This window comes from Pontibacter actiniarum (assembly GCF_003585765.1).
GTDB classification, from domain to species: Bacteria; Bacteroidota; Bacteroidia; order Cytophagales; family Hymenobacteraceae; genus Pontibacter; species Pontibacter actiniarum.
In genome coordinates this window covers 4,485,348-4,539,718 of sequence record NZ_CP021235.1, presented here as the reverse complement: position 1 = coordinate 4,539,718, position 54,371 = coordinate 4,485,348, and the positions used below count along the sequence as shown (strand labels likewise).

Genomic DNA, 54,371 nt, shown 5'->3' with positions numbered 1-54,371 from the left:
TCTAACCCAGAGCTGGTAGACTTCCCAATCCCTGCAAACGACGACGCTTCTAAGTCTGTGGCCCTGATCGTATCGATCGTAGGCAAGGCTATCGAAGAAGGTCTGTCTGAGCGTAAAGTGGACAAAGAGGAAACAGAGCGCAAGCGTTCTGAAGAAGAAGGCATCAAAGCGAAGCAAGAGGCTGACGAGCAATAAGAAGTAATTCATATTGCACTATATCAAACTGAACATTGGGCACAAAGGCTTCAATGTTCAGTTTGTTTTAGGGGATTAGGAAAGACACAGGATAAAAGACCTATGACACAAGACTTCTTGCTGTTATCTTTTACTGAAGTGCTCCCTCCCTATCCCAACAAAGATTTAATTTATAATTCATAATTCTTAATTATAAAAAGATGGCTATTACAGCACAAGACGTTAACAAACTCCGCCAGGAAACCGGAGCTGGTATGATGGACTGCAAGAAGGCGCTTACAGAAGCTAACGGCGACTTTGAGGCAGCTAAAGATATCCTGCGTAAGCAAGGTCAGAAAATCGCCAGCAAGCGTGCTGACAACGCTACCTCTGAGGGTATCGTGCTGACACACGTAAGCGCAGACGGTTCTAACGGTAAGGTAATTGCCCTGGCTTGCGAAACTGAGCCAGTGTCTAAGGTAGAAGACTTCCAGAACCTGGCGAAAGCTGCTATGGAGGCTGCCGTTTCTACAAACGCTTCTTCTAAAGAAGAGCTTCTTGCTGCTCCTCAGGCTGATGGCCGTTCGCTGCAGGACCACATCACTGACCTGATGGGTAAAATCGGTGAGAAGATCGACGTTATCGCTTACGAGACTGTGTCTGCTGAGAAAGTTGTTTCTTACGACCACTCTAACGGCAAGCTGGGTGTGTTGGTAGGCCTTACTAACACAGGCGGCACTGACGTAACTGAAGTTGGCAAAGACGTAGCGATGCAAATTGCTGCCATGAAGCCAATCGCGGTTGACAAAGACGGCGTTGACTCTGCAACTGTTGAGCGTGAGATCGAAGTTGGTAAAGAGCAGGCGCGTGCCGAAGGCAAGCCAGAGGCTATGCTGGAGAAAATCGCAATGGGCAAGCTGAACAAGTTCTACAAAGACAACACCCTGTTGAACCAGGACTTCGTGAAAGACCCTTCTGTTTCTGTAGCCAAACTGCTGGACAACACAAACAAAGGCATGACTGTAACTGAGTTCAAGCGTGTAGCTATCGGTTAATTTCAGCTGAAATGATAAAGAAAAAGCCCGCCGAAAGGTGGGCTTTTTTGTTTTAGGAAAGTCTGGGCTAAAAGGGGGGTAGCTGCTTAGCAGGTGTTGGGGAGTGTAATTTAAACTGTGTCAATTCCTGATTTCCATTTACTGGCCCTGTTGGTGTACTGGTGTGAATCCTTACAGCAACAGGGCCAAACTTTTGAAGTGCGGCTCACTTCAAGTCCAGCTGCATCCTGTCCCCGAACCAGATGGAGAGCTGCTGTGCCGTCTGGCTCCAGTTTGAGAGCGGCATGACCCATTTTTTGCTGATGTTCTGGTGCGACAGGTAAATGAGCTTCAGCAGGGCCATGTCCGAGGGGAAGGCCCCCTTCGTCTTAGTCACTTTCCTGACCTGGCGGTGAAAGCCCTCAATGGTGTTGGTGGTGTAGATCAGGTGGCGGATCGGCCCGGCGTACTTAAAGTACGTGCTGAGCTTTTCCCAGTTCCGCTGCCAGCTATCGAGCACCTTGGGGTACTTCTTGCCCCAATTCTCCTCCAGCTCCAGCAGCCTGAGCTCGGCCAGTTCCTTTGTCTCTGCCCGGTACACGGGCTTCAGGTCCCGGATAAACTCCTTCTGGTCCTTGGAGCCCACATACTTGATGCTGTTACGGATCTGGTGGACAATGCAGCTCTGTACTTCAGCCTGTGGGAAAACACTGCTGATGGCTTCGGCAAAGCCTTTCAGGTTATCGATGCAGGCAATGAGCATATCCTCCACGCCCCGCTGCTGCAGGTCGGTGAGCACACTGAGCCAGAAAGTGGCCCCTTCGCTTTCGGAGACGTACACGCCCAGCAGTTCTTTGTGGCCGTGGCGGTCGATGCCCAGGATGTTGTAGACCGCTTTCGAGACGGTGCGCCCTTCCTGCCGCACCTTGTAGTGCATCGCGTCGAGCCAGACGATGCAGTAGAGCGGGTCCAGCGGCCGGGCCTGCCACTCCTTCACCTGGGGCACGATCTTCTCGGTTAGGGCGGCCAGGGTGTCGTGGGAGATGTCCATGTCGTACGTCTCCTTGAGATGAGCCGAGATGTCCCGCAAACTCATCCCCAGCCCGTACATGCTCAGGATGCGGGGCTCCAGGTTCTCGGCCAGCACCGTCTCCCGCTTTCGGATGATTTGCGGCTCAAAGCTGGAAGAACGGTCGCGGGAGCTCTCCACCTCGATCACCCCGTCCGAGGTGCGGACCTGCTTTGATACTTTGCCGTTGCGGCGGTTGCCCTTTTGCCGCTGCTCATCCGTCAGGTGCAAGTCCATCTCCGCATCCAAAGCGGCTTCCAGGAAATGTTTCAGCAAAGGGCCAAGCGCGCCGTCTTTGCCAAAGGTGGGTTTGCCGCTCCGGAACTCTTCCAGGAACTGGCGCTTGATCTTTTCCAGATCCAGCTCATTTTTCTCTTCCATGGTAACTGTGTTAAAGGTAATACTACTAATCCTTTGACACAGTTTATTTTACAGCCTCAGGTGTTGTTGTGCACCTGTCTATAGTTTTATTCTTTCCAGCTTATACCCTTTCTTCTTCAGCAAATTCAGTAGCCCATTTTTGCCGCCCAAGTGTCCCATGCCTACTGCAAAAAATATTCTGTCTTCTTTCACTAAGCTTTCAACATCATCTAACCAATTTAGTGTTCGCTGGTCGACTAATAGCTTCCGTGTTTCATGCCCAAGTTGTTTATCTAAGAACTCATTAGCGAAATACTCTATTTGTTCGCTGTTGTAAATGCTAATTAACAGCTCAAAGTCTTTTACTGTCTGTTCCTTAGTATTACTTTCATTTTGATGCGGAACCTTACCTAAAACATCCAGTACTTCTTTCGCGTTTTCCAGCCCTGTTGTTCTTATACCATTGCTGTCGGCTACACTGATCAACTCACCCTCCATGTTTCTCAACTTGTATTTGCTAGCAATCATTTGGTATGCTTTTAAGTCAACCTTGTGCTTATCACCTCGAAGAAAATTTCGCTGGTCTTCCACATTCTTTAAATCTCTCTCGAGTGCCAATGTTTTGCATGTTCTCAGGGCCGAAAAAACTTTTTCGCTTACTATTACTCGCCCGTGCGGATATTCATGCATTGTACCAAATACGAAAGCTTCCTTTCCGTCCTTTGAAGTAATTTTCCAGAAAATCCCTGATTTCGTTTCTCGTTCTGTCGAACAAGAAAATATCAAAATAATTACCCACCAAAGTAGAAACTGAAACTTCTTCATTTATTCTGGTATAGCGCACAACGGACTTGGCTAAGGCACGTTTTAATGTGCTTTAGGTGTGGTTAGGCGTTGTGTTTTTTACCTTGTTTTAGAAAAAAATTAAGTAACTCTTTTTTTTCTTCTTCCAATTCATCAAATATTAACCTTGCAGCATCAAAATTATTTTTGAGATGGTCAATTGAAATTGAAGCTATCATTGCTGTTAATTCAGCCATTACAAAAGAGGAATTAACTAGTTCTTCAGGTCTTTTAACATAGGTCCTAATTTGAAGCACACTAATAAATTCAGAATGAGCATAGTTAGACTGAAGTTTCCAAATATTTTGATATAGTTCTGGATTCAAATCTATAAGCTCTAATAAAGTAGTTAAATTCTTTTCTGTCGCGCAGCCTTTTAAATACCTCTCTTGCTGCTTTATTTCTAAAAACTGAAAGTAACTATTGTTTTTAAGCTTATTTTTTAAGTTTAATAATTCTTTGTTTTCATTACTGAGTTGGTTAGACGACTCGTCATCAAAAGCAACCAAGTTTTTCTGTCTTCTGCTTAATCCATCAATCGCATAAATCAAAAATCTAAATTCTTTCCTAGATTCATCAACATTGTCAAAGTATAAATAATAAATCATCAGATAGTTTTCTATGATAGCTCTAGTTAAAATATTGATTGAACTTATATCTAAAATATCTAGACGATTATCATTGAAGGATACCGAAGTTTTGTTTAGTAGTTTTACTATACTTGAAATATGAAGGGAAAACTTAAAATATAGTGTTTCTATAGGATGCTGCCAGTACTCAATTTTAGTTTTATAAGTATGAAGATTATCAATTTGTCCTATGACAATCTGATTAAAGAGAACAAGTATGTTACTGATTTCTTTAATAGGATAATTATCTCGACTAAGTAAGTAATTAAGTAGTGTCATCTTATATTATGCCTAACTAGCTGCTAAAAGGAACTAGCTTCACCCATTCCTTCTGACCGTACTTACAAAGGCATCGCGCATGTCTACAAAGCGGTTTACAACGGCTTCAATGAATTCTTCATCTACGAGGGCTTTGGCCCCTTCATCTCCCATTATTTCCGTTTCCTCAATTTTATAGATCTGCTCCAGGTTGGCTTTCTCCAGCTTCAGGATATACTTGCCGTTGTAGGAGTGCAGCGTGATCTTCACGTGCGGGTTTGGTATGTCGGCTACTACTCTCATAGTTCTAATGTGATAACTGATTTATGTGATAATTTTGAATCTGCGTTTAGGAGAGCTCCCCTCTCCCCTGCCCCTCCGAAAGGAATCCGGAATGCAATTTTTATCCTTACTCTAAAATCCCTTTGTCAGGCAATCAAGCCTCTTCCTCAATCTCAATCCCCATCAGCTGCATGAGTTTGCTGGCGTTAAAGCTGCGGCAGAGGCCGGGCGTCAGCTTATAGTCAAAGTTGATCTCGTTGCCGATGATGTCGCTATTGAAGCTGAAGTTTTTCACGCTGCCGGGTAGCTCCTGTTCCATCGCGCCCAGCTCCAAATCGTGGGTGGAGATGAGGCCGGCGGCATTGCGCTTGTGCAGCTGCCGTATCAATGACATGGCCCCGAGGTGGCGGTCGCGGGAGTTGGTGCCTTTCAGTATCTCGTCGAGCAGGTAAAACACCGGCTGCCCCTGCTCTGTAAGCTCCAGCAGCACGCGCAGGCGCTTTAGCTCGGCGTAGAAAGAGGAAGTGTTTTCGGCCAAGTTATCGGCGGTGCGCATGGCTGTGTATACCTGTGCCGGGGCAACGGTTATACTTCGTGCACAGGCCGGAGCGCCCATCAGCGCCAGCACCATGTTGATACCCACGGTACGTAAAAAAGTCGTTTTGCCCGACATGTTAGAACCCGTGATAACAATGGTGTGCCCGGCTCCCTGCATCTCAAAATCATTGGAAACAGGCCGCACAGAGAAAATGAGCGGGTGCGCCAGCGCTGTTGCCTGGTAAAAGAACGGCACCTGGCTCAGTTGCGGCACGGCGTACTGCGGGTGCGCATGCTGAAAGGCGGCTATACTTGTTAAAGCTTCGAACTCAGACAACACGTCCAGGCTATGCTCCAGTTGCTGCAGGTGCTGCCCTTTCCAGCTCTCCAGCCGGTACATCCACACAAAGTCCCACATCAGCACCGTGTTCAGGAAGAAGGCCATTAAGGTACTCAGGCGCCAGGAGAAGAAATCGATGATGCTGGCCAGCTTGTTTATACTTACAGAGGCTTTGGTGCCGGAAGCGGAGAGCTGCTGTTGCAGAGCCTGTAGCTTGGGTGCCGTAAACGATTGCTTCTCTATGTGCTGGAGCTGCTTTGTGTAGCTGCGGATTGCTTCGTAAATGCCTATGCTATTCTCGTAGTACTCATCCCGCTCCACCCTGAACCGGTAAGCAAGCAGAAACTGCACGAGCAGAAATGCGACCGGAATCCAGCCGCTCATGCCGTAGAGCCAGGCAGCGATGGCCGCCAGGGTAAGCACGGGCAGGATCAGGATAAGCGGCCTTAGCCAAGCGTGCTGGCGGAAAAAAGCCTTGCCTGAAAACCAGTTGATAAACGTTGCCGCCGACGCCTCATCGTGCTTGTAATGCATCGGAAGCGCCAGCGCCTCCTGCAGCCAGTCCAGCCGGTCATCCGCAGACAGCTCTGCCGCCGCCTGTTGCCGTTGCAGCACCTCCTGTGGCGCTGCAGCCTGCCGTAGCCAGGAGGCTAGCTTCTCCTTCCCCACGCTGGTTACAGAGCGGTTAAGCAGCTGAAACAGCGAATTCTGCCCAAAAATATCAAGGTCCGAACTGTAGGGATGGTGGTCGTCTACGAACTCCTGCCCGCTATCGAACCGGCCCAGCTTGCCCTGTAGCCGCTCTACCTCCTGCTCATTCACCAGCCGCAGCAGGCGCAGTTGCTGGTAAGTAAAGTCCAAGCGGCTGTGCCAGCGCATGACAAGTATGAACACCAGGTAAAAGAACAGAATGGCGGCAGCTCCGGCGGTGTTGCTGTCGGTGCTGAAGAAGTAGTAGGCCAGGCCTGCTCCAGCAATAAACACGGCCACGCGCAGCCACGAAACGGCTCCTGACTTGGCGGCTGCTTTTTTCTCTTGTTCGGCAAAGCGGGAAGCCCTGCCCAGGTATAAATTCTCTCTGCTTTCGCTCACGGAATATGATGGCTATACTTTAATCGCCAATGGTGGCAATACATTTTAACTCGATGGCAATGGGTGTAGGCAAGCTGTTTACCTCTACAGTGGTGCGGCAGGGCTGGTTGTCTTTAAAATACTCCGCATAGATGCGGTTGTAGGTTGCGAAGTCGTCTTTCATGTTGGTCAGGAAAACAGTAACGTCGATCAGGTTCGCCCAACCGGAGCCGGCATCCTCCAGAATCGCCCGCACATTTCTGAAGACGGAGTGGCACTGTGCCTCGATATCGTAGCTCAGGATGTTGCCCTGCTCATCCAGTTCCACACCCGGTATCTTCTTCGTTCCCCGCTCCCGCGGCCCCACCCCCGACAGGAAGAGCAGGTGCCCTACCCGGCGCGCATGCGGGTACAGCCCCACCGGCTCCGGCGCCTTGTTTGAGTTGAGTAGTTCTTTTTCGTTTGCCATAGCCAAATATACTTTAAAATACACAGGGATGCTTTGTACGCACAAAAACAAAAAGAGCCGGCGGGCGCCGGCTCTTTTTCACCTTAAACAAACTATTCTTAATGCGTTCTTCCTATTTCGTAAACTTCACATCGCCGTACTTGGAGTTGATGCTTACCACGCCCTTCGGCGAAGCACCTCCGAACCTTCCTTTGTATTCCGCTGAGGTATAGCTCTTTTCAAGTGATGTTATAGTAACCAACGACTTATCTACATTAAAGTTTCCAAACCGCACATTTACATCAAAGTTGAAGGCGGCATTATCCGCGAAGTGCAGGTTAACGGGGGTAAACCCGGTGTCCAGGGAAATCCTGCGGATGTTCTTGCTGATGTTGTCTATTCTGAAGGAGCCGTACTTGATATCCATCTCCATTGTTTCCTCCAGGCTCCCAATCTTAAAGTCGCTGTACTTGGAGGAACCCTGCAGGCCTCCGGCCTCCCCAACTTTCATGTCGGCGTAGGCCACGCTGATGTTGCCCCCGTTAAAGTAGGTGCAGCTGCCGGAGCCGTAAGCTAGTTTAACCGAGTTTCCTGCGTTTGCCAGCCGGTCGCACTTCAGGGCCCCGTAGCGCAGGTCAATGTCGGCTTTGCCTTTTAAAGAAGCCAGGTAGATATCGCCGAAGCTGTTTTTCACCACAACGGCGTTGTTCTCGGGCATGTACACCGTGTAGTTTATCTCCAGCCCTTTGCTGTTGTTACGCCCGTTAATGTGCATGGGGGCCAGCTTTGTGCGGAAAGCATAGGTGCTTCCCTGGCGGCTTTCCATTACACTCACGTTGTTTAGCATCTCCTGGGCTATGGCCTCGGAACTGGCACGGGCGATGATATCCACTTTCACCCGGATTTCGTTTCTGTCCCAGGTGTTCACATGCACTTTGCCCCACTCGTTCTCAATGCCCAGCACATCGCTGCCGTTCACTTTAAAGGTCTTCTCTATGGTTCTGCGCTTCTCCGCGTCAAAGGCCGCTTCGGCTCCGGCATTGCCGGTTTGCACCGCTATGTTCAGCTTTGCCAGCTCCTTTAGCTCTGGCATAGCCAACGGAACTTCCAGCAGCGCCAGCTGCTTTAGCTCGTTCAGGTCCTCCAGGTTTGCCATCACCTCCGACTGCAGGCTGGAGAGGTCCAGGTTTAGCGACAGGGTGGTGGCAGGGCAGGTGTCCTGGTCTTTGTCTTGTGCCAGCGCCATAGCAGGCAGCAGGGCCAGCACCAGCGTATAGCGTAGAGTTTTAAGCATTCGTCGTATCATCGTTCTTAGGTTCTGTAGTAGGCTCTTCGTTTATTTTCTCCAGGCTCTGGAGCACTTCCAACTGCCGGTTCAGCACCTTAATCCGTATCTGCAGGTTCTGGATCAGGGCTCCAACAATCTCATCGGTATTCGGGGTGGTGTAAAGCTGCTTCTTCAGTTGCACATAGCTGCTGTCGAGGCGGGCAAGTTCTTTGTCTATCACCTGCTGCTCATCCAGGCCCAGCACTTTCAGGTCGTACGCACTTAACTGCGACCTCTTCTCTTCGATCTGGCTCACATAGTAGGCCTCTACCTCGGGCAGCTCCGGAGCAATCGCATTTATACTTTGGGTGGCGGCAAGGGTGTTGGCGGTGTCAGGTGCTTGCTGCTTCATCAAAAACAGCGTAAGGCCGCAGCCGAGCAGCAGGACCACAGCCGCCGCCACCCGCATAAAGAAGTAGTCGGCGCTAAAGTTGGCTCGCTCACCAAACCTGATGCTGATTACCTTCGCCTCCTGCTTTGCGGGCATATCGGGTAAGTCCTGGCAGATCTGCTGCCAGAGCTCTGGCCGGGGCTCAAAGACGTCGAACTCCTCCCGGTTGTCCTGCACAAACTTCTCAAATTTATCTTCCATGGTAGTAGTACCTCATGTATTCCTTATTTTAATCCCTCAGCCCGCAAACTGCGGCTCTTTCATGATCTCAAGCAGCTTTTTCCGGGCCCTGCTGTACTGCGACTTTGACGTTGACTCCGAAATGCCCAGTATCTCGCCAATCTCGGCATGGTCGTAGCCTTCCAGCAAGTACAAGCTCAGCACGAGCCGGTAACCGTCCGGCAGTTTCTGTATGGCCCGCCGCACCTGCTCTATTTGCCATTCGGGCTCATCGTCGCTTTTCTCATCCGGCACCCCGGCTACCAACCGCTCGTCCATCGGCACCAACTCTGCGCGGCGCTTGCGGATGGCGTTGATAGCCGCGTTCACCACTATCTTCTTCAGCCAGCTGCCGAAGGATGCCTCTGCCTTGTAGCTGTGCAGGTTCTTGAAGGCACTCACAAAAGCCTCCTGCAGCACGTCCTCCGCCTCGGCATAGTCGTTGGTGATGCGCATGCTCACGTTGAACATAGCCTTGGCATACAGCTTGTACAGCTCGTACTGCGCCCTGTGCTCGCCGCTTTTACAGCGCTCGATCACAAGGTGGTTTACATCCTGATAGCCGCGTTTCTCCAAAGTCCTATGCTTAATCGGTTAAGCAAGCGCTGCCTGCCTTTACATCTTGTTCATATCGCCTCTCCCATTCTCTGCCCTAAAGACAGCCACAGAAATGCGAGGTTGCATTAAGTTGCAAAATTTTTCCGGAAGTTTTTCGTTCAGCCACTTTTCCACATTATCCACATCCTGTTGTTAATAACGCAGAAGCGATGCATCTTATTCAGTATCTTTCTGTTAGGGTAAAAAGTTAGGATAACACAAGAGGCAAAAGCGCGTTGACAGCGTTTCGCAGCAGCGCTACCAGAGGCTCCCTTCCTAGTTTTCCACATATCCACATGCAGTTTATACACAATTGTGGATAACTGTGCCATACCCTGTGGATGAAACTGTTTTTCGGGGGAGGATGCCTGGCCTCAGCGCTGTGTAAGAAGGGGCAGAAAGCAACAGCACGACACATCATTGTAGAACAAACGGCTACTAACTGGCTACAACAAGCAAACATTACACACTAAACGTGTAAACATGCCCTTGCCTGACACAGCCACACGTTATGCACAAACCTATGGCGTTATCTTCCTTAACAAGAAAAGCCAGCCCCTCATCGGGGCTGGCTTTCGTTAAATGTATGTGTAGCTCTCAGAACCAGGCAGGTTGCCCGGGCCCGAAGTTACTAGTCCATAATGTCAAACTTGATGCCTTGGGCAAGTGGCAACTCGCGGCTGTAGTTGATGGTGTTGGTCTGGCGGCGCATGTACACCCTCCAGGCATCGGAGCCGGACTCGCGGCCACCGCCTGTTTCCTTCTCACCACCGAAGGCGCCACCTATCTCGGCACCGGATGTCCCGATGTTCACGTTAGCGATTCCGCAGTCGGAGCCCCAGTGGCTCAGGAAGGCCTCCGTCTCGAGCAGGTTAGTCGAGAAAATTGCAGAAGACAAGCCCTGGCGCACGCCGTTCTGTAGCTCCAGTGCGTTTTCTACGTCGCCGCTGTACTTAATCAGGTACAGAATCGGGGCAAACGTTTCCTCCTGCACCATTTCGTAGTGGTTCTCCGCCTCCACAATGGCAGGCTTCACATACGTGCCGGTTTCGTAGCCTTCGCCACGCAGCACCTCGCCGCCAGTCAGCAGAGTGCCTCCCTCCTGCTGTACCTTCTCCAGGGCGCTTGTAAAGGCACTCACCGCGTCTTTATCGATCAGCGGGCCTACCAGCGTAGTGCTATCCAGCGGATGGCCGATTGGCAGGTTCGGGTATACTTTCAGCAGGCGCTCCTTTACCTGCTCGTAAACGTTCTCGTGGATGATCAGGCGGCGGGTGGATGTGCAGCGCTGGCCGCAGGTACCCACGGCGCCAAATACAATCGCGCGCAGAGCCATTTCCATATCGGCACTCTCGGTAAGTATGATGGCGTTATTGCCTCCCAGCTCGAGCAGCGATTTGCCCAGGCGTGCGCCAACGGCCTCTCCTACCTTTTTACCCATTCTGGTGGAGCCTGTGGCTGACACCAGCGGTATGCGCTTGTCGTGGCTCATCAGGCTGCCGATCTCCGCATCCCCGATAATCAGGTTAAAGATGCCCTCCGGCAGCTCGTTCTCGGCCAGTACCTCCCGGATGATGTGCTGGCAGGCCACACCGGTCAGCGGGGTCTTCTCAGACGGCTTCCAGATCATCACGTCGCCGCACACGGCCGCCAGCATGGCGTTCCAGCTCCAAACAGCCACCGGAAAGTTGAAGGCAGAGATAATGCCCACAATGCCCAGCGGGTGGTACTGCTCGTACATGCGGTGCTGCGGGCGCTCCGAGTGCATGGTGTAGCCGTGCAGCTGGCGCGACAGGCCAACAGCAAAGTCACAGATGTCGATCATCTCCTGCACCTCACCCAGGCCCTCCTGATAGATCTTGCCCATTTCGTAGCTTACCAGCTTGCCCAGCGCCTCCTTGTGCTCACGCAGCTTCTCGCCGATCTGGCGCACGATCTCGCCACGCTTCGGGGCTGTTACCTTGCGCCACACCTTAAAGGCCTCCTGGGCCTGCTGCACTACCTGTTCGTAGTCCTCGGCGGTGGCCATGTTCACGGTAGCGATCGGGCTGCCGTCTGCCGGCGAGGTAATGGTACGGGTACTGCGGTTCTCCTGGCCGCCCCAGCTAAGGCCGGTGCTGTAGGCAGGGTTTACTTCTTTGATGCCCAGTTGCTGCAGCACATCCGCCAGTTCTTTCGCCAGTGGCAAAGCATCTATCGTCTGTTTCATGGTTTTATATCTTTCGTTTAGGTTGATAAAAGGGTCTTATACAAAGCTAAAAAATAAAAAAGCTTCTGCAAGGCTGCAGAAGCTTTCTGTGTTGATACGGTATTGTTTCTTAACCTTTTCCGATCGGGTAATAAGCCTTCAGGCCGTCTGGGTAAACACCCTCGATATAGACTACGCCGCTTTCCAGGCTCTTCAGGTACTTCTCCACATCGGCTGGCTCATTCACCTCATACTTATCGATTCTGGTGATGATAAACCCGTCTTTCATACCTGTATCGCGGAACTTGCTGCTGCGCACACCGGTGATCTGAGCGCCGCCATCGATGCCCAGCTTTCTCATTTCCTGCTTGCTTACCGGCTCAAAAGTGGCACCGTCGAAAGTAACAGCCTTGGCTTCGCTGCGTTTTACCAGCTCTGTGCTGTTCTGGCGGTTTTTCAAGGTTACTTTCGCTGATCTTTCCTTGCCATCCCGCAGGTAAGACACAGTCACCTTATCGCCGGGGCGATAACGGGCCACCTGCTCCAGCAGCTGCGACGACTTGGCTACCGGCACGCTGTTAATGGCCGTAATCACGTCGCCAGACTTCAGGCCGGCTTCCTCTGCACCGCTCTTTTCAGCCACCTGGGCAATGTACACGCCGTTCAGTGTCTTCAGGCCTTTCTCCTTGGCAAAGGCGGCGTCAATCTCCTGGATAGAGGCACCCAGCAAGGCGCGCTGCACCTCTCCGTACTTCAGCAGGTCATCCACCACCTTACTCACGATGGACGAAGGCACGGCAAAAGAGTAACCGGCAAACTGTCCCGTCTGCGAGGCAATGGCCGTGTTGATACCCACCAAGTCACCGTTCAGGTTTACCAGGGCTCCACCGGAGTTACCGGGGTTCACGGCGGCATCCGTCTGGATGAACGACTCGATGCTCAGGTCCTGATTCTGGCTGGTGCGCAGGATATTGATGTTACGGCCTTTGGCACTCACGATACCAGCCGTTACCGTAGAGGTCAGGTTCATTGGGTTGCCCACGGCCAATACCCACTCGCCCACCTGCAGGTCATCGGAGTTTCCGTAGCGTATGGTAGGCAGGTTCTCTGTCTCTACCTTCAGCAGGGCAACGTCGGTCGTAGGGTCGGTGCCTACCAGCCGGGCTTCAAACTTACGCTTGTCGTCCAGCACCACCTCTATTTTATCTGCCTTATCAATTACGTGGTTGTTAGTAACGATGTAGCCGTTAGAGGCGATGATCACCCCTGAGCCAGAGCCCATCTGCGGGCCCCGCGGCACGCGCTGGCCAAAGCCATCGCCGAAAAACTCACGCAGGAAAGGGTCCATCTGGCTGCTGTAGCTGTCAGAGCTGCGCACACTGTACTCGGTCATCACGTGCACCACGGCCGGCGTAGACACAGATGCGGCCTTCACAAAGTTCAGGCCCTCCGGCACAACGGCACTGCTGCTGCGCATAGCACTGGTATAGCGTACATTGGGGTACTGCTGCTCTGTTTGTACAACCTGCTCTTCTTCCAACATCTTGTAGCTACCCACAGCCACACCACCACCTACAACGGCCGAAAGCGCGACGCCAAGTATAAACTGTTTCGTCTTCATGTAGTTAGTTTTAGTCTTTACTTTATAATCTATATATTAAGTCTTCTCTATATTACTCTTAAGTAACGCTACAACAGTATACGGTAGTATACACTTTGTTGATAGTTGCATCACTTACATCTCTTTATAAACAAAAAAGAGGCCAAACATGCTGGCCTCTTTTGCGCGGTTTTGTTTCGTTAAGCTTTTTTTGCCTCTTTGTTCTCTGCAGCTGATTTCTCCTTCTGCTTGTCGCCCTTTGCTTCCTTATCTGAGGAGGAAATGCTGATCTGGCGCTTCATGGTCTTCTGCTCGTCCTTTGGTATGCTCACCAGCAGAATGCCATCGTTGAACTCGGCTGTAATTCTGTCCGGGTTCACGTTGTCCGGGATGTAGAAGGTTCTGCTAAACGAGCCGTACTGCGTTTCCAGCATGTGGTAGCGGCGGCCGTCTTCCCGGTTTTCCAGCTTGCGCTCACCGGTAATGGTCAGCTTTCCTTCCTGGAAATCGATGTTGATGTCCTCTTTCTTCACCCCAGGCAATGCCGCCTCAATCTCGAAGCCACGTTCTGTTTCGCAGGCATCCACGTGTGGTGTAAAGCCTGAGAAGTTCCTGGAGTTAACAGACTCGTTAAAGAACCTGTCTAACATAGAGCTGAAGGTGTTTGGCATGGTCTCCTGCATGCCATTGTATCTTGTAAGTGCCATAGCTGTATATCTTTTTAGTTGTTACTTGATTTTCAACTACAGCACTGTAAAAACTATACCAACCGAATTATCCTGCTAATTCATGAAATATTGTCATAAAACACCGCGCAATACGACTTAAAGCACTGACTAATTTACAGTTACAGCCGCTTTAGTAGGTAATACTGGCAGTGTTCGGGTTACCGGTGATGCTGTACTTTAGCTCAAGGCCCACCACAGGCGTGATGCGGTTGCGCTTGGTGGTGTAACCGTCCTCCTGCAGCTGCCCCTGGTCGTTATAAACCGGCGGGACGAGGACGTAGTAGTAGGCCGTCTGCCGCATAAAGTACGGCGCAACGCGAAGCTTCTCCGTCACCTCAAAGTTCAGGTTCAGGCGCAGGCGGGTGCGGTCTACGGTGCGTGTCTCCTGGTTGCTGTCTTCTTCCTGGCCAAAGTCGGAGAGCAGCATGGCCTCGTAGCTGATGCTCGGGGTGATGAACCTGCTCCCGAGCGGCAGGCGCTTGCCCAGTTCCGCCATCAGCCGGAAGCGCCCCGCAGCGTCCTGCTCCTCCTGGTCTACGTACTCGAATAAGAGCTGCTTGTTAAAGTACAGGCTCTTAAGATTACCGTTATGGCGCAGAAAAAGGGAGTAAAACACCGTTTTGGGGAAGTCCTCGGCGGCGTAGCGAAGTATAGCCCCGCCACGCCAGTGTTCCGAAAGGGTGTGCTCGTAGCCCAGGCTCAGCTCCACCCGCTCAAAGGCGCTCAGCACACCGGAGTCCTTCAGGTCGTTGTAGTCGCTGTCGGTGTTGATGCGGTAGCCGTTGCGCAGAAACAGCAGGCCTTCCTCGCCCACGCCCAGGCTTGCCTGCAGCTCCGGCCACAGGGAGGTGGAGGCGGTGATTTTGCTCTGTGCCTGGCCCAACAGCGGCAGCAAGAGCAGTAGCAAGGCAATGTATAGTTTTCTCATCATGATAAAATTTAGCTGTACTGCTGCTGCAGGGCCTCCAGCATCTCCAGCAGTAGCTCGCTTTCCCACTCGTCTATCTCTATTCGTTTGTTGATCTCCGGGTTGCGCTGGTTGTATACCGCAAAGTACGTTTCATACTCCTTCACCGCCACATCAGGCCATGCCACCAGCTCCTCCCTTTCGGGCAGGTACACGCCTTTCTCCGTTAGCCGCAGCCCTCCCACCTCCATATCGGGTACAGCAGCGAAGCGCTGCAGGCGTTCGGCTACGATGTCATTCAGGTAGTAGTCCCAGATCAGGTCCATGATATCATCGTACATATCCTGGTAGGCGCCTTTTTTCGCAAAGTAGGCGGCAAACCTGATCCTCACCAGGTTACCGTCCTTTGTCTTTACCTCAATTTTAAAGGTGCAGCCCACATAAAACCTGTACCAGATAACCCAGCTCATGCTGTGCCTTATGTCGGCGATGTCCTCTTTCCTGACTCTGGCGTACAGGCCGGCCTCTGGCCCCTCCTGGCCGTACTCTAAGAAGGCAGGGTTAATCCGCAGCACCCGTTTGCCGCCAAACATTCCTGCCGACAAGCGATACTCCTGGGTTTTGGCTGCCTCCATCTGTCTTCCGTTTTAGGCCTGGAGTTCCTGCAACGCCACCCACGCCATCAGGCCCATGCCTGTCTCCAGCGCGTCCTCATCAACATCAAAGGTTGGCGTGTGCACGCCCGAGGTAATGCCGCGCTCCTCGTTACGGGTGCCGAGGCGGTAGAAGCAGGCGGGGATCTGCTGCGTGTAATAGGCAAAGTCCTCTGCGCCCATCCACAGGTCCAGGTCCACCACGTTCTCCTCGCCTAAGTACGCCTCTGCGGCGGCACGGGCCACGGCAGTTACGCCAGGGTCATTCTGCAGGAAAGGGTAGCCGTTCTTGATGTCGATGTCGCAGGAGCCACCCATACTCTCGCAAAGCCCCTCGGCCAGTTTCTTTATCTTCTGGTGCGCTTCCTTGCGCCATACCTCATGCATGGTGCGGAAGGTGCCTTCCAGCTTCACCTCGTTTGGGATAACGTTTGTGGCACCTTTGGCCTCCACCTTGCCAAAGGACAGCACACTGGGCACCTTAGGGCTGGCGTGGCGGCTCACGATCTGCTGCAGCGCCACAATCAGGTGCGATGCGATCAGCACCGGGTCTATGTTCATCTCCGGCATGGCCGCGTGCCCGCCCTTGCCCTTCACCGTGATGTAGATCTCATCGGCAGAGGCCATGTACATACCTGAGCGGAAACCGACCTTGCCGGCGGGCAACAGCGGGAACACGTGCTGCCCCACGATGCTTTCCGGCGCCGGGTTCTGCAGCACGCCTTCTTTTATCATGATGGAGGCGCCGCCCGGAAACTTCTCCTCTCCCGGCTGAAAAATCAGTTTTACCGTTCCCTCAAACTCCTCGCGCAGCTCCTGCAGAATACGGGCGGTGCCGAGCACAGAGGCGGTGTGCACATCGTGCCCACAGGCGTGCATCACGCCCTCGTTCTTTGACTTATACGCCACCTCGTTTGCCTCCACAATCGGCAGGGCATCCATATCGGCACGGAGGGCGACGGTTCTCTTTTCCGGGTTTCTCCCTTTTACCAGCGCCACCAGGCCGGTTGTGGCGATGCGCTCCACCTGCAGCCCGTAGCTTTCCAGCACCTGCTTTACATAAGCGGCGGTATGGTGCTCCTCAAACGACAGCTCCGGGTTAGCATGAATGTGGCGGCGCACCTGCACCGTGTCGGGGGCGTAGGCCCGGGCGAGTTCTTTGATCTTGTTTATTGTTTGCGACATGATTACTAGCTTACTCTACGGCACAAGCGAATGCTTGCGCCTCCACTCTATGATAAAACACAAGCACCTGCTTGCGCCAGCACACAATCTATACCTGCGGCAGGCGTAGAACAATGTAACAATTTAACAGTACGGTATCAAACAAAAAGAGCGCTGCGACCTCTACGGCTGCAGCGCTCCTAAAGTCTCTTGCACGTACTGCTCTAGTAGTTTTTGTTGATGTTGATCTTGTCCTGCACGATTTGGGCGTTCGGGATCAGGTCGGCCAGCTGGTTTAGCACCTGCTGGGCCTCCACACGGTTGAAGAAGTCGCCCACCATTAGCCGGAAATTCGGCTGCTGGTACGTCAGGTAGTCCTTCTCGTCCGGCACGCGGGAGATAATGGCCTTGCGCAGGTCCATCACCGTCTGGCGCTGAGAACCGTTGTAAGCCAGGATGCGGTAGCCTTGGGCATACTTGATGTTCTTGTTGACGCTGGCCACCGTGTCCATCAGCACGGCTACTTTGGCGTTCACATGCTGCGTGGGCTCTACCCGTGCCACAGGGCCCGCCTCCGGCACCTCATACCTGGGGCGGTACTGGCTCAGGTCTTCGGTCACCTTATCGGCTTTTCCGCTTCCGATTCTGGCCTCGCTGCCGACCCTGCCACTGCCTTTGGAAGACGCGCAGGAGGTGCTCCCGATCAGGAGCAGCACCAGGAAAACATTAAGAATTCTGTTCATGGGTAACTATTTGTATACTGGCCGAGCAACCTAACCTGTCGGCGCCGGCCTTTATTAACGCTTCTGCATCAGCGGCCGTTTTAATGCCGCCCGCCGCTTTTATTTTCATGGTACTGGGCAGCACGCGGCGCATGAGCAGCACATGCTCTACGGTAGCCCCTTTCGCGGCAAAACCTGTAGATGTCTTCACGTAGTCTACCTCGGCATTGGCGCAAAGCTCGCATGCCTTTTTAATCTCCTCCTCTGTCAGCAGGGCGGTTTCGATAATCACTTTCAGCTCCGCCTCTTTCAGGTGGCAGAACTTGGCCAGGTCGCCCAGCTCATTCTCTACCTCCTCGTACTTCCCAGACTTGAAGGCGGCAATGTTCATCACCACGTCTATCTCCGCCGCACCGTCCTCAATCGCCTGGTGTGTCTCCAGGAACTTGACCTTCGGGTGCTGATAGCCCAGCGGGAACCCTACTACCGTGGCCACCTTTACCTGAGCCCCCACCCCGAGCCGGTCTTTGGCCAGGGCAACATAATACGGCGGCACGCACACAGCGGCAAAGCCGTAGTTACGCGCTTCGTCGCAAAGCTGCAACACCTGCTCCCGGGTTGCCTCCGGGCGCAGCAGCGTGTGGTCTATATACGATGCTAATTCTTCTCCTGCCATATGTATAAAAAGAGAGATGCCAGACAATTACCTTTATCTAACACCTCCCCCTTACATTTATTATAAAAAATCACAAACAGCAGCCACTAACCTTACGCTAGTGGCTGCTGTTCTTCTTATTCCTCAATCAGTACGCAGCGGTTGTGCAGCAGATCGTCTTCCACGCTCTTGAACTTTACATCCTTCAGCACACGGCCGTCGTTGTACTGCACGCTTACGCGCTCGTTGCGGCCCGCCAGCTTCTGCGAGTGGGCAGGCATGATCTTCTCCGGCTCTGCGGCAGGGGCAGTGGTATGGCCGGTTTCATCCTCCAGCGACGAGTGCACCTCCTGCTTTTGCTCCTTTAGCACCGGTGGCTTAGGGGCTTGCTGCGGGCGCGGCTCCCGTACCTGCTCTGGTGCCTGCACCGGAATGTGGGCATGGAACAGGAACTGAATGGTCTGTTCGTTCACTTTGCCGATCATGCGCTTGAACAGCTCAAACGACTCGAACTTGTAGATCAACAGCGGGTCTTTCTGCTCGTACACGGCGTTCTGAACCGACTGCTTCAGGTCGTCCATCTGGCGCAGGTGCTCTGTCCAGGCCTGGTCGATGGTGCCCAGCGTGATGATCTTCTCCATGGCGCGGATCAGCTCCAGGCCTTGCGATTCGAACGTCTTCGTCAGGTTTGCCACGGCAGCCAGTTGGCGCTTGCCATCGGTAAACGGCACGGCCACGTTCTCAATCATCGGCCCACGGTTCTGGTGGATATCGGCAATGATCGGGAAAGCCTGCGCGGCTGTCTGCTTGTTGCGCTCCAGGTAGTGGTTCAGGGCCTCGTTGTACAGGCGCTCTGCCAACTGGTTCGCCTGCGTGCCTCGGAAATCAGCCTCCGAGATAGAAGACTCTATACCGAATACGCGCAGAATGTGCAGCTGGAAGTTTTCGTAGTCGTTGATGTTCTTGTAGCTCACAACCACATCCTCGCTGATGTCATAGATCATGTTCCATACATCCAGCTCCAGACGCTCGCCGTAAAGGGCATTGCGGCGGCGCTTGTACACCACCTCACGCTGTGCGTTCATCACGTCGTCATACTCCAGCAGGCGCTTACGCTGGCCAAAGTTGTTCTCCTCCACTTTCTTCTGCGCACGCTCAATAGAGTTGGTGATCATAGAATGCTGGATCACTTCTCCTTCTTCCAGACCCATACGGTCCATCAGGCGGGCAATACGGTCTGAGCCGAACAGGCGCATCAGGTTATCCTCGAGAGACACGAAGAACTGCGAAGAGCCCGGGTCACCCTGGCGACCGGCACGACCACGCAACTGGCGGTCTACACGGCGGGACTCGTGGCGCTCTGTACCGATAATGGCCAGACCACCCGCTGCCTTAGACTCCGGCGCCAGCTTAATGTCAGTACCACGGCCTGCCATGTTGGTAGCGATGGTTACCGTGCCCGGCTTACCTGCCTCGGCCACAATCTCGGCCTCTTTCTGGTGCATCTTCGCGTTCAGCACCTGGTGGTTGATATTGCGCAGCTTCAGCATGCGGCTCAGGAGCTCGGATATCTCTACCGAAGTAGTACCTACCAGCACCGGGCGGCCAGCCTGCGTTAACTCTACAATCTCATCCGCAACCGCGTTATACTTCTCGCGAACGGTTTTGTATACTTTGTCGTGCTCGTCTTTTCGTTGGATCGGGCGGTTAGTAGGGATTACCACCACATCCAGTTTATAGATGTCCCAGAACTCGCCTGCCTCTGTTTCGGCAGTACCCGTCATACCGGAAAGTTTGTGGTACATACGGAAGTAGTTCTGCAGCGTAACGGTAGCGTAGGTCTGCGTGGCATCCTCCACTTTTACGTTCTCCTTCGCCTCGATGGCCTGGTGCAGTCCGTCTGAGTAACGGCGGCCTTCCATAACACGGCCCGTCTGCTCATCCACGATCTTCACCTTGTGGTCCGGCGTTACGATGTACTCGGTGTCTTTTTCGAACAACGTATAAGCCTTCAGCAACTGGTTAATCGTGTGGATACGCTTCGACTTTTCCTGGAAATCGGCGATCAGCGTCTCTTTCTTATGCAACTGCTCCTCGTGCGATAGGGAGTTGTCGTTATCAATGTTGGCAATCTCAGTACCGATGTCCGGCATGATGAAGAAGTTCGGGTCTTCTCCCTGGCCGGTGATCAGGTCGATGCCTTTCTCCGTCAGCTCAATCTGGTTGTGCTTTTCGTCGATGGTAAAGTACAACGGCTCATCGGCCTCCGGCATCTGGCGTGAGTTATCCTGCAGGTAGAAGTTCTCTGTTTTCTGCATGATGGCACGGTTACCCGTCTCACTCAGGAACTTGATCAGGGGCTTGCTCTTCGGCAGACCGCGGTAGGCACGGAAAAGCGCCAGACCACCATCCTGCGTATTGCCTTCCTTGATCAGGCGCTTGGCCTCCGTCAGGAAGTTCTGCACTACTTTACGCTGCGCCTCTACCAACATGCCAATGCGCGGCTTCAGCTGGTAAAACTCGTGCTCATCGCCACGCGGCACAGGGCCGGAGATAATCAGCGGAGTACGGGCATCGTCAATCAACACAGAGTCCACCTCATCGACCATGGCGTAATGGTGCTTGCGCTGTACCAGGTCCTGCGGCTCACGCGACATGTTGTCGCGCAGGTAGTCAAAGCCGAACTCGTTATTCGTACCGTAGGTGATGTCTGCTTTGTAGGCGTTGCGGCGGGCTTCTGAGTTTGGCTGGTGCCTGTCGATGCAGTCGATGGTCAGGCCATGGAACTCAAACAGCGGCGCCATCCACTCCGAGTCGCGGCGGGCCAGGTAGTCGTTTACCGTTACCACGTGCACCCCGCGCTTCGCCAGGGCATTGAGGTATGCCGGCAGCGTTGCCACCAGCGTTTTACCTTCACCTGTCGCCATCTCGGCAATCTTACCCTGGTGCAGTACAATACCGCCGATCAGCTGCACATCGTAGTGCAGCATGTCCCAGGTGATTTCGTTGCCGGCTGCGATCCATTTGTTAGCCCAGGTGGCTTTATCGTCCTCGATCTGCACGTTTGGCTTGCGCGCCGCGATCATGCGGTCGTGGTCGGTGGCGGTTACCGTTAGCTGGCCGTTCTCTTTCCAGCGGCGGGCAGTTTCTTTTACAATGGCAAAACCAGTAGGCAGCACCTCCATCAGCACTACTTCCAGCTCCTTGTTGCGCTCCTTCTCCAGTTCATCAATCTCCGAGAAGATGTTTTCCTTCTGCACGATGTTCAGCTCCGGCTCATCGGCCACACGCTTGTGCAGCGCCGCGATCTTCTCGTCGATGGACTTCAGGCGGTCATCAATGATGCCTTTAATTTCAAACGTCTTCTGGCGTAGCTGGTCGTCTGTGAGCGTGTTGAGTTTAGCGTACTCCTCGTTTATCTTAGATACATAAGGTATAACCTCTTTTATATCCCTGTCGGATTTGGTTCCGAATAGTTTCGCAACGGTTTTACCGAAAAAATCAAACATATGTATATGTCGTTCTTAATTGAAATCTTCTGTTTGCAATATCGTCAAAAATAGGTTTTTTTCCGATATATCTAATGCTCTGTACTAAAACAATACCAGAACAGTGGCACGACGGGCTATCTGCCATAATTACCGATACAATATAGTATACTTCCTATTTATCAGCAGCGGGCTTAATATCCTATGCCATAATAGCTAACATGTGGCAATGTGGCAGAAGTTCGTTTTGGGGGCATGATATCCTTTCTGGCTGCCCGATGCACTCGTGCGCCGCTTCCGGCTTTACATTCCAGCCGCGGCTCTCCCTTTAGGCTTACACGGTTACAGGAGTCCTCATACTTTGGCGCTTACCTGGCGCAAGCATCCGCTGGCGGAGCTTCAACAGTGCCCCTTGTTCATGTAAGAGGCAGGGCTAGAACAGCCGCTGTAGCTCTACCACGTCCTCCCACCCGTCCGGCGTGCGCAGCCACTCCTTCCGGACGCCGGCGCGCTGGAAGCCAGCCTCCGAGAAAAGGTTAAGGCTCGGCAGGTTGGTGGCGGTAACGGAGCAGTATACCTGGTGCAACTGCAATGTATGCTGGCAGTAGTGGAGCAGCAGGGTCAGGGCTTCGCGGGCGTGGCCGTTGCCACGGTGCTCGGCTGTGATTACAATCCCTACGCCGGCGCGGCGGTGCAACGGGTCGAAGTCGAACAGGTCGATGGCTCCGATAGGTTGATGGCCGTTGTTGCAGATGAGCAGGCGAAGCTGCTTTACGGTGTAGATATCGAGGGCGGCGTTCTGCAGGTACGCCTCCAGCACAAACCGGGAGTACGGGGCAAGGGTGTTCCCCACGTGCCAAACGGCGGTATCGTTCTCCAGTGTGTACAAAAAGTCCAGGTCGGTTGGCTCCAGCGCCCTCAGGTACGTATGGTCAGATTTCAAAAACACGCGTTGCTGTGGTTGGTGAAAAGAAAAAGCCGCCAGCAGTTCTTTGCTGGCGGCCTGGTTACAGTTCTCTTTATACTTGCTGCAGCGGAACGGTGCCGCTGAACACCTGCTTGGCCGGGCCGATCAGGTAAATGTACTTAAAGCTGCCGTCTTCCACCTGCTCAAAAGCCACCTGCAGTTCGCCCCCCAGCACTTTTACATTTACCGGGCTTTGCATGCCCTGCAGGCCAGCCACCAGCGCACACGCCGTTACGCCTGTTCCGCAGGAGAGGGTTTCGTCCTCCACTCCGCGCTCATAGGTGCGCACGTAGATCTCGCTGTCCGACAGGCGCTGCACAAAGTTCACATTCGTGCCCACTTCCTTAAAACGCTCGTTGTAGCGGATGGCGCGGCCTTCGGCATACACATCCAGCGCCTCCACACCCTCTACAAACCTGACGTAGTGCGGCGAGCCGGTGTTCAAGTAGTAGTCCTCCCCGATGCGCTCGACGCTTTTCACGTCGTTCATCTTCAGTTGGATCAGGTCGCGCTCCACATTGGCCTGGTGCTCCCCGTCGGCGGCCAGAAAGCAGGCCACGTCCTCGATCACCCCCAGCTGGCGGGCAAAACGCACGGTGCAGCGCGCGCCGTTTCCGCACATAGAGCCTACACGGCCATCGGCGTTGTAGTACACCATCTCAAAGTCATAGTCCGGGTGGTCCTGCAGCAGGATGAGCCCGTCAGCGCCAATTCCTTTGCGGCGGTCGCACAGGTGCTTTACCAGTGCCTCGTCCTCAGCCGGGAAATTTCGTTTGCGGTTGTCGACCATCACGAAGTCGTTGCCCGTGCCCTGGTACTTATAAAAGCTAATTGCCATGTATGTGTAACAAATAAAACAACAGCTGCGTGCCTTTTTAAGGTTAGGCGGATAATGCGTAATTTCGCCCCCAACCGGCACTAAGCCAGAAATAAACGACAAAGATATGTATTCCTTTTTAACTACAGAAAACTGGGCCGACTACGAACTGGTGGATTCCGGAAATTTTGAGAAGCTGGAGCGTTTCGGAGATTACTATGTCGCGCGCCCTGAGCCTCAGGCGATTTGGGACAAGCACCTGCCGGAGCAGGAGTGGCAGCGTATGGCCAATGCCGTGTTCACCCGCGACAAGGGCAGCCAGGAGAAGGGCCAGTGGAAGCTGAAGAAAGGAATGCCGGAGCAGTGGTTTATCAACTACCAGTATAACGACCTGAAGCTGCGTTTCCGCTTAGGCCTATCGTCTTTTAAGCATGTGGGCCTGTTTCCGGAGCAGGACAGCAACTGGAAGTTTATCTACGACACCACCAAAAAGCTGAAGACACCGCAACCGAAGGTACTCAACATGTTTGCCTATACGGGTGCCGCCACACTGGCCGCCAAAGCCGCCGGAGCTGACGTAACGCACCTGGACTCCATCAAGCAGGTGAACTTCTGGGCCCGCGATAACATGGAGGCCAGCAACCTCGACAACGTGCGCTGGATTGTGGAAGACGCCATGAAGTACGCCCGCCGCGAGGTAAAGCGAGGCAACACCTACAACGGCATCATCCTGGACCCGCCAAGCTACGGCCGCGGCCCGAACAATGAGAAGTGGCAGCTGGAGAATGAGCTGAACGAGATGATCAAGCTCTGCCGTGAGATGCTGGACGGCACGGATTACTTCCTGCTGATAAACCTGTACTCCATGGGCTTCTCGGCCATGGTGCTCGACAACCTGATGCGCGACACCTTTGGGGAGCAGGTGCAGAACGAGGAACTGGGCGAACTGTACTTGCACGACAGCGGTAACAGAAGATTGCCGCTGGGTACTTTCTTCAGGTTTAGTTCAGTGAAGAGGTAACAGGATCAATTCCTGTTATTATGCTACGAGCCAAACTTTGCAACTGAATCTGCGCAGTAAGGGTATGCTCCTTTATTGATATAGATCGAATCTCTGCAATATTATGAAACGGAAGATGGGTATGATTTTAATGATAATGGGGGTACTCTGCTTTACTGTCGGCTACGTTCTTTACTCTTCATCTAAAAAAACACCAGAAACGGGCAAACAAGCTTCTAATAACAATAATACTGCTAGAACTTCAGTTGCTTCTACAGATACCAATAGCTCTACTACACCTTCAAGAGCTTCGCAAGGCACTTTTAGTGCTAACGAATTAGAAAAAATTGTTAGCATGGCCATTGCTGATGGGGTTTTAACACCCAATGAGCGTAACCTGATTAAAGATTTCGCAAACTCAAGAGGCCTAAACTACAGTGTCATTATCCATGACGTTGAAAAGAAAATAGCAAAATCTGGAGGTTTGGCAGAGACAGAGATTGTTGATGTTAATAAAAGGCAAGGTGACGACTTTGAGAAATTCATCGTACAGAGGTTCGACAAAAAGTACTTCAAAATAAAAGAATGGGCAGGAGATAAATATGTAAATGGAACTTATGCCGAAACAACTCAAAATCCAGACCTGTTACTAGAACTAAGGACTAGAAGTGAAACAGCACAGCTTGCTGTTGAATGTAAGTGGCGTAACAACTTCTATAAGAATGGTATTCTCTTTGCCACGCCAGATCAATTTAAAAGATACCAAGGCTTTGAGAAGCAAAGAAACATTCCTGTCTTTATTGCTATCGGTGTAGGGGGAAGCGGTGCAAAGCCGGAACAACTTTTTATTGTTCCTTTAAGAAAGATCAAATCAAACTTTATTTCCTCAAGTGTCCTTCAAAGGTATCAAAAGAAGCTTACAACTGACTTTTATTATGATGTACAGGCAGAAGCACTGAGATAGATAGCTCCATTCTTGAATAGTCGAATATCTATTTAACAGGATAATTGGATAAACTCTCCGGTTTGAGAAGGCCTCAATATGTCCGCTGTTTATGGCAACAGAACAATTCAGGCTAAGAAGTACTGTTACGACACCTATTGAGAGTTGTTAACAAAGAACCATCCTGCAGCACCCTCAGTTGTCGTACAACAACCCAATGAAAAAGCATATCAAGAAACTACCTTTCCTGCTCCTGGTCCTGCTACAGGCATCCTTTCTGCTGGCCATCCTGCTGGAGAAGCTGCATTTCGTCCCGATCCTGATCTTTATGGTGGCGGTTTCCATCTTAGTGTTTATCGCCTACACCAAGGTGCCCATGTACCAGGACAAGCACCTGAAGAAAGACTTCCTGGCCGTAGTGTTTGTGGTGCTGGGAGCCGTACTGACCTTTTACATTAGCACCTCCGTTGGCTTAGGCCCGGTGATCGCAGCGGGGACCGTCGGTACCTTCGCCTCCTTCGCCCCCTGGCTTAACAGCAGGTCTGCCTTACTGAAGGAGGCTCCTGCCGCTGCCTACTGTGGCGCCTTTGTGGGGATGTCGAGCCCCCATGTTGCCGGAAGCGTACTGTTTATAATTTTCGCGAGCCTTGTAGCCGGGCTGCTGCTTGTCTTCTCAAAGAACATCTTCCGCGGCTTTGGCGGAAAGCTGGGCACGATAGCCTTCGGTGGCGTAGCCGTAACTTACTTGTTGATCTTCCTGTTCTTTTGATGTGATGGACTACGTTGTTCTTATGGCAACCGGGGCTTTCGCTGCGGTATGCACCTATTTTCTTAACACCAGCCTGCGGCAGGGGCCGGTCCGCTCATCCGCTGCGCTGTCTTTGCTGGTCGGGCTGCTGTTTCACTTCTTCCCCCACCTGTTGTCGCCGTACTTAACGGCCAACATCCCGGTTGTCTTTATCGGCGCGTCCTTTATCGGGATGGTTTCGTCGGGCGTGGTTTCCAGGTACTACATGATAGGCACCTCCGGCGTGCTATTTTCGCTGATTTACATGAACACCAGTAGCTTTTTTACGGGCTATGGAGGCGGGCTGGGCACCGCTGCCTGCATATCGCTGCTGGTCACCATCAGTTTGCCCTTCCTTAACAAGAAAAATAAACTCAGCAACGGCTATCTTGTCCTAAGAAAGCTGATATTCAAGAAGGATAAAAAATAATGTAACGCTACGGCCTCAAACACCATAAGCAGAGGTACAGCCTCCTTTGCTGTTAAACAAGGTACGCGTTATCTACAAACCCTAACTACACGCTTTAACCATGAATAAACGTCTCGCACTCATCGACATGGGCACCAACACCTTTCACCTGCTGGTAACGGAGGTAAGTGAGCAGGGCCAGCTGCAGGAACTATTTAAAACGAAGGTGCCGGTGCGGCTGGGCCAGGGCGGCATCAGCAACGGGGCAATTACACCCGAGGCTTCCGACCGCGCCCTGAAGACCTTGCGCGACTTCCGCAAAACCATAGACGAGCTGGGGGCGGATACCGTGCGGGCCATGGCCACCAGCATGGTGCGCAACGCCAGCAACGGCGATGCCTTTGTGAAGGATATCTTTAAACAGACGGATATAAGGGTGGAGGTAATTGACGGGGCGCGCGAGGCGGAGCTGATCTACTACGGCGTGCGGGCAGCCGGTGTGCTGGGCGAGGAAACCGCCCTGATCATGGACATCGGGGGTGGCAGCGTGGAGTTTATCCTTTGCAACCAAAATGAGATTTTCTGGAAGCAGAGCTTTGAGCTGGGGGCACAGCGCCTGATGGATATGTTCTTCACCCAGGATCCGATTCCCGCTGAAAGCGTTGCCGCCGAGAAAGCGTACCTGGAAGAAAAACTGCAGCCGCTGACGGAGGCGGTGGCCAAGTATAAGCCCACTGTACTGGTAGGCTCCTCCGGCACCTTCGACACACTCTGCGACATTGACGCGCAAAGCAAAGGCGACACCTCCCGCACCACGGCCCCACCGGTTGCCTCTACCCTGGCGGTAAAGGCCTTCCGTACTGTACACCAGGACCTGCTCCGAAAGAACCACGAGGAGCGCCTGGCGATTCCGGGCATGCTGGAAATGCGGGTGGATATGATTGTGCTGGCAAGTATAGCCGCGGACTTTGTGCTCCAGAAGTATAACCTTCAGGAGATACGGGTATCGTCTTATGCACTGAAAGAAGGCATGCTGCAGGAAATGCTGGCCGCCCAGTAACCCTCAACCGGCCCTCCCTCCTTTTCTAAGTGGGGAACATCAGGCACAAAAAAGCCCCGGAAACTACACTCCCGGGGCTTTTCTGTGCCTAACTTTTTGCCAGTCGCCTCCGCTCCTTTTCATACGCCTTCTCCAGCTTTTTGAGGTTACGGTTGTGCTGGCTATACTTTGCAGAGAGCACTCGGGCGTCCAACAGCTGCCCTTGCTGCACATCTTTTTGAGCCAGCTGCTTCCCGAGCTGCTGCTGTACCTTCTTTGTTTTGCCTGTGCGGTAGCCTTTCTCCAGCAGCAGCGCCAGGAGCTGAACGGCGACCTCCTCCTCGCCCTGGTTGGCGTAATACCCTACTACGGCTGCAGTAAACGGCTGCCTCTGGTGGTCTTTGGCGAAATTGTAGAGCGAGATGTGATCCAGCCCGTACTTATTCACCTGCTGTGCCAGGTAGAGAGACTTCGCCTCCTCATAGCGCATAACCGCTTCACCATACTTGCTTCGGGCAATAAGGCGGTCAGCTTCCTCCAACTTCCGCTGGTACGCAGCAGCAGCGGCAATAGCGGCTATGCCGTCTTCAGCGGTAAAGGTAGCCACGCTACATTCAGGCTTTTCTCCTGCCGCCTTAATGGCTGCGCCGTAGGCCTGCTCCGCGGAAATAAACTTCTTTTCCCGCGCCAGTGTCTGGGCCTGCTGCAGGTGCCTGTCGTACGCAGCCTGCGTGTTGACGCACTCCTGCGTAAAGATGCGCTCCCGGAGCAGTTTATACTTACTCAGCACCTCCGGGTCCTGCACCAGGGCAAACCGCTCCTGCATCGCCGTGGCATCCGAAGCTGTTTGGCGGGCGAGGCTCAGCCTGTTTTGCATGGCCTGTTCGTAGCCCTGCGTCAGCATAGCCAGCAGCACCGGCTTTGCTGCTTTCTGCGACAGCTGCCTCAACTCCTGTACCGGCCGGAAAGTGTACCCTTGCTCCAGCGCCAGCGCTTCTTCAAACTGGCTTAAGGCCTCCCGGTGGTTCTGCTGCGCCAGGAACCGCTTTCCCTCATCTATAAAACGCACATAGTACTGGAACTTCACCTGCCCCAGCAACTCGTTGGCCTCTGTAGTATGGGGCAGCGCGTAATCATAAGCTTTCTGAAAGTCCAGGGCTTCCCGCGCCACCCGCTCTGCCTCGGCCAGATTGTTGCGGGCCAGCAAGCGCTTTCCGTTGTCTACCATAAGGTGGTACATGCCTGTGGCTGCCCTGGCCTCGCCATCGTTCAGCACCTGCATGCTGCAGCGCAGGCCACCAATGGTACTGCACAGGTCGCGGGCCGCTGCGTAGGTATCCAGAGCGCTTTCGTACTCGCCCCGGGAGGTAAACTTCTGCCCCTCCGTGATATGCGCTGCGTAGATGTCATGTGCCAGCCCCAGCGCCAGCTGCTCTGTCTGCGGGTCCACGCGCATGCGGGTAAGCACGTCGCGTGTTCTGTTCGTGGCCTCACGAATGTAGCCGTTTCGAAGGTCAATGCGGGCGAGCTGTACGTGGGCCGGGGCAAAGTTGGGGTTAGCCTCCGCTGACTTGGCAAAGTACACCTGCGCCGCCGACACGTTTCCATTGTTGATCAGGCTCACGCCCCTGTTATAGAACTGCTGATCGAGGGTAGCCAGTATGTAGTCGATAGCCTTGCGGCGCTCCTGTAGCACCTGCTGTAGCTGGGTCAGCTTGTAGTTGAGCCGTTGCGGGTCCTGCGCCTTCAGCTGAAGCTTCTCGGTATAGTTCTCTTTTCGCAGCTCGGCGTACAGTTCCTCCAGTTCCCGTAGCCTGCGCTCCTGCAGCGGCAGGCGGTCAACGTCATCCGGAAGTACGTGGGCCGCGTCCTGCAGGGCCTGCAACACTTTGGCGTCAGCTGTAAAGTACGCCCGCACCAAGGCCATCCTCTCCTGCAGCTGTTTTACATCCTCGGCGGTAAACTCTACCTGCCCCTGCTCTACCTGCAGCTTATAGTGCTGGTTGACGGCTGTGTCAGGGATTTGCTCCTGTAGCAGGGCCACACCTTTTGGCTTCAGCACTACGGTGCGGTCGTAGGTGCTGACAACCTCATTTTTGGCATTGAGCAGCTTTACCCTGGCCTTGTACTTGTCCGGTAACAGGGCATCCGCCAGGTTAAAGTCGCGGTACTCGGTACTGCCGCTGATCTGCGGCTTCCCTACCTGCACCGTCAGCTGCAGCACATCCCCTACATCCGTAATCTGTGCCTGCTGCTCAAAGCGCAGCGCAAACTCAGGCTTTCGAGGCGGTCTTCTGTTCCTGGTTGTTACCTGGTTTTCTGTTAGCGTGTTAATGATGCTGTTGAGCTGTGCCTGGCTGCTACCCGACGCCCCGGAGCCATACTTGAGCAGGTAGGCTTCGGCTGTTTTCTCCTCAAACAGCAGCTTGGTTTGTGCCTCGGCAGCAAAGGCGGCCAGTACGGAGGCAAATAGTAGTATAGCTTTCTTCATAGTGCAAGGGCCTAACTTTCTGAGGCTAAGGCAAAGTTTGTTCCAGACTTACTGGCGGAGCGGCAAAGTATATAAAAAAGCAGATATAATTTCAGGCGATGTGGTAAATACCTGGCTTTGCCGTTGCGAAAGGACGCGCCGAAGGCAGAAGCTAAGGCTTTGCGTATATATTTTCTTAATTTGCCGCCTTTACCAGCGTTCATTTATCATGTACCCATACCGACAACTTTTTGACTTCACGCAGGAGGTGTTCCTGCACATAGGTTGCCCGGCGGACGATGCCCGTCTGGCTGCCGAAGTACTGCTTTCCGCTGACCTGCGCGGCGTAGACTCCCACGGCGTAGCCCGCCTGAGCGGCTATGTGCGCCTGTGGGAGGCAGGCAGAATTAACCCTAAGCCGAACATCCGTGTTGTGCACGAAACACCCAGCACCGCCACGGTAGACGGCGATGGAGGCCTGGGGCTGGTGGTGGCACCGCGTGCCATGGCTATTGCGAAACAGAAGGCGGAACAGGTGGGCTCCGGATGGGTATCCGTAAAGAACTCAAACCACTTCGGCATTGCCGGCTACCATGCCATGATGGCGCTGGAGGACGACATGATCGGCATTGCCATGACTAACGCCTCGCCCCTGGTGGCTCCAACGTTCTCTACAGACCGCATGTTGGGCACCAACCCTATCGCCGTGGCTGTGCCCGCTAAGCACCAACCTCCTTTTGTAGCTGACTTGGCCACTGCCGCTGCTGCCAACGGAAAGCTGGAGATACTGCAACGCAAAGAGAAAAAAGCCCCTTCCGGTTGGATACAGACGAAAGAAGGCCACAACTCCACCAACCCGAACGAACTGAAGGATGGCGGGGCTCTGCTTCCGCTGGGCTCCGACCGCGACCACGGCAGCCACAAAGGCTATGCGTTGGCCTCCGTGGTGGATATTCTGTCTGCCGTACTTTCGGGCGCCAATTACGGCCCATGGGTGCCGCCGTTTGTGGCTTTCCTGCCGGTGGCGGACAACCTGCCGGGAGAAGGCATCGGCCACTTTTTAGGCGCTATGCGTGTAGACGCTTTCCGTCCTGCCGAAGAGTTTAAGCAGCACATGGACAACTGGATCGGCACTTTCCGCCGCGCCAACGCAGTTAGCGGGGAGCGGGCCGTGTTAATCCCTGGCGACCCGGAGCGTGAGATGGAAGAGGTGCGCCTGATACAGGGGATTCCGCTGCTGCCGCCGGTAGAGCGCGACCTGGAGGCCCTGGCCCAGCGCTTCGATATTAAGCTGTAAACAAGTATGGCAACGGGAGGAGGCACGGCAGCGGCGAGGTTCTTCAGCAGCATAGGCCTGGTTTCGGGCAGGCGCAGCATTCTGATGCTGGTTGTAGTATGGACTCTGAACCTGTTCTGGCTTGGGCTGAACTATTTCTGGCGCTTTGCCTCGGTGGAGGTGCTGCTGGCTGTTCCGGTTCTGTTGTTGCTTTACGCCCTGCTTGCCCTGTTTGGCTATGTGTACTGGGGGATGCGGGAGGTACGGGAGCGGGAGGCCCCGTACGCCAACATCATGGTCGGGGTAATTGTGGCTCTTACGCTGCTGTACTTCAATGTTAACCTGCTGCAGTTTGTGCTACAGGCAATCGAACGCTAACACAGCATACCTATAAAACAGAAAGCGCTGGCTATAGTAGCCAGCGCTTTCTGTTTATACTTCTCATATCTTCCACACTCTGGCGGAAGTGTGCGTTCTACTCAATCTTCTTCCCGGCCATTGTCTGCTTGATCGAGATCTGCATCACGCGCTCGGCAAACGGGCTTGTCTGCTCCTCCAGTCTGTCCACTGCTGCGTATATGGCGTCTTTATCACCGTTGGCGGCTAGCACATCGCGCAGCTTCTGCACATTTTCACGGGTAAGTTTGATTTCTTCCTCCGTCAGGTGCTGACCGTTCTTCTCCACAAAGCGCTCCACCTGGTACAGCATCTGCTCTGCCGAGGTACGCGCCTCTATCACCATACGAGTTGATACGTCGTCCTTAGCGTGGGTGATAGAGTCCATCAGCATTTGCTCCACCTGCTCGTCTGTGAGGCCGTACTGTGGCTTTACCTCTACCTCCTGGCGCACGCCGGAGCGCAGCTCAACCGCCTCTACCTTCAGGATACCGTCCGCATTAAGTATAAAGTTGACGTCTACCTTCGGGAAGCCCGCCGGCATAGCCGGGATACCCTTCAGATCGAACTCAGCCAGTTTGCGGTTTTCCTTTACCAGGTCGCGCTCGCCTTGGTAAACGGAGATCTTCATGTTCACCTGTCCGTCTACCGAAGTCGTGTACTGGCGCCCTGCCTTGGTTGGTATCTTGGAGTTGCGCGGGATGATAGAGTCCATCAGGCCGCCCATCGTCTCAATGCCCAGCGTTAGCGGCGTTACATCCAGTAGTAGGATGTCTTTGCGGTTACCGGCCAGGATATCGGCCTGGATGGCAGCGCCCAGGGCCACTACCTCATCCGGGTTCAGCGAATTGTTTGCTGGTTTGCCGAAGAACTCCGATACGGCCTCGTACACCATCGGTACGCGTGTAGAGCCTCCCACCATAATCACAGCGTCAATCTGCTCCGGCTGTAGCTTTGCATCCGCCATAGCCTGCCTGCAGCTTTCCATCGTGCGGGCTACAATCGGAGCGATCAGCGTTTCGAACGTGTGCCGCTCCAGGTGGCAGTCAATCCTTCCGTCAATTGTGCCGGTATATACCTCCTGCGCGCTCAGGGCGCGCTTCGCCTCTTCGGCTCTCAGGCGCAGCTCCTGCGACAGGTGCTTGTCCTGGTTCACAGTATCGGCAATCAGTTCGTTGTTTTGAATCCAGTGGTTGATGATGGCGCGGTCAAAGTCATCGCCGCCCAGGTAGGTGTCACCGTTGGTAGAGAGTACCTCAAAGATGCCCTGATGAATGCTGAGGATGGAGATATCGAAGGTACCGCCACCAAGATCGTACACGGCCACCGTTTTCTCCTCGTTCGGGTCTATCCCAATGCCGTAGGCCAGTGCGGCTGCAGTAGGCTCGTTTACGATACGCAGTACTTCCAGCCCGGCCAGTTTTCCGGCATCGCGCGTAGCTTGCCGCTGCGAATCGTTAAAATAGGCCGGAACGGTAATTACGGCGCGGTTAACCGGAGTCTTCAGAGAGTGCTCCGCCCGCTCGCGCAGCTCTTTCAGTATCTCTGCCGACAGCTCAATCGGGGAGTAGAACTTGTCCTGCACCCGGATCTTCACCAGGCCTTCGCTGTCGTCATCAATCACCTTATAGCCAAAGTAATCTTTATGCTCCCCCAGGTCTTTGTAGGATTTGCCCAGCAGGCGCTTCACAGAGTAAATTGTGTTTGCCGGGTCTGTCAGGAGGTAGTCCTTCGCCTCGTTGCCAACGTAGGTTTCGCCGTTATTGGCGAAGTGCACCACCGACGGCACGATGGTACCGCGGCCTTGGTCGTTGATAGCGATCGGCTTCTTATCTTCAGGGTGAATGTAGGCCACCAAGCTGTTGGTTGTACCTAAATCTATGCCTACTATTACCTCTTCCTGCTGAAGAGCTCCGGTAGAAAGGTTTATTGCAACTTTTGCCATTGTATCTGTATTTTCGTGAGCCCGCCGCCAATCAGCAGCAGTGCTGTAGCACAAAGTTACAAATTATTTGGGGAGGGATTTATTTTGAGGCGGGGAGGTTAGGCTCAGCTTATACTTGAAGTATAAAATATGCCGTTAGCACCCCACTGCTTTGGGGGCACAAGCGGACGCTTGCGCCAGCAAGGGCCTCTGTAGGGCTGGTTACCTTTGTGGTGGCTGTGGCTCTACACTTTTAGCTACAGCCCTTCGCACCTACTCTTCCTTCGGCACAATGATGAACACATCCTCATGCGGGCGCTTCATCAGGTACTTTTCACGGGCAAACTTCTCCAACAGCTCCGGGTTTCCCATCAGCTCCTTTCGGTCTTTCTCTACCTCAGCCATCTTCTCGAGGTAGTGTTCCTTCGTGTCCTCCAGCTCACTTAGCTGCCTGCGCATCTGGAACTGGGTAACAAAGTCGTTGGAGTCAAAAAAAAGCATCCACGCGACAAACAGAAAGGAAGTAATAAAATAGAAATTTCTGAATATTTTAGGGATGCGCTGTATCATAGGTATTGGGTAAGGTCTGCTTACAAAAATAAGGCTGTGAGCGTTATAACCCACAGCCTTACAAAATATATTTTGCCTAAATGGTATTTTAGAACTTCTTGCCCGGATAGTACGCTACCTCACCCAGTTCCTCCTCAATGCGGAGCAGCTGGTTGTACTTAGCCATACGGTCTGAGCGGGAAGCCGAACCGGTCTTGATCTGGCCAGTGTTCAGTGCCACCGCCAGGTCAGCGATCGTGTTATCCTCCGTCTCTCCGGAGCGGTGGCTCATCACGCTCTTATAGCCGTGGCGCATGCCCAGGTTAATCGCATTGATGGTCTCCGTCAGGGTTCCGATCTGGTTTACCTTGATCAGGATAGAGTTCGCCACTCCCTGGTCAATGCCCTGCTGCAGGCGCTCCACGTTTGTTACAAACAGGTCATCGCCCACCAGCTGGCACTTGCTTCCAACTTTATCAGTCAGCTCTTTCCAGCCTTTCCAGTCGTCTTCAGCCATACCGTCCTCTATAGAGATGATCGGGTACTTGTTCACCCACTCGCTCCAGTAGCTCACCATCTCAGAAGATGACAGCTTGTCGCCAGTAGACTTCTTGAAGTGATACTGCCCGGAAGCGGCATCGTAGAACTCTGAGCTGGCGGCGTCCATCGCGATCATAAAATCGTCGCCAGGCTTGTAGCCGGCTGCCTCAATCGCCTGCAGCACCACCTCGATCGCCTCTACGTTAGAGGCAATGTTAGGGGCAAAGCCACCCTCATCGCCCACGTTGGTAGAAAGGCCTTTCTTCTTGAGTACGTTCTTCAGGTTGTGGAATACCTCCGAGCCCATACGAAGCGCCTCTGAGAATGAAGGAGCGCCTACCGGCATGATCATGAACTCCTGGAAGTCGATGGCGTTATCCGCGTGGCTACCCCCGTTCAGGATGTTCATCATGGGAACTGGCAGCGTGTTGGCGTTTACGCCACCCACGTAGCGGTACAGCGGCATGTTCAGCTCCTGCGCGGCGGCACGTGCAATGGCCAGGGAAACACCAAGTATGGCGTTCGCTCCCAAGTTGCCTTTGTTCGGTGTGCCGTCCAGCTCAATCATGATCTTGTCAAGCAGGTTCTGGTCAAACACAGGGAAACCAACTAGTTCCTCAGCAATCTTCTCGTTTACGTTTTTAACAGCCTGCTGAACGCCCTTGCCCATAAAGCGGCTCTTGTCGTTGTCACGAAGCTCCACCGCTTCGTGCACTCCTGTAGAGGCACCAGACGGTACAGCAGCACGGCCCATAATGCCGCTTTCTGTGGTTACATCAACTTCAACAGTAGGATTGCCTCTGGAATCGAATATCTGTCTGGCTTTAATGTCAGTGATAATGCTCATTGGTTTTCTAGTTTAACTATAGTTATACTTTGTTTTTACTCTTTTCTAACAGCGCCACAAACTCATCGAACAAGTACGTGGAGTCGTGTGGCCCTGGAGAAGACTCCGGGTGGTACTGCACGGAGAAGGCCGGTTTGGTGCGCATCCGCATGCCTTCTACCGTATTATCGTTCAGGTTGATATGGGTAATCTCTACATCCGGGTGATTCTTGAGCTGCTCCGCATCCACAACGAAACCGTGGTTCTGGCTTGTTATTTCGCTCTTGCCCGTCAGCAGGTTCTTCACGGGCTGGTTAAGGCCCCTGTGCCCGTTATGCATCTTATAGGTTGCAATGCCGTTTGCCTGCGCCAGAATCTGGTGGCCCATGCAAATACCAAACATAGGTCTGTCTCGCTCCAGTATCTGCTTCACGCTTTGCACAGCATGTTTGGTAGCAGCAGGGTCTCCCGGGCCATTCGAGATGAAATACCCGTCCGGATTCCATTTCTCCATTTCTTCAAAGGGAGTGTTATAAGGGAACACCTTCACCTCGCAGCCGCGCTGCATAAAGTTGTTCAGGCTGTTTCTCTTCACTCCCAGGTCAAGTACCGCCACTCTGAACTTCACCTCTTCAGGCTTTAAGTGGTACTCATCCGGCGTGCTTACGTGCGAAGACAGCTCCAGGCCGTCCATCGATGGCACTTCAGCTAGCATTTTACGCAGTTGCTCCACATCTGTTATTTCAGAAGAGACAATCGCATTCATGGCGCCCTTATCACGGATATGGCGCACCAGGGCACGGGTGTCGATTTCGCAGATGCCGACTACGCCCGCTTTCTCAAAGTAATCCTGCAGCGAGCCTTCAGCCGTTTTGCGGGAAAAATGGTGAGAGAACTCTTTACAGACCAGCCCGCTGATCTGTACTTTGCCAGACTCCACTTCCTGGTGCTGCACACCGTAGTTGCCGACATGAGACACGGTGGTAACCACCAGCTGCCCATAGTAGGAAGGGTCGGTAAAGATTTCCTGGTAACCGGTCATACCAGTGTTAAAGCAAAGCTCACCACCCGAAGTACCGATGCGGCCCAAGCTTTTTCCCTTATACACGGTTCCGTCTTCCAGAAGAAGGATTGCTTCAGAGGATGTATGTTTTTTCATGATAAAGATTTATTACAAACATAAAAAAAGGGACACGACTTACGTCATGTCCCTTTAAAATATTTAAAGACAAAGCTTATTCAGCATTTTTCGTCTCTTCGTTAGAATCGTTAGACTCAGCAGGAGCTTCAGTAGCCTCTGTTGCTGTTGTAGTTTCAGCAGCAGTGTCCTCAGCTTTCTTCTTACCACCACGGCGACGCGTTTTCTTCGCACCAGCAGCAGCAGTACCAGTTGTAGCCAGCATATCCTCGTTGTAGTCTACCAGTTCGATCACACACATTTCTGCGTTGTCACCCAGTCTGTAGCCAGTCTTCAGGATACGAGTGTAACCACCTGGTCTGTTAGCGATTTTAACAGATACTTCGTCAAAAAGCTCCTTAACAGACTCTTTGTTCTGAAGATAAGCAAAAACTGTTCTTCTAGAGTGCGTTGTGTCGCTCTTTGATTTTGTTAGCAAAGGCTCTACGTACTTACGAAGTGCTTTAGCCTTGGCCACTGTTGTAGAAAGACGCTTGTGCAGAATAAGGGATGATGCCATGTTAGACAGCATTGCCTTACGGTGTGAAGCAGTTCTTCCTAAGTGATTGATTTTTTTACCGTGTCTCATTATATTGATTGTGCACGTGCATACCGTCGATCAACCAGTGAAGGGATCGGGAATTATGCCGTAGGATTAAAATTAATCTTCCTCTAATTTATACTTAGAAAGGTCCATACCGAAAGTCAAACCTTTCTCCTGAACTAGGTTCTCTAACTCAGTCAACGACTTCTTACCGAAGTTTCTGAACTTCATCATGTCGGCGATGTCCAGCTGCACCAGGTCACCGAGCGTTTTGATGTCGGCAGCCTTAAGGCAGTTGTACGCACGAACCGAAAGGTCCATATCCTGTAGAGGCGTCTTCAGGACCTTGCGCATGTGAAGAAGTTCTTCGTCCACAGCCTCCTCCTCTTCAGGCTTGGCTGTTTCGAAAGTCATTGTATTGTCGGAGAACAGCATGAAGTGCTGTATCAGGATGTTAGCAGCACCCTTCAAAGCATCCTCAGGATGAATAGAGCCGTCTGTCTGTATGTCAAGAACAAGTTTCTCGTAGTCGGTTTTTTGCTCCACACGGGTGTTCTCAACACTAAACTTCACGTTTTTGATAGGCGTGTAGATGGCGTCGATAAAAATCTGTCCGAATACCTGATCCAGTGGCTTATTCTCTTCAGCAGGCACGTAACCGCGGCCTTTCTGAATCGTCATCTCGATTTCGAAGTTGATGCTTGGGTCCAGGTGGCAAATTACCAGCTCTGGGTTCAGCACCTCGAAGCTCGAAGTGAAGTTATTGATATCACCAGCTTTGAAAGTATCCTGACCACTGATAGAAACAGTGATTTTTTCGTCTACAACTTCGCTAATCTTCTTAAAGCGAGCCATCTTCAGGTTCAGGATCACATCAGATACATCCTCAACCACTCCTTCAACAGACGAGAACTCATGCAATACACCACCTATGCGAATGCTGGTAATGGCGTATCCCTCTAAAGAAGAAAGAAGGATTCTGCGCAGCGCATTACCAATGGTTACCCCGTAACCTTTTTCAAGCGGCTTGAATTCAAATAAACCATGAAAGTCGTCGGCTTTTTCCATTACAACTTTCTCTGGCATTTGAAATGCTAATATTGACATACTTGCAGTGTTAAAGGTTATAAATTGATTAAGCTGCTTACTTAGAGTAAAGCTCGACGATCAGCTGCTCCTGAATCTTCTCAGGTATTTGCTCTCTCTCAGGAGTAGCGATAAACTTACCAGCCATCTCGTTAGCATCCCACTCTAACCAGCCAAACTGACGTGCATTGCGAACAGTTAAGCTAGTCGTGATCGCCTCAAGTGATTTAGACTTCTCACGTACAGCTACAACATCACCTACTTTCAAAGAGTAAGAGGCGATGTTCACAACCTCACCGTTAACCAGGATATGCTTGTGCAACACCAGCTGACGAGCAGCTCTTCTTGTTGGAGCAATACCTAAACGGTACACAGTGTTGTCCAGTCTGGACTCCAGAAGGGCCAAAAGGTTTTCACCTGTGATGCCACCTCTTCTGTGCGCTTTTTCGAAAAGATTAGCGAACTGCTTCTCCAGAACGCCGTATATATATTTAGCTTTTTGCTTTTCAGCAAGCTGAATAGCGTATTCAGACAATTTCTTGCGGCGGCCACGACCGTGCTGCCCTGGAGGATAGCTTTTCTTTTTCAGCGCCTTGCTTGGGCCAAAAATCTCCTCATTGAAACGTCTTGAGATTTTACTCTTAGGACCAGTATATCTTGCCATTTTTACTTCTCTTTTTAGAAATTAAACTCTTCTGCGTTTTGGTGGACGGCAACCGTTGTGCGGTAACGGCGTAACATCTTTAATCGTCGTTACTTCAATACCAGTGTTCTGTACCGTACGGATGGCAGACTCTCTACCTGCACCAGGACCTTTAACAAAAACCTCTGCTTTGCGCATGCCAAGGTCATAAGCAACCTTAGCGCAGTCTGAAGCAGCCATTTGTGCAGCATAAGGAGTGTTCTTCTTAGAACCCTTAAAGCCCATTTTACCAGCAGAAGCCCAAGAGATTACTTGACCTGCGTTATTGGTTACTGATATAATAATGTTGTTGAAAGAAGCTTTGATGTGTACTTGGCCAGTAGGTTCAACAACTACTACACGCTTTTTAGCTTTATCTTTTCTTTTCTGAGCCATGATCTAATGATTATTTAGAAGCCTTCTTCTTGTTTGCAACTGTCTTACGCTTACCTTTTCTCGTGCGAGAGTTGTTTTTGGTACGCTGACCACGTACTGGCAAGCCTTTACGGTGTCTTAAACCACGGTAGCAACCAATGTCGAGAAGACGCTTAATGTGCAGCTGAACCTCAGAACGCAAAACACCTTCGGTTTTGATTTCTGCAGCAATCACATTTCTAATTTCACCGGCTTCATCCTCAGTCCAGTCTTTTACCTTTTTGTCAAGATCCACCCCGGCTTTGCTCAAAATCTGCTTAGAAAGGCTGCGACCGATACCATAAATGTATGTCAGTGCGATTTCACCTCTCTTGTTATCCGGAATATCTACTCCTGCTATTCTAGCCATAAAAATAAATTAACCTTGTCTTTGTTTATATCTTGGATTCTTTTTGTTGATAACATAAAGCTTCCCCTTGCGGCGGATCACTTTACATTCAGCACTTCTCTTTTTTACTGATGCTTTAACTTTCATGGATTTATTTATATCGGTAAACAATTCTGCCTTTGGTAAGGTCATAGGGAGACATCTCCAACTTTACTCTGTCGCCTGGTAAAATTTTAATGTAATTCATACGCATTTTACCTGAGATGTGAGCCACTACCTGATGACCATTCTCAAGCTCAACTCGAAACATGGCGTTTGATAAAGCCTCTACAATAGTTCCGTCTTGCTCTATGGACGACTGTTTTGCCATTTATGAATTTTTAGCTTGTTCTATATATTCAAAAGTTGTTAAAATCTCAGCTTTGTCCTTCCGTACAACTACTGTATGCTCGAAATGAGCGGATGGCATGTTGTCTTTGGTTCGGATGGTCCAACCGTCCTCTTCCTGTACAATATGCCGCGTACCGAGATTTACCATGGGTTCAATTGCAATAACCAAACCATTCTGCAGTTTAACTCCCTGACCGCGCTTTCCGTAGTTGGGCACTTCAGGGGATTCATGCAGGCTTCGCCCGATTCCGTGGCCAACCAACTCCCGAACAACAGTAAAGCCAGCGGCTTCGGCATGTTCCTGAATTGAGAAGCCTACATCACCCAAACGACTTCCTACTACAGCTTTCTCAATTCCCTTGTACAAAGACTCCTTCGTTACATCGAGAAGCTTTTGCACTTCAGGCTTTACATTGCCTACTGCATGTGTATAGGCAGAGTCGCTGTGAAACCCGTTCTTATAAACTCCACAGTCAACAGAAATTACATCTCCATCGTTCAATGTGTAGTTACTAGGAAATCCGTGCACTACTACTGAATTAACAGAGATGCACAGACTGTAGGGAAAACCATTATAGTCTTTGAAAGATGGCTTTCCGCCATGATCCTGAATGAACTCCTCTGCTGCCTTGTCTAAGGCTAAGGTAGAAACACCAGGCTTTATAAGACGAGCAATTTCGCCATGTGCTTTGCCTAATATCAAAGCACTTTGGCGAATTAGCTCAATTTCTTCTTCAGTTTTATAAAATACCATTGATTAAGATACCATCGCTATGTTTTCTGTTCTGCCACGTAGCTTTCCAGATTTCATCATGCCGTCATAGTGTCTCATCAACAGGTAACTTTCAACTTGCTGCAGTGTATCCAGTACAACACCAACCATAATGATCAGGGAGGTACCGCCAAAGAATTGTGAAAACTCTCTGGTTACGCCAAGCAACATGGCAATAGACGGGAAGATGGCAACAAGCGCAAGATAGATAGCTCCAGGGAGCGTGATTCTTGTCAAGATAGCATCAATGTACTCTGAAGTAGCTCTCCCCGGCTTAACACCTGGGACAAACCCGCCACTACGTTTCAAATCATCGGCGATCTGGTTTGGGTTCACACTGATGGCCGTATAGAAATACGTGAACACCAGGATTAACAAACCGAACACCAGGTTATACTGCCAAGACGTGAAGTCAGAGAAAGTAGAACCGATATAGTTAGCTGTTTCACTAGAGTCAGCCCAAATAGAGGCTAACATCGAAGGCAGGAACATCAGTGACTGCGCGAAAATGATAGGCATTACACCCGCCGCATTCACTTTCAAAGGAATGAACTGACGCTGGCCACTGTAAAGTGAGCTGGTGCCTACTTGCTTGGCATACTGCACAGGGATACGGCGTATCGCCTGCGTCAGCATCACCACTGACATTACTACAAAGAACAGAACAATCAGCTCAAACAAAAATAGGAGTGCTCCATTTAACTGCTTAGAGAGGAACTCGGCTACGATCGCACCAGGGAACCTGGACACAATGCCGATCATGATAAGCATGGAAATACCGTTACCAATCCCCTTATCCGTTATTTTCTCTCCTAACCACATACAGAAGATGGTGCCCGAGGTGAGCACAATCATGGACGTGATGGTGAACAACGTGGTGTTGATAGCGATAGCCTCCGCGTTAATGGTCGCAACAAAGCCTACTGCCTGAGCCAGTGTGATAATAATTGTCAGAACGCGAGTGATCTGGTTGATTTTCTTTCTACCAGATTCACCCTCCTTCTGCATTTTTTGAAAATATGGTACAGCTATGGTTAGCAGTTGCAGTACGATAGAAGCCGATATATATGGCATAATACCTAACGCAAAGATGGATGCATTGCTAAATGCACCACCTAAGAACGTATCTAATAGACCGAATAAACCAGATGTATTAGCTTGTAGCCGGTTAGGATCTACGCCAGGTAAAACAACATAAGAACCTAATCTGAAAATAGCTATAAAAAACACGGTGTTAAGGATTCTCACCCTTAGGTCTTCTATAGCAAAAATGTTCTTTATAGTTGTTATAAACTTCTTCATACCTATTGATTAGAGAGCAACTGTTTTACCGCCTGCTTTTTCAATTGATGATGACGCAGTTCCCGAGAAAGCATGAGCGTGCACTTCAACAGCCTTACTAACCTCTCCTCTGCCCAAAATCTTAACTTTATCGTTTTTAGAAACTAAACCGTGCGCCTTGAAGAAATCAAAGTTCATGACAGTTTCGTTTGTAGACTCCGCTAGAGACTGAATAACATCTAAGTTGATAGCTTTGTATTCAACACGGTTGATGTTTTTAAAGCCATACTTAGGTACACGTCTCTGCAGTGGCATTTGACCACCTTCGAAGCCGGCCTTTTGCGAATAGCCAGAACGGGATTTAGCACCTTTATGTCCACGAGTAGAAGTACCACCTCTACCTGAACCAGTACCTCTACCAATTCTCTTTCTGTTTTTTACAGAGCCTTCTGCAGGTTTTAAAGAATGTAAGTACATGATTATTGTTCTTTTACTTCTACTAAATGCTGGACTTTCTTTACCATACCAGCAATCTGAGGAGTATACTCAACAGATACTGATTTGCTTATCTTACCTAATCCTAAAGCTTGAATAGTACGCTTCTGAGATTGAGGCTTGTCGATAATGCTCTTAACTTGAGTGATAGTTACTTTAGCCATTTCAATTATCCGTTGAATACTTTCTGCAAATTAACACCACGTTGCTGAGCAACTGCCAAAGGATCGCGCATTTTAGAAAGAGCGTCAAAAGTTGCCTTCACCACGTTGTGTGGGTTAGAAGATCCTTTTGACTTGCAAAGTACGTCTTTGATACCGGCACTCTCCAGAACAGCACGCATTGCACCACCGGCGATAACTCCAGTACCTGGAGCAGCTGGCTTAACAAGTACGAAACCACCAGAGTATTTGCCCTCAATAGCATGAGGAACAGTGTTATGGTATACAGGTACCTTTACAAGGTTTTTCTTTGCGTCATCAATACCTTTAGCGATTGCATCGGTTACCTCGTTGGCTTTGCCAAGACCGTAACCTACAACGCCATTTCCATCACCTACTACCACGATGGCGGCGAAGCTAAATCTTCTACCACCTTTTACAACCTTGGCTACACGGTTAATGGCTACGACTTTCTCTTTGAGTTCGATTTCGCTCGCCTTTACGCTACGTATATTATTCTTCAACATAATTTTTAGAATTTAAGGCCTGCTTCACGAGCGCCTTCTGCCAATGATTTTACTTTACCGTGATATAGGTAACCGTTACGATCGAAAACAACCTGGTTGATTCCTTTTGCCAGTGCCTGCTCGGCAATAGCTTTACCAACCTTACCAGCTACTTCGATATTCGCTTTTGCATCATCAAGTTTAACTGAAGAGGCAGCCGCTAGTGTCACACCAGTAGTATCATCAACCAACTGCACATAAATAGCTTTGTTGCTACGGAATACAGTCAGCCTTGGCCTTTCAGAAGTACCAGAAATTTTATTTCTGATACCCTTCTTTATTCTTAGTCTTCTGCTTATTTTATTAGTAGACATGATGATGATTATTTAGACGCTGTCTTACCAGCTTTTCTTCTGATTACTTCACCTACGAAGCGGATACCCTTACCTTTATAAGGCTCTACCTTACGCAGCGATCTTATTTTTGCGGCAACCTGACCGATAAGTTGTTTATCGTTGCTCTCAAGTGTCACAATTGGGTTCTTACCTTTCTCAGTAACTGCTGTAGCAGAAACCTCGGCTGGCAAGCTCATGAAAATGTTGTGAGAGTAACCCAAAGACAGCTCAAGGACGTTACCTTGCACAGTTGCTTTGTAACCAACGCCTACTAGCTCCAGCTGCTCTTTGTAGCCTTCGCTAACACCAACAACCATGTTATTGATAAGAGATCTGTAAAGACCGTGCATCGCTTTATGGCGCTTCTGCTCGGTAGGGCGATCCACAATAATAGTGTTTTCGTCCTGCTTTACAATCATGTCCTTATCGATAGCAGTAGAAAGTTCGCCTTTAGGGCCTTTCACTGTTACTACATTGTTATCACCAATGGCAACTTGTGTGTTGTTAGGCAGGGTGATTGGCAATTTTCCTATACGTGACATTGTCTATCCTCCTATTAATATACATAACATAACACTTCGCCACCTACATTCAGTGACTTAGCTTCTTTCTCTGTCATTACACCCTTAGATGTAGACAAGATAGCTACACCAAGGCCGTTCAATACTCTTGGCAGGTTTTCGCTACCAGTGTATTTACGAAGCCCTGGCTTACTTACCCTCTCCAGTTTCACAATAGCAGACTGCTTGGTGTTCGGGTTGTACTTCAGAGCTATTTTAATTGTACCTTGTACACTAGAGTCATCAAATTTATAACTTTGAATATACCCTTTGTCGTACAATACTTTGGTAATCTCTTTTTTTATCTTGCTAGATGGTATTTCAACTATTCTGTGGCTCGCTTTGATGGCGTTGCGCACTCTAGTTAAATAATCTGCTATTGGATCTGAGTTCATTATGAATAAATTGAATAATGAATGCTTTATCTAAGCGAGGGGCAAAGATACAAATATCTTTTTATGATTCTTAATGAGTTAAGAAAAAATTACCAGCTCGACTTTGTTACACCAGGAATTTTACCCATAACTGCCAGTTCTCTGAAAACGACACGAGAAATACCAAACTTTCTCATGTAACCTCTCGGTCTTCCGGAGAGCTTGCAACGGTTATGTAATCTTACAGGTGAAGCGTTACGAGGCAGCTTATCCAGCGCCTCGTAGTCTCCTTTGGCTTTTAACTCAGCTCTTTTTGCAGCATATTTTGCAACCAGCTTCTGTCTCTTAAGCTCTCTAGCTTTTACTGATTCTCTCGCCATGGTTATTTCTTGTTATTAGCGAATGGCATACCGAATGCTTTCAGCAGTTCGTAGCTCTCTTCGTCTGTTTTAGCTGTTGTAACAAAAGTAATGTCCATACCTGAGATGGCTTTCACCTTATCGATGCTGATCTCAGGGAAGATGATCTGCTCCTTAACACCCAGCGTGTAGTTACCACGGCCGTCAAAGCCTTTGTCGTTCACACCTCTGAAGTCACGAACACGTGGCAGAGCCACGGTCAAAAGACGATCCAGGAACTCATACATTTTCGCACCACGCAGGGTAACACGAGCACCGATAGGCATACCTTCGCGCAGTTTGAAGTTCGAAACCGACTTCTTGGCGATTGTAGCTACAGCTTTCTGTCCTGTGATGGTAGTGAGTTCCTCCACGCCGATGTCAACCAATTTCTTGTCGGAAACGGCAGAGCCAATTCCCTTGTTGATTGAGATCTTCGTGATCTTTGGCACCTGCATGACGTTCTTATACTGGAACTTCTCTTTCAAGGCAGGCACTACCTCGTTATGATATTTCTCTTTTAATCTTGCAGTTGCCATCTTAGATTACTTCTCCTGTCTTTTTAGAATAACGCTCTGTCTTACCTTCGCTGTTTTTTCTTCTAGCAGTCTTGGTTGCTTCTCCTGATTTAGGGTCTACAAGCGCAACGTTGCTAGCGTGAATAGGAGCTTCTACCTTGTTGATACCGCCCTGTGGGTTGCTAGCACTAGGTTTCTGGTGCTTCGTAACCATGTTAAGGCCTTCAATAGTCACTCTCTGCTTCTCAATGTTTACAGCGATTACGCGGCCAGTCTTTCCGCGCTCGTCACCGGCTATCACTTTAACTGTATCGCCAGTCTTTACATGAAGTTTTTTCTTATTCATCTTAATCTGAATTAGGGGTTAAAGAACTTCAGGTGCTAACGAAACAATCTTCATGAACTGCTTTTCACGAAGTTCACGTGCAACCGGGCCAAAGATACGCGTACCGCGTGGTTCGTTGTTGGCATTCAAAAGAACGGCAGCATTATCGTCAAAACGGATATAAGATCCGTCTTTTCTTCTCACCTCTTTCTTTGTTCTTACAATAACTGCTTTAGAAACAGTTCCTTTCTTAACGTTTCCAGAAGAAAGGGCAGACTTAACAGTTACTACAATTCTGTCACCAACAGAGGCATACTTCTTACCAGTACCGCCCAGTACACGGATGCAAAGGACTTCCTTCGCTCCGCTGTTGTCAGCTACACTTAGTCTTGATTCCTGCTGTATCATCTTATTTAGCCCTTTCTATAATTTCTACTAAACGCCATTTCTTGTTCTTGCTGAGCGGACGCGTTTCCTGAATACGAACAAAGTCACCAATGTTGCATTCGTTGTTTTCGTCGTGAGCCATGAACTTGGTAGACTTGTTAACAAACTTACCGTACATTGGGTGCTTCATTTTACTTTCCACCATCACAGTAACGGACTTGTCCATCTTATTGCTAACAACCTTACCGCTTCTTTCTTTTCTTAGGTTTCTCTCCATGATCTTAATAAGTCTTAAGAGTTAGCTTCTATTTCACGACGACGAATTTCAGTATTCAATCGAGCAATAAGGCGCTTCGTCTCGCGGATTTTCATTGGGTTCTCCAGTGGAGATATAGCATGTGCAAAACGCATGTTCTGCATGTTAGCCTTCTCAGTGTTGAGCTTCTCTTGCAATTCTGCAGTAGATAAAGCTGTTATCTCTGAATTTTTCATTTTATTTCTCAACGTAATCTCTACGTACTACAAACTTTGTTTTAACTGGCAGTTTCTGAGCAGCAAGTCTCAAAGACTCTTTTGCTACTTCAAGAGGCACACCATCAGATTCAAACATGATTGTACCTGGCTTAACAACTGCTACCCAATATTCAGGAGAACCTTTACCCTTACCCATACGCACCTCAGCAGGCTTCTTCGTAACAGGTTTGTCAGGGAAAATACGGATCCAAACTTGACCCTCACGTTTCATCGCTCTTGTCATGGCGATACGGGCTGCCTCAATCTGGCGCGACGTAATCCATGATGCTTCCAGCGATTTTATTGCAAATGAACCAAATGAGATGGTGCTGCCTCTATGAGCCAGACCAGTCACGCGGCCTTTCTGCATTTTTCTATATTTAGTCCTTCTCGGCTGTAACATTTTCTAAAACTTATAATGTTAACACTTAATTATTGACGACGCTTACGCTTAGGGGCACCTTCACCAGCACCTTTTTTGTTGCGGCGGTCGCCACCACGTCTGTCGCCAGAAGCGGCACCAGGTCCTTTGCTGCTCTCCATGCCGGCGTTCGGAGTAAGGTCTTTCTTACCGTAAACCTCGCCTTTGAAGATCCACACTTTGATACCCAGTTTACCATACACTGTCTGTGCTTCAGAAAGAGCGTAGTCGATGTCTGCACGCAGGGTGTGAAGCGGAGTTCTACCTTCTTTGTAGTGTTCCGTTCTAGCCATCTCAGCACCACCAAGGCGGCCTGACACCTGTACTTTGATACCTTCAGCACCTACACGCAGCGCAGAAGCAATTGCCTGCTTCATTGCACGGCGGAAAGAGATACGGGCCTGTAACTGCTGCGCGATAGACTCGCCTACCAGTTTGGCATCAAGCTCCGGACGCTTAATCTCAAAGATATTGATTTGGATATCTTTGTTCGTAAGCTTCTTCAGCTCTTCCTTGATCTTATCTACTTCCTGACCGCCTTTACCGATCACAACACCTGGACGTGCTGTGTTCACAGTGATGGTGATACGCTTAAGCGTTCTTTCGATTATAATTTTAGAAATACCGCCTTTCGGGATACGAGCTAGGATGTACTTTCTAATTTTCTCGTCTTCGATCAGCTTCTCAGCGAAATCTTTGCCGCCATACCAGTTAGAATCCCAACCTTTGATAACACCTAGTCGAAAACCTATCGGATTAACTTTCTGTCCCATAATTCTTACTTGTTGGCTTTTTTAGATTTCTTTGACTGTAGCTTCTCAAGTTGCTCATCAGTCATGCTGTCGATTACTACAGTTACATGGTTAGATCTTTTTCTGATTCTATAACCACGTCCCTGCGGAGCTGGACGGAGACGCTTCAGCATCTTGCCTTCATCAACAAAGATCGTCTTCACATAAAGATTTGCTTCTTCGATGCGAGCGTCTTCGTTTTTCTGCTGCCAGTTTGCTAATGCAGATAAAAGAAGTTTCTCAACTTTGGCTGCACCAGCATTGGCTTCAAATTTCAGAATACCAAGAGCTTTGGATACGCTTTTGCCGCGTACCAAGTCGGCTACCATTCTCATCTTGCGAGGAGAGGTAGGGACGTTGTTAAGTTTTGCTACTGCTTCCATTATTAACGCTTGCCTTTATCTTTCTTAGCAATGTGACCTCTAAAGTTTCTTGTTGGAGCAAATTCACCAAGCTTGTGGCCTACCATGTTTTCAGTCACATAAACCGGGATGAACTTGTTACCATTGTGCACTGCGAATGTGTGACCTACGAAATCCGGAGAAATCATGGATCGGCGTGACCAAGTCTTGATAACAGACTTCTTGCCGGCCTCATTCATCACAGTTACTTTTTTCTCGAGCCTAAAGTCAATATAAGGCCCTTTTTTTAACGATCTAGCCATTTACTTTTTCTTTCCTCTATTAACTATAAGCTTCTCAGAATACTTGTTCTTGTTTCTAGTCTTAAGACCTTTAGAATACAAGCCTTTACGTGAACGTGGGTGACCGCCTGAAGACTTACCTTCACCACCACCCATAGGGTGATCCACTGGGTTCATAGCAACACCACGTACGCGAGGACGCTTACCTAACCATCTGTTACGGCCAGCCTTGCCAAGCTTCACGTTCATGTGTTCAGCGTTGGAAACGGTGCCTACAGTGGCAGAGCAGTTAACAAGTACCATTCTCAGTTCACCTGAAGGAAGTTTGATTGTGGCATAACGACCTTCGCGGGCAACAAGCTGAGCGTAAGAACCAGCACTTCTTGCAAGTGTGGCGCCAGCACCTGGCTGAAGCTCAATGTTGTGAATGATAGTACCTAGAGGAATATCAGAAAGAGGTAAGCAGTTACCTACTTCCGGAGCAATACCAGGGCCTGAGTTTACTACGGTTCCAACCTGTAGTCCTGCAGGAGCGATGATATATGTTTTCTCTCCATCAGCGTAATGAAGCAGCGCAATGCGAGCTGTTCTGTTCGGATCGTACTCGATCGTCTTCACCGTAGCAGGCACACCGTGCTTGGTACGCTTGAAGTCAATCATTCTGTACTTTCTCTTATGACCACCGCCGATGTAGCGCATAGTCATTTTACCTGAGTTGTTACGTCCACCAGATTTTGAGAGGGGTGCCAACAAAGATTTTTCAGGAGTAGTTGCTGTTATTTCATCAAAAGCAGGGGCTACTCTAAATCTTTGACCTGGTGTTATTGGTCTTAACTTTTTTAAAGCCATTTTAACTTAATTATATGCCGCTGTAAAAGTCTATTACTTCACCCTCTTTCAGGGTAACAATTGCCTTTTTGATCAGAGAGGTACGGCCAGTTACAGCGCCAGACTTCGTATACTTCGTCTTCTTCTTGCCAAGAGCGCGCATCGTTGAGATTTTATCAACCGTTACGCCATACATCTTTTCTACCGCCTTCTTGATCTCTACTTTGTTGGCATCTTTCTGTACCTCAAAAGCATATTTACCAACCTCGTGTAAGGCAGCGTATTTCTCTGTAATAATTGGTCTTTTCAGAACGTTCATTATTTCGCGCTAAAGAGGTTTTCTAATTCATTTACTGATTGCTCAACAAGAAGAAGTTTCTCTGTGTTCAGCAGGTCATAGGTATTTACATCCTTCGCAGTAGCAACCTTTACTTTCTGCAGGTTTCTGCCTGAAAGCACGATGTTCTTGTCAGCAGCTGGAAGAACAACGAGTGTTTTGCCAGTAGACTGCAGGTTGTTCAGGATACCTCTGAATTCTTTCGCCTTTGGAGCCTCCATAGAGAAAGCCTCTACCAGCGTCACGCGGTTATCACGTGCCAAAAGAGAAAGGGCAGAAAGACGGGCAACTCTTTTCAGCTTCTTGTTCAGCTTAAAGCTGTAGTTTCTTGGCTTAGGACCGAATACACGACCACCGCCAACGAACACAGGAGACTTTAAGCTACCTGCACGGGCTCCGCCTGTACCTTTTTGCTTCTTGATCTTCTTTGTAGAACCCGCAACTTCGTTACGCTCCTTTGACTTGTGCGTACCTTGTCTTTGGTTTGCCAGGTACTGCTTCACGTCAAGATACATGGCATGCTCGTTTGGCTCAAGACCAAAAATAGCATCAGAAAGAGTAACCTTTCTGCCTGTATCTTCACCTTTAATATTTAATACAGAAAGCTCCATCTTATTTCTCAATTAACACGTAAGAATTTTTGGCACCAGGAACAGAGCCACTAACTACAATAAGGTTTCTATCAGCGACAATGCGCAGTACAGTAAGGTTTTGAATCTTTACTCTGTTACCGCCCATTCTACCCGCCATGCGCATGCCTTTGAATACTCTTGAAGGCCATGAGCAGGCACCGATTGAACCTGGGTGTCTCGCTCTGTTGTGCTGACCGTGGGTCTGGCCGCCAACACCGGCAAAGTTGTGGCGCTTAACAACACCTTGGAAACCTTTACCTTTTGATGTGCCTACTACATCTACGAATTCGCCTTCTACAAACAGGTTGGCATCTACTGTGTCACCCAGGTTGTAAGAAACTCCTTCTACATCAAATTCAGCTACTTTTTTCTTCGGAGCAGTTTTGGCTTTCTCATAATGACCGGCTTCCGCCTTCGTTACTCTCTTGAGTTTCTTGTCACCATAGCCAATCTGCACTGCAGCATAGCCATCATTCTCAACCGTCTTCACCTGAGTAACTACACACGGACCTGCTTGGATAAGCGTTACTGGTGTGTATTTACCATCTGCTGTGAAGAGGCTTGTCATTCCGATTTTTTTACCGATAATTCCAGGCATTCAACTTTTGTTTAGAGATGGATACAATAATTCCTTGCCCCCTATTTTCGCTAAGGGAGTGCAAAGTTAATAATTTTTTGGCAATCTATTCAAGCTTTCTCTAAAATATTTATTGTCAAGCAGGTACAAAAAAAGAGGAGAACTTTCGCTCTCCTCTTCCCTTTTGTTCTGATGCTATCAAACTTTGATCTCAACATCAACGCCGCTTGGCAATTCAAGCTTCATCAACGCATCAACTGTTTTAGAGCTTGTAGAGTAGATATCTACCAATCTCTTGTATGTGCAAAGCTGAAACTGCTCACGAGACTTCTTGTTCACGTGTGGTGAGCGAAGCACTGTAAATTTATCCTTCTCTGTTGGAAGAGGAATAGGACCGCTTACGATGGCACCAGTAGCTTTTACAGCTTTCACAATTTTCTCTGATGACTTGTCCACCAGGTTGTGATCGTAAGACTTAAGCTTTATTCTAATTTTTTGATTCATCTTATACTACTATTTAGCTGCTGTTCCTTTGATTTTAGCAATGATAGCATCTGCCAAGTTTTGTGGTACCTGCTCGTAATGAGAGAAAGTAAGCGAGGCAGTAGCTCTACCAGAAGTGATGGTACGTAAGTCAGTTACATAACCAAACAGTTCTGAAAGTGGAACATCAGCTCTTACCACTGTAGCAGTACCTTTGGTATCCATACCTTTCATGATACCTCTTCTTCTGTTCAAGTCGCCTGTCACCGGACCAGTGTACTCGTCTGGAGTAACCACATCAACGGCCATGATCGGCTCAAGAAGCTTAGGAGCACACTGCTTACCAGCCTCTTTGAAGCCTTGACGTGCTGCTAGTTCAAAAGAAAGTGAGTCAGAGTCAACATCGTGGAAGGAACCGTGGAACAGGCGAACTTTCATCGAGTCGATAGGGAAGCCTGCCAGGATACCGTTCTTCATGGCTTCTTCGAAACCCTTCTGAACTGCCGGGATGAATTCTTTTGGAATCACACCACCCACGATCGCATTCACGAACTCAAGGCCCTGCTTGCCGTCTTCACGTGGTCCCATTTCGAACACGATGTCGGCAAACTTACCACGACCACCTGACTGCTTCTTGAACACTTCTCTGTGCTCAACAGACTTGGTGATAGTTTCTTTGTAAGCAACCTGTGGAGCACCTTGGTTCAGTTCTACCTTGAACTCACGCTTCATACGGTCGATGATGATCTCCAGGTGAAGCTCGCCCATACCTCTAAGGATAGTCTGGCCTGTTTCTTCATCTGTGTTTACCTGCAGCGTAGGGTCCTCTTCGATCAGCTTAGCGATAGCCATACCCATCTTATCAGAGTCAGCCTGAGACTTAGGCTCGATAGCGTATCCGATAACCGGCTCTGGGAACTCCATAGACTCCAGAATGATCTTCGCGCTCTGGTCGCACAGCGTGTCACCAGTTTTGATATCTTTAAAGCCTACTACCGCACCGATGTCACCAGCACCCAGTCTTTCGATCTGGTTCTGCTTGTTAGCGTGCATCTGGAAGATACGGGAGATACGCTCTTTGTTGTTTGAACGTGTGTTGAATACATAAGAGCCAGACTCAAGCACACCTGAGTAAGCACGTACGAAGCACAGACGACCTACATAAGGGTCTGTAGCAATCTTGAACGCCAAACCAGCGAAAGGCTCATTCATGTCCGGCTTGCGAGAAATCTCAGCGCCAGTGTCTGGGTTGATGCCTTTGATGCTTTCCTTATCCAGTGGAGAAGGGCAAAGCGCCATCACGTAGTCAAGCATTGTCTGCACGCCTTTGTTCTTGAACGAAGAACCGCAAAGCATTGGAACAATGGCCATATCGATAGTTGCAGCACGAAGCGCAGCGATGATCTCGTCTTCAGAGATAGAGTCCGGATCTTCGAAGTATTTCTCCATCAAAGTCTCGTCGTACTCTGCCACTGCTTCCAGCAGCTTCTCTCTGTACTCTGCAGCTTCCTCTACCATGTCATCCGGAATTGGAACCTCGGTAAAGGTCATGCCTTTATCCTCTTCGTTCCAGATGATACCACGGTTGTTTACCAGGTCAACCACACCGCGGAAGTTGTCTTCAGAGCCGATTGGCAGCTGAAGGGCCACAGCGTTGCTACCCAGCATTTCCTTCACCTGCTTACAAACAGCAAGGAAGTCAGCACCTGAGCGGTCCATTTTGTTAACGAAACCGATACGTGCTACTTTATAGTTGTCAGCAAGGCGCCAGTTTGTCTCAGACTGAGGCTCTACACCGTCAACTGCTGAAAACAAGAACACCAGGCCGTCCAACACGCGCAGGGAGCGGTTTACCTCTACGGTAAAGTCAACGTGACCCGGCGTGTCGATGATGTTGATATGGTAGTTATCGCCTCTGTAAGGCCAGCTAACTGTTGTAGCAGCAGAAGTGATGGTAATACCTCTCTCTTGCTCCTGCTCCATCCAGTCCATGGTTGCAGCTCCATCGTGTACCTCACCTATCTTGTGGCTTACACCAGCATAGTAAAGAATACGCTCTGTGGTAGTTGTCTTACCAGCATCGATGTGCGCTGCAATACCAATGTTTCTTGTGTATTTAAGATCGCGATTGTTCATAATTTAGAATCTAAAGTGAGAGAACGCTTTGTTCGCTTCTGCCATTCTGTGCGTGTCGTCTTTTTTCTTAACGGCAGCACCTTCACCTTTAGCAGCTGCGATAATTTCACCTGCTAATCTGTCTTTCATTGTCTTCTCACCTCTCTTGCGAGAATAGGATATCATCCACTTGATACCCAGAGATACTCTGCGGTCCGGACGAACCTCAGTCGGCACTTGGAAAGTAGCACCCCCTACCCTGCGGCTTTTCACTTCGACAGATGGCATGATGTTGTTCAGTGCCTTCTTCCAAGTTTCCAGACCGTTTTCTTTGGTTCTTTGCTCTACTAGATCTACAGCGTCATAGAAGATACCATAGGCAACGCTCTTCTTACCATCTTCCATCAGATAGTTTACGAAACGGGTTACCAATGTCTCTTTGTATTTTGGATCTGGCAGGAGAATTCTACTTTTCGGCTTTGCTTTTCTCATTGTATTAAAACTCTATCGTTATTTCTTTTTACCCTTGCCTGCAGCTGCTGCTGGTTGACCTGGCTTTGGTCTCTTAGCACCATACTTAGAACGGGACT

At 50.3% G+C, this 54,371-nt stretch carries 67 protein-coding genes (2 of these 67 cut by a window edge); 9 read left to right on the top strand and 58 right to left on the bottom strand.

Features of this window, described 5'->3' with window-relative positions; all coding sequences use genetic code 11:
• Both rpsB and tsf read left to right on the top strand, forming a co-directional pair.
• Positions 1-195: the end of a 30S ribosomal protein S2 gene (gene rpsB, locus CA264_RS19705; RefSeq protein ID WP_025609118.1), read on the top strand. Its footprint begins 573 nt before the window's first position; only the last 195 of its 768 coding nucleotides appear in the window; its start codon lies beyond the left edge, outside the window; the stop codon is at positions 193-195.
• 200 nt (positions 196-395) lie between these two features.
• Positions 396-1,229 (top strand): translation elongation factor Ts, encoded by an 834-nt coding sequence (gene tsf / locus CA264_RS19700; protein WP_025609117.1) that lies wholly within the window; start codon positions 396-398, stop codon positions 1,227-1,229.
• Positions 1,230-1,434: 205 nt separating this feature from the next.
• Here the strand turns inward: tsf and CA264_RS19695 are convergent, their stop codons facing one another.
• The 20 genes from CA264_RS19695 to dapF all read right to left on the bottom strand — a co-directional run bounded on the left by CA264_RS19695 (position 1,435) and on the right by dapF (position 23,489).
• On the bottom strand, positions 1,435-2,658 hold the full coding sequence (locus CA264_RS19695; RefSeq protein ID WP_025609116.1) for an IS256 family transposase: 1,224 nt from the start codon (positions 2,656-2,658) through the stop codon (positions 1,435-1,437).
• A 78-nt stretch (positions 2,659-2,736) separates the two neighbouring features.
• On the bottom strand, positions 2,737-3,462 hold the full coding sequence (locus CA264_RS19690) for a TraB/GumN family protein (RefSeq protein WP_025609115.1): 726 nt from the start codon (positions 3,460-3,462) through the stop codon (positions 2,737-2,739).
• Between the two features lie 62 nt (positions 3,463-3,524).
• Complete coding sequence (locus tag CA264_RS19685) at positions 3,525-4,388, bottom strand: DUF5677 domain-containing protein (protein ID WP_025609113.1); 864 nt, start codon at positions 4,386-4,388, stop codon at positions 3,525-3,527.
• Positions 4,389-4,427: 39 nt separating this feature from the next.
• Positions 4,428-4,670: a hypothetical protein gene (locus CA264_RS19680; RefSeq protein WP_025609112.1), complete on the bottom strand. Its 243-nt coding sequence runs from the start codon at positions 4,668-4,670 to the stop codon at positions 4,428-4,430.
• 133 nt (positions 4,671-4,803) lie between these two features.
• Positions 4,804-6,618: a MutS-related protein gene (locus CA264_RS19675; protein ID WP_025609111.1), complete on the bottom strand. Its 1,815-nt coding sequence runs from the start codon at positions 6,616-6,618 to the stop codon at positions 4,804-4,806.
• 19 nt (positions 6,619-6,637) lie between these two features.
• Positions 6,638-7,066 carry a RidA family protein gene (locus tag CA264_RS19670; protein ID WP_025609110.1) on the bottom strand — a complete coding sequence of 143 codons (429 nt, stop codon included), beginning with the start codon at positions 7,064-7,066 and terminating at the stop codon, positions 6,638-6,640.
• 112 nt (positions 7,067-7,178) lie between these two features.
• Entirely contained in the window at positions 7,179-8,339 is a 1,161-nt protein-coding gene (locus tag CA264_RS19665; RefSeq protein ID WP_025609109.1) for a DUF4097 family beta strand repeat-containing protein, read from the bottom strand.
• Positions 8,332-8,964 (bottom strand): hypothetical protein, encoded by a 633-nt coding sequence (locus CA264_RS19660; RefSeq protein WP_025609108.1) that lies wholly within the window; start codon positions 8,962-8,964, stop codon positions 8,332-8,334. The genes CA264_RS19665 and CA264_RS19660 overlap by 8 nt, the downstream gene beginning before the upstream one ends.
• Positions 8,965-9,000: 36 nt before the next feature.
• The gene (locus tag CA264_RS19655; RefSeq protein WP_025609107.1) at positions 9,001-9,558 is read right to left on the bottom strand and encodes an RNA polymerase sigma factor; all 558 of its coding nucleotides are present in this window, start codon (positions 9,556-9,558) and stop codon (positions 9,001-9,003) included.
• A 652-nt stretch (positions 9,559-10,210) separates the two neighbouring features.
• Positions 10,211-11,788 (bottom strand): L-piperidine-6-carboxylate dehydrogenase, encoded by a 1,578-nt coding sequence (gene amaB, locus CA264_RS19650; RefSeq protein ID WP_025609106.1) that lies wholly within the window; start codon positions 11,786-11,788, stop codon positions 10,211-10,213.
• Positions 11,789-11,897: 109 nt separating this feature from the next.
• Positions 11,898-13,388 carry a Do family serine endopeptidase gene (locus tag CA264_RS19645; protein ID WP_025609105.1) on the bottom strand — a complete coding sequence of 497 codons (1,491 nt, stop codon included), beginning with the start codon at positions 13,386-13,388 and terminating at the stop codon, positions 11,898-11,900.
• 179 nt (positions 13,389-13,567) lie between these two features.
• A complete protein-coding gene (locus CA264_RS19640) occupies positions 13,568-14,074 on the bottom strand; it encodes an Hsp20/alpha crystallin family protein (RefSeq protein ID WP_025609104.1) in 507 nt (168 codons plus the stop codon).
• Between the two features lie 151 nt (positions 14,075-14,225).
• Positions 14,226-15,026: a DUF2490 domain-containing protein gene (locus CA264_RS19635; RefSeq protein WP_084196294.1), complete on the bottom strand. Its 801-nt coding sequence runs from the start codon at positions 15,024-15,026 to the stop codon at positions 14,226-14,228.
• An 8-nt stretch (positions 15,027-15,034) separates the two neighbouring features.
• Positions 15,035-15,637 (bottom strand): hypothetical protein, encoded by a 603-nt coding sequence (locus tag CA264_RS19630; protein WP_025609102.1) that lies wholly within the window; start codon positions 15,635-15,637, stop codon positions 15,035-15,037.
• Positions 15,638-15,649: 12 nt separating this feature from the next.
• Positions 15,650-16,840, bottom strand: coding sequence for a M20 metallopeptidase family protein (locus tag CA264_RS19625; RefSeq protein WP_025609101.1), 1,191 nt, complete (start codon positions 16,838-16,840; stop codon positions 15,650-15,652).
• Between the two features lie 203 nt (positions 16,841-17,043).
• Positions 17,044-17,562 (bottom strand): hypothetical protein, encoded by a 519-nt coding sequence (locus CA264_RS19620; RefSeq protein ID WP_025609099.1) that lies wholly within the window; start codon positions 17,560-17,562, stop codon positions 17,044-17,046.
• Complete coding sequence (gene deoC / locus CA264_RS19615; protein WP_025609098.1) at positions 17,546-18,217, bottom strand: deoxyribose-phosphate aldolase; 672 nt, start codon at positions 18,215-18,217, stop codon at positions 17,546-17,548. Before deoC ends, CA264_RS19620 begins: the two co-directional genes overlap by 17 nt.
• Positions 18,218-18,333: 116 nt before the next feature.
• Positions 18,334-21,705, bottom strand: coding sequence for a preprotein translocase subunit SecA (secA, locus tag CA264_RS19610; RefSeq protein WP_025609097.1), 3,372 nt, complete (start codon positions 21,703-21,705; stop codon positions 18,334-18,336).
• Between the two features lie 412 nt (positions 21,706-22,117).
• The gene (locus CA264_RS19605) at positions 22,118-22,633 is read right to left on the bottom strand and encodes a GNAT family N-acetyltransferase (RefSeq protein ID WP_025609096.1); all 516 of its coding nucleotides are present in this window, start codon (positions 22,631-22,633) and stop codon (positions 22,118-22,120) included.
• Between the two features lie 70 nt (positions 22,634-22,703).
• Positions 22,704-23,489: a diaminopimelate epimerase gene (gene dapF / locus CA264_RS19600; protein ID WP_025609095.1), complete on the bottom strand. Its 786-nt coding sequence runs from the start codon at positions 23,487-23,489 to the stop codon at positions 22,704-22,706.
• Between the two features lie 106 nt (positions 23,490-23,595).
• On the opposite strand from dapF, the gene CA264_RS19595 reads away from it, so the two are divergent.
• The 5 genes from CA264_RS19595 to CA264_RS19575 all read left to right on the top strand — a co-directional run bounded on the left by CA264_RS19595 (position 23,596) and on the right by CA264_RS19575 (position 27,667).
• On the top strand, positions 23,596-24,489 hold the full coding sequence (locus CA264_RS19595) for a class I SAM-dependent methyltransferase (protein ID WP_025609094.1): 894 nt from the start codon (positions 23,596-23,598) through the stop codon (positions 24,487-24,489).
• A gap of 121 nt (positions 24,490-24,610) precedes the next feature.
• Positions 24,611-25,432 carry a hypothetical protein gene (locus tag CA264_RS19590; protein ID WP_157593751.1) on the top strand — a complete coding sequence of 274 codons (822 nt, stop codon included), beginning with the start codon at positions 24,611-24,613 and terminating at the stop codon, positions 25,430-25,432.
• 196 nt (positions 25,433-25,628) lie between these two features.
• Entirely contained in the window at positions 25,629-26,180 is a 552-nt protein-coding gene (locus CA264_RS19585; protein ID WP_025609092.1) for a hypothetical protein, read from the top strand.
• Between the two features lie 4 nt (positions 26,181-26,184).
• Entirely contained in the window at positions 26,185-26,628 is a 444-nt protein-coding gene (locus CA264_RS19580; protein WP_025609091.1) for a hypothetical protein, read from the top strand.
• 100 nt (positions 26,629-26,728) lie between these two features.
• A complete protein-coding gene (locus CA264_RS19575) occupies positions 26,729-27,667 on the top strand; it encodes a Ppx/GppA phosphatase family protein (RefSeq protein ID WP_025609090.1) in 939 nt (312 codons plus the stop codon).
• An 88-nt stretch (positions 27,668-27,755) separates the two neighbouring features.
• Here CA264_RS19575 and CA264_RS19570 read toward each other — a convergent pair whose 3' ends face one another.
• Complete coding sequence (locus tag CA264_RS19570; RefSeq protein WP_025609089.1) at positions 27,756-30,137, bottom strand: tetratricopeptide repeat protein; 2,382 nt, start codon at positions 30,135-30,137, stop codon at positions 27,756-27,758.
• Positions 30,138-30,345: 208 nt separating this feature from the next.
• On the opposite strand from CA264_RS19570, the gene CA264_RS19565 reads away from it, so the two are divergent.
• A complete protein-coding gene (locus CA264_RS19565; protein ID WP_036777603.1) occupies positions 30,346-31,413 on the top strand; it encodes an Ldh family oxidoreductase in 1,068 nt (355 codons plus the stop codon).
• A 6-nt stretch (positions 31,414-31,419) separates the two neighbouring features.
• Positions 31,420-31,770: a hypothetical protein gene (locus tag CA264_RS19560; RefSeq protein WP_025609087.1), complete on the top strand. Its 351-nt coding sequence runs from the start codon at positions 31,420-31,422 to the stop codon at positions 31,768-31,770.
• Positions 31,771-31,867: 97 nt separating this feature from the next.
• Here CA264_RS19560 and hscA read toward each other — a convergent pair whose 3' ends face one another.
• The 37 genes from hscA to rpsL form a co-directional block, all read right to left on the bottom strand.
• Positions 31,868-33,733, bottom strand: coding sequence for a Fe-S protein assembly chaperone HscA (gene hscA / locus CA264_RS19555; RefSeq protein ID WP_025609086.1), 1,866 nt, complete (start codon positions 33,731-33,733; stop codon positions 31,868-31,870).
• 252 nt (positions 33,734-33,985) lie between these two features.
• A complete protein-coding gene (locus tag CA264_RS19550; RefSeq protein WP_025609085.1) occupies positions 33,986-34,282 on the bottom strand; it encodes an FtsB family cell division protein in 297 nt (98 codons plus the stop codon).
• A gap of 88 nt (positions 34,283-34,370) precedes the next feature.
• Positions 34,371-35,648, bottom strand: a complete 1,278-nt coding sequence (gene eno, locus CA264_RS19545) for a phosphopyruvate hydratase (RefSeq protein ID WP_025609084.1) — start codon at positions 35,646-35,648, stop codon at positions 34,371-34,373.
• A gap of 22 nt (positions 35,649-35,670) precedes the next feature.
• On the bottom strand, positions 35,671-36,786 hold the full coding sequence (gene carA / locus CA264_RS19540) for a glutamine-hydrolyzing carbamoyl-phosphate synthase small subunit (RefSeq protein ID WP_025609083.1): 1,116 nt from the start codon (positions 36,784-36,786) through the stop codon (positions 35,671-35,673).
• A 76-nt stretch (positions 36,787-36,862) separates the two neighbouring features.
• Positions 36,863-37,393, bottom strand: a complete 531-nt coding sequence (rplQ, locus tag CA264_RS19535) for a 50S ribosomal protein L17 (RefSeq protein WP_025609082.1) — start codon at positions 37,391-37,393, stop codon at positions 36,863-36,865.
• 72 nt (positions 37,394-37,465) lie between these two features.
• Positions 37,466-38,455, bottom strand: a complete 990-nt coding sequence (locus CA264_RS19530; protein WP_025609080.1) for a DNA-directed RNA polymerase subunit alpha — start codon at positions 38,453-38,455, stop codon at positions 37,466-37,468.
• 37 nt (positions 38,456-38,492) lie between these two features.
• The gene (rpsD, locus tag CA264_RS19525) at positions 38,493-39,098 is read right to left on the bottom strand and encodes a 30S ribosomal protein S4 (RefSeq protein ID WP_025609079.1); all 606 of its coding nucleotides are present in this window, start codon (positions 39,096-39,098) and stop codon (positions 38,493-38,495) included.
• Between the two features lie 21 nt (positions 39,099-39,119).
• On the bottom strand, positions 39,120-39,512 hold the full coding sequence (gene rpsK / locus CA264_RS19520; protein ID WP_025609078.1) for a 30S ribosomal protein S11: 393 nt from the start codon (positions 39,510-39,512) through the stop codon (positions 39,120-39,122).
• A gap of 10 nt (positions 39,513-39,522) precedes the next feature.
• Positions 39,523-39,900 (bottom strand): 30S ribosomal protein S13, encoded by a 378-nt coding sequence (gene rpsM / locus CA264_RS19515; protein ID WP_025609077.1) that lies wholly within the window; start codon positions 39,898-39,900, stop codon positions 39,523-39,525.
• A gap of 9 nt (positions 39,901-39,909) precedes the next feature.
• The gene (gene rpmJ, locus CA264_RS19510; RefSeq protein ID WP_007654264.1) at positions 39,910-40,026 is read right to left on the bottom strand and encodes a 50S ribosomal protein L36; all 117 of its coding nucleotides are present in this window, start codon (positions 40,024-40,026) and stop codon (positions 39,910-39,912) included.
• A 4-nt stretch (positions 40,027-40,030) separates the two neighbouring features.
• The gene (infA, locus tag CA264_RS19505; RefSeq protein WP_025609076.1) at positions 40,031-40,249 is read right to left on the bottom strand and encodes a translation initiation factor IF-1; all 219 of its coding nucleotides are present in this window, start codon (positions 40,247-40,249) and stop codon (positions 40,031-40,033) included.
• A complete protein-coding gene (map, locus tag CA264_RS19500) occupies positions 40,250-41,023 on the bottom strand; it encodes a type I methionyl aminopeptidase (protein ID WP_025609075.1) in 774 nt (257 codons plus the stop codon).
• Positions 41,024-41,026: 3 nt separating this feature from the next.
• Complete coding sequence (gene secY / locus CA264_RS19495; RefSeq protein ID WP_025609074.1) at positions 41,027-42,343, bottom strand: preprotein translocase subunit SecY; 1,317 nt, start codon at positions 42,341-42,343, stop codon at positions 41,027-41,029.
• Positions 42,344-42,352: 9 nt separating this feature from the next.
• Entirely contained in the window at positions 42,353-42,799 is a 447-nt protein-coding gene (rplO, locus tag CA264_RS19490; RefSeq protein WP_025609073.1) for a 50S ribosomal protein L15, read from the bottom strand.
• 2 nt (positions 42,800-42,801) lie between these two features.
• Positions 42,802-42,981: a 50S ribosomal protein L30 gene (gene rpmD / locus CA264_RS19485; RefSeq protein ID WP_025609071.1), complete on the bottom strand. Its 180-nt coding sequence runs from the start codon at positions 42,979-42,981 to the stop codon at positions 42,802-42,804.
• 5 nt (positions 42,982-42,986) lie between these two features.
• The gene (gene rpsE, locus CA264_RS19480; protein WP_025609069.1) at positions 42,987-43,505 is read right to left on the bottom strand and encodes a 30S ribosomal protein S5; all 519 of its coding nucleotides are present in this window, start codon (positions 43,503-43,505) and stop codon (positions 42,987-42,989) included.
• A gap of 5 nt (positions 43,506-43,510) precedes the next feature.
• Positions 43,511-43,858: a 50S ribosomal protein L18 gene (gene rplR / locus CA264_RS19475; RefSeq protein ID WP_025609068.1), complete on the bottom strand. Its 348-nt coding sequence runs from the start codon at positions 43,856-43,858 to the stop codon at positions 43,511-43,513.
• Between the two features lie 8 nt (positions 43,859-43,866).
• A complete protein-coding gene (gene rplF, locus CA264_RS19470) occupies positions 43,867-44,421 on the bottom strand; it encodes a 50S ribosomal protein L6 (protein WP_025609067.1) in 555 nt (184 codons plus the stop codon).
• Between the two features lie 14 nt (positions 44,422-44,435).
• Positions 44,436-44,834: a 30S ribosomal protein S8 gene (rpsH, locus tag CA264_RS19465; RefSeq protein ID WP_025609066.1), complete on the bottom strand. Its 399-nt coding sequence runs from the start codon at positions 44,832-44,834 to the stop codon at positions 44,436-44,438.
• A gap of 89 nt (positions 44,835-44,923) precedes the next feature.
• The gene (gene rpsN, locus CA264_RS19460; protein ID WP_025609064.1) at positions 44,924-45,193 is read right to left on the bottom strand and encodes a 30S ribosomal protein S14; all 270 of its coding nucleotides are present in this window, start codon (positions 45,191-45,193) and stop codon (positions 44,924-44,926) included.
• A gap of 2 nt (positions 45,194-45,195) precedes the next feature.
• The gene (gene rplE / locus CA264_RS19455) at positions 45,196-45,750 is read right to left on the bottom strand and encodes a 50S ribosomal protein L5 (protein WP_025609063.1); all 555 of its coding nucleotides are present in this window, start codon (positions 45,748-45,750) and stop codon (positions 45,196-45,198) included.
• A 1-nt stretch (position 45,751) separates the two neighbouring features.
• The gene (rplX, locus tag CA264_RS19450) at positions 45,752-46,075 is read right to left on the bottom strand and encodes a 50S ribosomal protein L24 (protein WP_025609062.1); all 324 of its coding nucleotides are present in this window, start codon (positions 46,073-46,075) and stop codon (positions 45,752-45,754) included.
• Positions 46,076-46,093: 18 nt separating this feature from the next.
• Entirely contained in the window at positions 46,094-46,462 is a 369-nt protein-coding gene (gene rplN / locus CA264_RS19445; protein WP_025609061.1) for a 50S ribosomal protein L14, read from the bottom strand.
• 1 nt (position 46,463) lies between these two features.
• On the bottom strand, positions 46,464-46,718 hold the full coding sequence (gene rpsQ, locus CA264_RS19440; protein WP_025609060.1) for a 30S ribosomal protein S17: 255 nt from the start codon (positions 46,716-46,718) through the stop codon (positions 46,464-46,466).
• Positions 46,719-46,732: 14 nt separating this feature from the next.
• Positions 46,733-46,933: a 50S ribosomal protein L29 gene (gene rpmC / locus CA264_RS19435; RefSeq protein ID WP_025609059.1), complete on the bottom strand. Its 201-nt coding sequence runs from the start codon at positions 46,931-46,933 to the stop codon at positions 46,733-46,735.
• 1 nt (position 46,934) lies between these two features.
• Positions 46,935-47,357 (bottom strand): 50S ribosomal protein L16, encoded by a 423-nt coding sequence (rplP, locus tag CA264_RS19430; protein ID WP_025609058.1) that lies wholly within the window; start codon positions 47,355-47,357, stop codon positions 46,935-46,937.
• 29 nt (positions 47,358-47,386) lie between these two features.
• Entirely contained in the window at positions 47,387-48,148 is a 762-nt protein-coding gene (gene rpsC, locus CA264_RS19425; RefSeq protein ID WP_025609057.1) for a 30S ribosomal protein S3, read from the bottom strand.
• Positions 48,149-48,153: 5 nt separating this feature from the next.
• Positions 48,154-48,549, bottom strand: a complete 396-nt coding sequence (gene rplV, locus CA264_RS19420; RefSeq protein WP_025609056.1) for a 50S ribosomal protein L22 — start codon at positions 48,547-48,549, stop codon at positions 48,154-48,156.
• A gap of 2 nt (positions 48,550-48,551) precedes the next feature.
• Positions 48,552-48,830, bottom strand: a complete 279-nt coding sequence (gene rpsS / locus CA264_RS19415; RefSeq protein WP_025609055.1) for a 30S ribosomal protein S19 — start codon at positions 48,828-48,830, stop codon at positions 48,552-48,554.
• Positions 48,831-49,658, bottom strand: a complete 828-nt coding sequence (gene rplB, locus CA264_RS19410) for a 50S ribosomal protein L2 (protein ID WP_025609054.1) — start codon at positions 49,656-49,658, stop codon at positions 48,831-48,833. It lies immediately after the preceding gene.
• A gap of 10 nt (positions 49,659-49,668) precedes the next feature.
• Complete coding sequence (gene rplW / locus CA264_RS19405) at positions 49,669-49,956, bottom strand: 50S ribosomal protein L23 (RefSeq protein WP_025609053.1); 288 nt, start codon at positions 49,954-49,956, stop codon at positions 49,669-49,671.
• Positions 49,956-50,585 carry a 50S ribosomal protein L4 gene (gene rplD / locus CA264_RS19400; RefSeq protein ID WP_025609052.1) on the bottom strand — a complete coding sequence of 210 codons (630 nt, stop codon included), beginning with the start codon at positions 50,583-50,585 and terminating at the stop codon, positions 49,956-49,958. Before rplD ends, rplW begins: the two co-directional genes overlap by 1 nt.
• A 1-nt stretch (position 50,586) precedes the next feature.
• Positions 50,587-51,204, bottom strand: a complete 618-nt coding sequence (gene rplC, locus CA264_RS19395) for a 50S ribosomal protein L3 (RefSeq protein ID WP_025609051.1) — start codon at positions 51,202-51,204, stop codon at positions 50,587-50,589.
• 177 nt (positions 51,205-51,381) lie between these two features.
• Positions 51,382-51,687: a 30S ribosomal protein S10 gene (rpsJ, locus tag CA264_RS19390; protein WP_007654312.1), complete on the bottom strand. Its 306-nt coding sequence runs from the start codon at positions 51,685-51,687 to the stop codon at positions 51,382-51,384.
• Between the two features lie 9 nt (positions 51,688-51,696).
• Positions 51,697-53,802, bottom strand: coding sequence for an elongation factor G (fusA, locus tag CA264_RS19385; RefSeq protein WP_025609050.1), 2,106 nt, complete (start codon positions 53,800-53,802; stop codon positions 51,697-51,699).
• A gap of 3 nt (positions 53,803-53,805) precedes the next feature.
• A complete protein-coding gene (rpsG, locus tag CA264_RS19380) occupies positions 53,806-54,273 on the bottom strand; it encodes a 30S ribosomal protein S7 (RefSeq protein ID WP_025609049.1) in 468 nt (155 codons plus the stop codon).
• Positions 54,274-54,291: 18 nt separating this feature from the next.
• Positions 54,292-54,371 carry the final stretch of a 30S ribosomal protein S12 gene (gene rpsL / locus CA264_RS19375; protein ID WP_025609048.1) on the bottom strand. It continues 334 nt past the right edge of the window, so only the last 80 of its 414 coding nucleotides appear in the window; its start codon lies off the right edge, out of view; it ends in the stop codon at positions 54,292-54,294.

What these genes read in the sequence shown, in the direction of transcription:
- tsf (WP_025609117.1), top strand. Translation starts at nt 396, where the DNA reads ATGGCTATTACAGCACAAGACGTTAACAAACTCCGCCAGGAAACCGGA.
- CA264_RS19695 (WP_025609116.1), bottom strand. Translation starts at nt 2,658, where the DNA reads ATGGAAGAGAAAAATGAGCTGGATCTGGAAAAGATCAAGCGCCAGTTC.
- CA264_RS19690 (WP_025609115.1), bottom strand. Translation starts at nt 3,462, where the DNA reads ATGAAGAAGTTTCAGTTTCTACTTTGGTGGGTAATTATTTTGATATTT.
- CA264_RS19685 (WP_025609113.1), bottom strand. Translation starts at nt 4,388, where the DNA reads ATGACACTACTTAATTACTTACTTAGTCGAGATAATTATCCTATTAAA.
- CA264_RS19680 (WP_025609112.1), bottom strand. Translation starts at nt 4,670, where the DNA reads ATGAGAGTAGTAGCCGACATACCAAACCCGCACGTGAAGATCACGCTG.
- CA264_RS19670 (WP_025609110.1), bottom strand. Translation starts at nt 7,066, where the DNA reads ATGGCAAACGAAAAAGAACTACTCAACTCAAACAAGGCGCCGGAGCCG.
- CA264_RS19665 (WP_025609109.1), bottom strand. Translation starts at nt 8,339, where the DNA reads ATGCTTAAAACTCTACGCTATACGCTGGTGCTGGCCCTGCTGCCTGCT.
- CA264_RS19660 (WP_025609108.1), bottom strand. Translation starts at nt 8,964, where the DNA reads ATGGAAGATAAATTTGAGAAGTTTGTGCAGGACAACCGGGAGGAGTTC.
- amaB (WP_025609106.1), bottom strand. Translation starts at nt 11,788, where the DNA reads ATGAAACAGACGATAGATGCTTTGCCACTGGCGAAAGAACTGGCGGAT.
- CA264_RS19645 (WP_025609105.1), bottom strand. Translation starts at nt 13,388, where the DNA reads ATGAAGACGAAACAGTTTATACTTGGCGTCGCGCTTTCGGCCGTTGTA.
- CA264_RS19640 (WP_025609104.1), bottom strand. Translation starts at nt 14,074, where the DNA reads ATGGCACTTACAAGATACAATGGCATGCAGGAGACCATGCCAAACACC.
- CA264_RS19635 (WP_084196294.1), bottom strand. Translation starts at nt 15,026, where the DNA reads ATGATGAGAAAACTATACATTGCCTTGCTACTGCTCTTGCTGCCGCTG.
- CA264_RS19630 (WP_025609102.1), bottom strand. Translation starts at nt 15,637, where the DNA reads ATGGAGGCAGCCAAAACCCAGGAGTATCGCTTGTCGGCAGGAATGTTT.
- CA264_RS19625 (WP_025609101.1), bottom strand. Translation starts at nt 16,840, where the DNA reads ATGTCGCAAACAATAAACAAGATCAAAGAACTCGCCCGGGCCTACGCC.
- CA264_RS19620 (WP_025609099.1), bottom strand. Translation starts at nt 17,562, where the DNA reads ATGAACAGAATTCTTAATGTTTTCCTGGTGCTGCTCCTGATCGGGAGC.
- deoC (WP_025609098.1), bottom strand. Translation starts at nt 18,217, where the DNA reads ATGGCAGGAGAAGAATTAGCATCGTATATAGACCACACGCTGCTGCGC.
- secA (WP_025609097.1), bottom strand. Translation starts at nt 21,705, where the DNA reads ATGTTTGATTTTTTCGGTAAAACCGTTGCGAAACTATTCGGAACCAAA.
- dapF (WP_025609095.1), bottom strand. Translation starts at nt 23,489, where the DNA reads ATGGCAATTAGCTTTTATAAGTACCAGGGCACGGGCAACGACTTCGTG.
- CA264_RS19595 (WP_025609094.1), top strand. Translation starts at nt 23,596, where the DNA reads ATGTATTCCTTTTTAACTACAGAAAACTGGGCCGACTACGAACTGGTG.
- CA264_RS19590 (WP_157593751.1), top strand. Translation starts at nt 24,611, where the DNA reads ATGATTTTAATGATAATGGGGGTACTCTGCTTTACTGTCGGCTACGTT.
- CA264_RS19585 (WP_025609092.1), top strand. Translation starts at nt 25,629, where the DNA reads ATGAAAAAGCATATCAAGAAACTACCTTTCCTGCTCCTGGTCCTGCTA.
- CA264_RS19580 (WP_025609091.1), top strand. Translation starts at nt 26,185, where the DNA reads ATGGACTACGTTGTTCTTATGGCAACCGGGGCTTTCGCTGCGGTATGC.
- CA264_RS19575 (WP_025609090.1), top strand. Translation starts at nt 26,729, where the DNA reads ATGAATAAACGTCTCGCACTCATCGACATGGGCACCAACACCTTTCAC.
- CA264_RS19570 (WP_025609089.1), bottom strand. Translation starts at nt 30,137, where the DNA reads ATGAAGAAAGCTATACTACTATTTGCCTCCGTACTGGCCGCCTTTGCT.
- CA264_RS19565 (WP_036777603.1), top strand. Translation starts at nt 30,346, where the DNA reads ATGTACCCATACCGACAACTTTTTGACTTCACGCAGGAGGTGTTCCTG.
- CA264_RS19560 (WP_025609087.1), top strand. Translation starts at nt 31,420, where the DNA reads ATGGCAACGGGAGGAGGCACGGCAGCGGCGAGGTTCTTCAGCAGCATA.
- hscA (WP_025609086.1), bottom strand. Translation starts at nt 33,733, where the DNA reads ATGGCAAAAGTTGCAATAAACCTTTCTACCGGAGCTCTTCAGCAGGAA.
- CA264_RS19550 (WP_025609085.1), bottom strand. Translation starts at nt 34,282, where the DNA reads ATGATACAGCGCATCCCTAAAATATTCAGAAATTTCTATTTTATTACT.
- eno (WP_025609084.1), bottom strand. Translation starts at nt 35,648, where the DNA reads ATGAGCATTATCACTGACATTAAAGCCAGACAGATATTCGATTCCAGA.
- carA (WP_025609083.1), bottom strand. Translation starts at nt 36,786, where the DNA reads ATGAAAAAACATACATCCTCTGAAGCAATCCTTCTTCTGGAAGACGGA.
- rplQ (WP_025609082.1), bottom strand. Translation starts at nt 37,393, where the DNA reads ATGAGACACGGTAAAAAAATCAATCACTTAGGAAGAACTGCTTCACAC.
- CA264_RS19530 (WP_025609080.1), bottom strand. Translation starts at nt 38,455, where the DNA reads ATGTCAATATTAGCATTTCAAATGCCAGAGAAAGTTGTAATGGAAAAA.
- rpsD (WP_025609079.1), bottom strand. Translation starts at nt 39,098, where the DNA reads ATGGCAAGATATACTGGTCCTAAGAGTAAAATCTCAAGACGTTTCAAT.
- rpsK (WP_025609078.1), bottom strand. Translation starts at nt 39,512, where the DNA reads ATGGCTCAGAAAAGAAAAGATAAAGCTAAAAAGCGTGTAGTAGTTGTT.
- rpsM (WP_025609077.1), bottom strand. Translation starts at nt 39,900, where the DNA reads ATGGCTAGAATAGCAGGAGTAGATATTCCGGATAACAAGAGAGGTGAA.
- rpmJ (WP_007654264.1), bottom strand. Translation starts at nt 40,026, where the DNA reads ATGAAAGTTAAAGCATCAGTAAAAAAGAGAAGTGCTGAATGTAAAGTG.
- infA (WP_025609076.1), bottom strand. Translation starts at nt 40,249, where the DNA reads ATGGCAAAACAGTCGTCCATAGAGCAAGACGGAACTATTGTAGAGGCT.
- map (WP_025609075.1), bottom strand. Translation starts at nt 41,023, where the DNA reads ATGGTATTTTATAAAACTGAAGAAGAAATTGAGCTAATTCGCCAAAGT.
- secY (WP_025609074.1), bottom strand. Translation starts at nt 42,343, where the DNA reads ATGAAGAAGTTTATAACAACTATAAAGAACATTTTTGCTATAGAAGAC.
- rplO (WP_025609073.1), bottom strand. Translation starts at nt 42,799, where the DNA reads ATGTACTTACATTCTTTAAAACCTGCAGAAGGCTCTGTAAAAAACAGA.
- rpmD (WP_025609071.1), bottom strand. Translation starts at nt 42,981, where the DNA reads ATGGCTAAAGTAACTATCACTCAAGTTAAGAGCATTATCGACAAGCCT.
- rpsE (WP_025609069.1), bottom strand. Translation starts at nt 43,505, where the DNA reads ATGTTGAAGAATAATATACGTAGCGTAAAGGCGAGCGAAATCGAACTC.
- rplR (WP_025609068.1), bottom strand. Translation starts at nt 43,858, where the DNA reads ATGTCTACTAATAAAATAAGCAGAAGACTAAGAATAAAGAAGGGTATC.
- rplF (WP_025609067.1), bottom strand. Translation starts at nt 44,421, where the DNA reads ATGTCACGTATAGGAAAATTGCCAATCACCCTGCCTAACAACACACAA.
- rpsH (WP_025609066.1), bottom strand. Translation starts at nt 44,834, where the DNA reads ATGAACTCAGATCCAATAGCAGATTATTTAACTAGAGTGCGCAACGCC.
- rpsN (WP_025609064.1), bottom strand. Translation starts at nt 45,193, where the DNA reads ATGGCGAGAGAATCAGTAAAAGCTAGAGAGCTTAAGAGACAGAAGCTG.
- rplE (WP_025609063.1), bottom strand. Translation starts at nt 45,750, where the DNA reads ATGGCAACTGCAAGATTAAAAGAGAAATATCATAACGAGGTAGTGCCT.
- rplX (WP_025609062.1), bottom strand. Translation starts at nt 46,075, where the DNA reads ATGAATAAGAAAAAACTTCATGTAAAGACTGGCGATACAGTTAAAGTG.
- rplN (WP_025609061.1), bottom strand. Translation starts at nt 46,462, where the DNA reads ATGATACAGCAGGAATCAAGACTAAGTGTAGCTGACAACAGCGGAGCG.
- rpsQ (WP_025609060.1), bottom strand. Translation starts at nt 46,718, where the DNA reads ATGGAGAGAAACCTAAGAAAAGAAAGAAGCGGTAAGGTTGTTAGCAAT.
- rpmC (WP_025609059.1), bottom strand. Translation starts at nt 46,933, where the DNA reads ATGAAAAATTCAGAGATAACAGCTTTATCTACTGCAGAATTGCAAGAG.
- rplP (WP_025609058.1), bottom strand. Translation starts at nt 47,357, where the DNA reads ATGTTACAGCCGAGAAGGACTAAATATAGAAAAATGCAGAAAGGCCGC.
- rpsC (WP_025609057.1), bottom strand. Translation starts at nt 48,148, where the DNA reads ATGGGACAGAAAGTTAATCCGATAGGTTTTCGACTAGGTGTTATCAAA.
- rplV (WP_025609056.1), bottom strand. Translation starts at nt 48,549, where the DNA reads ATGGAAGCAGTAGCAAAACTTAACAACGTCCCTACCTCTCCTCGCAAG.
- rpsS (WP_025609055.1), bottom strand. Translation starts at nt 48,830, where the DNA reads ATGGCTAGATCGTTAAAAAAAGGGCCTTATATTGACTTTAGGCTCGAG.
- rplB (WP_025609054.1), bottom strand. Translation starts at nt 49,658, where the DNA reads ATGGCTTTAAAAAAGTTAAGACCAATAACACCAGGTCAAAGATTTAGA.
- rplW (WP_025609053.1), bottom strand. Translation starts at nt 49,956, where the DNA reads ATGAACGTTCTGAAAAGACCAATTATTACAGAGAAATACGCTGCCTTA.
- rplD (WP_025609052.1), bottom strand. Translation starts at nt 50,585, where the DNA reads ATGGAGCTTTCTGTATTAAATATTAAAGGTGAAGATACAGGCAGAAAG.
- rplC (WP_025609051.1), bottom strand. Translation starts at nt 51,204, where the DNA reads ATGCCTGGAATTATCGGTAAAAAAATCGGAATGACAAGCCTCTTCACA.
- rpsJ (WP_007654312.1), bottom strand. Translation starts at nt 51,687, where the DNA reads ATGAATCAAAAAATTAGAATAAAGCTTAAGTCTTACGATCACAACCTG.
- fusA (WP_025609050.1), bottom strand. Translation starts at nt 53,802, where the DNA reads ATGAACAATCGCGATCTTAAATACACAAGAAACATTGGTATTGCAGCG.
- rpsG (WP_025609049.1), bottom strand. Translation starts at nt 54,273, where the DNA reads ATGAGAAAAGCAAAGCCGAAAAGTAGAATTCTCCTGCCAGATCCAAAA.